Raw genomic sequence first — 57,286 nt, 5'->3', positions numbered from 1 at the left:
CAAGGACCGCACCACCGTCTCCGACTTCGCCGTCCGCGACGCCGCCGTCACCGCCACCCTGCACGGCTACTCCTCCGCCGAGGTCCCCAACTGCTGCCCGGACGTCACGGACCCCGTCAAGTGGCAGTGGAAGAACGGGGCGTTCGTGCGCTCCACGCCCGCCGGGGCACAAAGCGTCTGACACCGGCCGCTCCCGGACGAACGGGAAGTGATCATCCGGCAAACCCGGTGTGAGAAAGCAGACAACGGGCCACGCGGAGTGCCCGCAGGGTCACTCCGCGTCAGGTCCGAAGACCTCGACCCTGTCCGAAACGCGACGTACATGGATGCACTCACCCGGACACTCCTTCGCGGAGTCCACGACATCCGTGAGAAGCGGCAGCGGAACGGGCGTTGTCGCCCCCGGGGCCTGCAGCAACTCGTCGGCCGGACTCTTCACGTAGGCCAGTCCGTCGATGTCCAGCTCGAACACCTCGGGCGCGTACTGCACGCAGATGCCGTCACCGGTGCAGAGGTCCTGGTCGATCCAGACCTCGAGCGCCTCGCCCGCGGCCCCGGCCTCCTGCTGCACGCTCATCTCTCCTGCCGCCTCATGCGTCGGGTCACTCATCGAGTCATTCATCGATTCATTCGTCGAGCCGGTCGGGAACGATGCAGGCTCTGACGGGTGTTGAACACTTCGACCCTACCCGGGGCGGCTTCCCAATCATGTTCGGTGGGTATTCCCCTGGCGTGAGGGAGAGCGCAAGGGTGAAGATCGGACACACCCCGACCGTCTTTGTGATCTAGGGGTTTCAATCGACACCCACCCAGGTAGGGTCTGGAAGCGTCCAGCTCCCCTTGGAGGAGGTGAGGACCGTGGCAGCCCACGACGACGACATGAACCGCGGCATCCGCCCGGGACGAGGGTCCGACGACCCGGCCGGGCAGATTGCCTACCTTGAGCAGGAGATCGCCGTCCTGCGACGCAAGCTCGCCGACTCTCCGCGACACACGAGGATTCTCGAAGAGCGGATCGTCGAGCTGCAGACCAATCTGGCCGGCGTGTCCGCACAGAACGAGCGGCTCGCCAATACGCTCCGTGAGGCCCGCGACCAGATCGTGGCCCTCAAGGAGGAAGTCGACCGGCTCGCACAGCCGCCGGCCGGCTTCGGAGTCTTCCTCGCGGCGAACGAGGACGGCACGGCCGACATCTTCACCGGGGGCCGAAAGCTCCGGGTGAACGTCAGCCCCAGCGTCGACCTGGAAGAGCTCCGGCGCGGCCAGGAAGTGATGCTCAACGAGGCCCTCAACGTGGTCGAGGCCATGGAGTACGAGAGCGTCGGCGACATCGTCACCCTCAAGGAGATCCTCGAGGACGGCGAGCGCGCCCTCGTCCAGGGGCACACCGACGAGGAACGGGTGGTGCGGCTCGCCGAGCCCCTGCTGGACATCACCATCCGCCCCGGCGACGCCCTCCTGCTCGAACCCCGCTCCGGCTACGTCTACGAGGTCGTGCCCAAGAGCGAGGTCGAGGAACTCGTCCTCGAAGAGGTCCCCGACATCGGGTACGAGCAGATCGGTGGCCTCGGCAACCAGATCGAGATGATCCGCGACGCGGTCGAGCTCCCCTATCTCTACCCGGACCTGTTCAAGGAGCACGAACTGCGCCCGCCCAAGGGCGTCCTGCTCTACGGACCCCCCGGATGCGGCAAGACGCTCATCGCCAAGGCCGTCGCCAACTCACTGGCGAAGAAGGTCGCCGAAGTCACCGGCCAGGCCCAGGGCAAGAGCTTCTTCCTCAACATCAAGGGCCCCGAGCTCCTCAACAAGTACGTCGGCGAGACCGAGCGACAGATCCGCCTGGTCTTCCAGCGTGCGAGGGAGAAGGCCAGCGAGGGCACCCCCGTCATCGTCTTCTTCGACGAGATGGAATCCCTCTTCCGCACCCGCGGATCCGGCGTCAGCTCGGACGTGGAGAACACCATCGTCCCGCAGCTGCTCGCCGAGATCGACGGCGTGGAAGGCCTGCAGAACGTCGTGGTCATCGGCGCCTCCAACCGCGAGGACATGATCGACCCCGCGATCCTGCGCCCCGGCCGGCTCGACGTGAAGATCAAGATCGAGCGTCCGGACGCCGAAGCGGCCAAGGACATCTTCCAGAAGTACCTCACCGAGCGTCTCCCCCTCCACACGGATGACCTCGGCGAACACGGCGGCTCGAAGACCACCACCGTCCAGAGCATGATCCAGACGGCAGTGGAACACATGTACGCCGAATCCGAGGAGAACCGCTTCCTGGAGGTCACCTACGCCAACGGCGACAAGGAAGTCCTCTACTTCAAGGACTTCAACTCCGGCGCCATGATCGAGAACATCGTCGGCCGCGCCAAGAAGATGGCGATCAAGGACTTCCTCGACAAGAACCAGAAGGGTCTCCGCGTCTCCCACCTGCTCCAGGCCTGCGTGGACGAGTTCAAGGAGAACGAGGACCTGCCCAACACCACCAACCCGGACGACTGGGCCCGAATCTCCGGTAAGAAGGGCGAACGGATCGTCTACATCCGTACCCTGATCACCGGAAAGCAGGGCGCGGACACGGGTCGCTCCATCGACACGGTGGCGAACACCGGACAGTACCTGTAAAACACAGGGCGGCTGCGGGTGCCCTCAGTGGGTACCCGCAGCCGACTGTTTTCCAGGTGAAGGCCGGAGCACAGCAATGACGCAAATGATCTCCCCACCAGCGCAGAGCCGTTCTAGGCTCTTTCGTACCGCCGAGTCGCGCAGTGCGGGGACGGGCACCGCACACGCACCGGAGCGCCAGCGGTACTTGAGCAGCGTCCCCGACCGAGGACGCCGCCGGGCAAGGAGGGCCGCATGACCGTACGGCGAGTAATGGGCATCGAGACGGAGTACGGGATCTCCGTCCCCGGCCACCCCAATGCCAATGCAATGCTCACCTCGTCCCAGATCGTCAACGCCTACGCAGCGGCGATGCACCGGGCCCGCCGGGCCCGCTGGGACTTCGAGGAGGAGAACCCGCTGCGGGACGCGCGAGGCTTCGACCTCGCCCGCGAGGCCGCCGACTCCAGCCAGCTCACCGACGAGGACATCGGCCTCGCCAATGTCATCCTCACCAACGGCGCGCGGCTCTACGTCGACCACGCCCACCCCGAGTACAGCGCCCCCGAGGTGACCAACCCCCTCGACGCCGTCCTGTGGGACAAGGCCGGCGAGCGCATCATGGCCGAAGCCGCCGAACGCGCGGCACAGCTCCCCGGCGCCCAGCCGATCCACCTCTACAAGAACAACACCGACAACAAGGGCGCCTCCTACGGCACGCACGAGAACTACCTGATGAAGCGGGAAACCGCCTTCTCGGACATCGTGCGCCACCTCACCCCCTTCTTCGTCTCCCGCCAGGTCTTCGCCGGCGCCGGCCGCGTCGGCATCGGTCAGGACGGCCACGAACACGGCTTCCAGCTCAGCCAGCGCGCCGACTACTTCGAGGTGGAAGTCGGCCTGGAGACCACCCTCAAGCGCCCCATCATCAACACCCGCGACGAACCCCACGCCGACGCGGAGAAGTACCGCCGCCTCCACGTGATCATCGGCGACGCGAACCTCTCGGAGATCTCGACCTATCTGAAACTGGGCACGACGGCCCTCGTCCTCTCCATGATCGAAGACGGCTTCATCGCCGTAGACCTCGCCGTCGACCAGCCCGTACGCACCCTCCACCAGGTCTCCCACGACCCGACCCTGCAACGCCTCATCACCCTCCGTAGCGGCCGCACCCTGACCGCCGTACAGCTCCAGATGGAGTACTACGAGCTGTCCCGCAAGTACGTCGAGGAGCGCTTCGGGGCGGACGCGGACGACCAGACGAAGGACGTCCTGAGCCGGTGGGAAGACACGCTCAACCGCCTGGAGAACGACCCGATGAGCCTCTCCGGGGAGCTCGACTGGGTCGCCAAGCGGGAGCTGATGGAGGGCTACCGGCGCCGTGACGGCCTCGACTGGGACGCCGCGCGCCTGCACCTCGTCGACCTCCAGTACGCCGACGTACGCGCCGAGAAGGGCCTCTACAACCGTCTGGTGGCCCGCGGCAAGATGAAGCGGCTGCTGACCGAGCAGGGCGTCGACGAAGCCCGTACGAAGCCGCCGGAGGACACCCGTGCGTACTTCCGCGGTCGCTGTCTGGAGCAGTACGCGGACGACGTCGCGGCGGCCTCCTGGGACTCGGTGATCTTCGACCTGCCGGGCCGGGACTCGCTCCAGCGCGTCCCAACCCTCGAACCGCTTCGCGGAACGCGAAATCACGTCAAGGAGCTCCTGGACCGCTGCCGCACGGCAGAAGACCTGGTCAGGGTGCTGTCCGGGCACTGAACCGGGGTTCAATCGTGATCAGCCGGGCAGGGTGGAAACACCGCCGTCCGGGAATCATCGAGGTGGTCCCCGGACGTTGTGGAAACAACGGGGCCAATGTCAGACCCGGCTTGTAGGGTCTGATCATCACCGATCGGCGGGAATGCCGACCTGTCGACCATGTCGGGCAACAGAGCGGGGTGAGGGTTATGGCGACCAAGGACACCGGCGGCGGCCAGCAGAAGGCCACCCGTTCCACCGAGGAGACCGAGGCGGCGCCGGAGGCGCAGGCATCGGAGGACCTCAAGGAGCGCCAGGAGAAGCTGAGCGACGACGTGGACTCGGTTCTGGACGAGATCGACGATGTCCTCGAGGAGAATGCGGAGGACTTCGTTCGAAGTTTCGTTCAGAAGGGCGGCCAGTAGCCTTCGATTCGAAGGTGATGGGGGCGTACGGGTTGGCAAGTGAAGAGGGTGTGAAGCGCTGCTCGCGGTGCAAGGAGTGCAAGCCGCGGGCAGCCTTCGCCAGTAACAGCTGGCCAAGGGCAAGAATGTGCGACCCCGCGTGTGGACACGCCCGAAGGGCGCAAGTTCTGTCGTTGCTGTGGGCAGGTCAAGCCGCACAGTGAGTGGCATCGCAACGTAACGGCGTCCGACGGCCTCTCGACAAGCTGCGAGGCCTGCCGCGCGGTCAAGGGGCGCGCGGGGCATCTGAAGCGCAACTACGGCCTCACCGAAGCCGAACGTGACGAGATGGTCGCGTGCCAGATGGGGCTCTGCGTGATCTGTTTGAAAGCCCCCGTCCGTGCATGTGGATCACTGCCACAAGACGGGTAGGGTCCGAGGCGTACTGTGCTTCAACTGTAATTCGGCCATCGGCAAGTTGGGAGACGATCCCGACGCTGTTCGTCGGGCTGCCGCCTACCTGGAAGGAACTCCGTGGAAGCCAACACTCGTAGCACCGGGCGTCTACCAGCTGCCTTCCTGACGCCTGGGTCGTCGTCCTTCATGGACTTCCTGTCGGACCACCAGCCGGAGCTGCTGCCCGGCAAGCGGCAGCTGCCGCCGACCCAGGGTGTCATCGAAGCTCCGCACGGCACGACGATCGTGGCCGTGACGTTCCCCGGCGGTGTGGTGCTCGCCGGTGACCGCCGGGCCACGATGGGGAACATGATCGCCCAGCGGGACATCGAGAAGGTGTTCCCGGCCGACGAGTACTCGGCCGTCGGGATCGCCGGCACGGCCGGTCTGGCCGTGGAGATGGTGAAGCTGTTCCAGCTGGAGCTGGAGCACTTCGAGAAGGTCGAGGGCGCGCAGCTCTCGCTGGAGGGCAAGGCGAACCGGCTCTCCACCATGATCCGTTCCAACCTCGGCATGGCCATGCAGGGCCTGGCCGTCGTCCCGCTCTTCGCCGGTTACGACGTGGACCGGGAGAAGGGCCGCATCTTCTCGTACGACGTGACGGGCGGCCGTTCCGAGGAGAGCGGCTACGCGGCCACCGGCTCGGGCTCGATCTTCGCGCGCGGCGCGATGAAGAAGCTGTTCCGTGCCGATCTCTCCGAGGACGAGGCGACGACCCTCGTCATCCAGGCCCTCTACGACGCGGCAGACGACGACTCGGCGACCGGTGGTCCCGATGTCGCCCGCCGGATCTACCCCATCGTCACCGTGATCACCGAGGACGGCTTCCGCCGGCTCACCGACGAGGAGTCCTCCGAGATCGCCCGTTCGATCCTGGAACGCCGTCTGGAGCAGCCGGACGGTCCCCGGGCCGCGCTGCTCTAGCCGGTCCGGCCCGCGACGGCCCTCTTATCAAGGTGATCCAGTGACTTCGACAGAAAGGGACGGATAACCGGTGTCGACGCCGTTCTATGTCTCACCCCAGCAGGCGATGGCGGACCGGGCGGAGTACGCCCGCAAGGGCATCGCCCGTGGCCGCAGCCTGGTCGTGCTGCAGTATGCCGACGGCATCGTGTTCGTCGGCGAGAACCCGTCCCGCGCGCTGCACAAGTTCAGCGAGATCTACGACCGGATCGGCTTCGCGGCCGCCGGCAAGTACAACGAGTACGAGAACCTCCGGATCGGTGGTGTGCGCTACGCCGACCTGCGGGGTTACACCTACGACCGTGACGACGTGACCGCCCGTGGTCTCGCCAACGTCTACGCCCAGACCCTGGGCACGATCTTCTCCTCGGCGGCCGAGAAGCCGTACGAGGTGGAGCTGGTCGTGGCCGAGGTGGGGGAGACCCCCGAGGGTGACCAGATCTATCGGCTGCCGCACGACGGTTCGATCGTCGACGAGCACGGCTCGGTGGCGGTCGGCGGCAACGCCGAGCAGATCAGCAGCTATCTGGACCAGCGGCACCAGGACGGCATGTCCTTGGCGGAGGCGCTGAAGCTCGCCGTCCAGGCCCTGTCGCGCGACACCAACGGCACGCAGCGGGAGATTCCCGCCGAGCGTCTGGAGGTGGCCGTCCTGGACCGTACGCGTCCGCAGCAGCGCAAGTTCAAGCGCATCGTCGGCCGTCAGCTCGACCGTCTGCTGGAGGCGGACGGTGCCGCCACGGAGGCGGAGAGCTCCGCGGAGGAGGACGACGAGTAGTCCGCACCGTCGTACGCTCCCGCCCGTAGTGCGCCCCGGCCGGCCCAGGCCGGGGCGCGCGGCGTTCGGGGCCGGTGACGGACCGGTGGACGGCCGGGGTGCTCAGCCCCCTGCCCGTGCCGTGGACCCCCGCACCACCAGCTCCACCGGGATGTCCCCCTCCGCCGGCGTACGCCCCTCCAGGACGGCCAGCAGGGCCTCCATCCCGCGTTCTCCGAACAGTTCCCCGTCCAGCCGTACGGTGGTCAGCTCGGGGTCGAGTGCCGTGGCGAGGGCGAGGTCGTCGAGGCCGGTCACGGACACGTCCTCCGGGATGCGCAGCCCGAGGCGTCGTACGGCCTTGTAGACCCCGGCGGCGAGTTTGTCGTCGTCGCAGACCACGGCGGTGGGGCGTCCTTCGGTGCCGCCGGTGTCGCTCAGGGCCGTTTCCGCCGCGGCCAGGGCTCCTTCGATGGAGATCGGCGCGGCGGCCGTCCGCAGGGACGTGCCGGGTACCGAGGCCACCCGGTCCGCCAGCTCCCGCGCGCGGACGTGGAAGGTCCAGGAGGGGATGTCGGCGGCCAGGTGCAGGAAGCGGCGGTGTCCCAGGGCGAGGAGGTGGTCGGCGACCTGGCGGACGCCGTCGCGGATGTCGAGGTTGACGGTCGCGGCGCCGAGGCTGCCGTCGGGGTCGCTGTCCAGCATGACGAGGGGGAGCTGGTCGCCGCGGATGGCGGTGAGCGCGTCGGCGGCCATGGAGGAGGCGATCACGCCGTCGAGGGCGGCCTGGGCGGAGGCGAAGGGGTCGCGGGCGGGGCCGACGCCCTCGGGGGAGGGGTAGAGGACCACGCCGAAGCCGTGGCGGGCGGCGACGCGGGCGGCGCCCGTGTAGACGCCGGCGAAGAACTCGGTGGTCAGGGCGGGGACGACCAGCAGGACGGTGCGGGTGCGGCCGAGGCGGAGGTTGCGGGCGGCGAGGTTGGGCCGGTAGCCCAGTTCGCGTGCGGCCTCGCGGACGCGTTCGGCCGTGGGCTCGGAGACGCGGCCGCGCCATTTGTCGCCGAGGACCAGGGAGACGGCGGCCTGGGAGACGCCGGCGGCCTGGGCGACGTCACGGCTCGTGGGGCGCGTACTACCTCGTGCCACCGTCGGCCTGCTCCTTCGTCTGGACTCGTGGTCAGGCACATGGTACGTATGACGGAGGACGTTATACGTAACACGTCGCTCGCGAGAGCCCGTGGAGAGGCAGGACATGGCCGCCGGATATCTCGAGATTCTCAGGACGCGGCATGCCGCGCGGCTGCTCGCCGGCACGCTGGTGGGCCGGCTGCCGAACGCCACCGCCGCCATCGCGATCGTGCTCTTCGTCCGCGCGGAGGGCGGCACCTACAGCCTCGCGGGCGCGCTGGCGGCCGTGTACGGGCTGGCCAACGCCGTCGGGCAGCCGCTGCTGGGGCGGCTGGTGGACCTGTACGGACAGCTGAGGGTGCAGCTGCCCGCGGCGGTCGTCTCGGCCCTCGCCATGGTCGTCTTCGCGCTGTCGGGGCTGGACCCGCTCTGGCCGGCGTACCTCGCGATGGCGGTCGCCGGGCTGTGCACGCCGCCGCTGGAGGGTTCCCTGATGATTGCTTGTGTTCAAGCGATCAGGGAGAGGTTCGTTGAGCGAGTGGCGTGTGGTGTGGGTGCCGGATCCGGAGCGGTGGGGTTCGTTGCCGCCTGAAGGTGTTCTGGGGGTGCGAGATCTTCCGGCGGCGGTGGACCGGATCGGGTTGCGTCCTGGCGATCCGGTGTTCTTGACGCCGGACTGCAGGGTGGATCGGGACCTGCTGGACTACGTCAGGTCGGCCGAGTTCCAGTTGTTGGAGCGGGAGTCGAAGCGGAACTACGCGACGGATACGCGGGCGCTGCTGACGTTCCTGTCCTCGCGTGGGGTGCCGTGGCGGAAGGCGACGCGGCAGGATCTGAGGGATTACCGGCACTGGCGGTGCCGGGCGCCGGAGAATCCGGGGCGGATCAGCGGCGCGAAGTGGGATCGGGAAGCGGCGGCGTACACCAAGCTGTTCAAGTGGGGACGGGTCGATCCCCTGCCGGTGGACGTGTCGCGTCGGGAGGATCGGGCCGCGGACTCTGTGAGTGCGCGGGTGTCGTGGCTGACGCCCAGGACGTGGGCGTTGTGGTCGGACGTCGGGCTGCGCGGGTGTGATCGTGCCGGGGTACCGGCGCCGGGGTGGGAGTCGCGGACGGAGCTGCGCAACACGAGTTTTGTGCAGCTGCTGTTGAGCTCGGGGCTGCGGCGGCAAGAAGGCGGGGCGCTGCTCACCTTCGAGGTGCCGGCTCGGCGCCTCCGTCACGGCCGATACGTGCACGGGCGCATCGCCGGGGCGTTGACCCGGGCCAAGAGAGGCCGGACGTTCTACGCGTCGGCGGACGCGGTAGGGCAAGTGGAGGCGTATGTGGTCTCCGAGCGGGCGTGGGCGGTGCGGCGCGCTCAGACTGCGGGTCGCTACGACCGTCTGCCGATGATGCGGCTGGTCACGAAGGTGACGCACGGGTTGAAGCCGAAGGTCGCCTGGATCGACGCCCATGGTGTAGCGGGGGAACGGGAGCTGAACCTGCTGGACTGGCGGGAGCGGCAGTGGCTGTTCCTGGAAGGGCCGGACGGGCCCGAGCCGGCGTGGCTGTGGCTGACCGAGCAAGGGCTGCCGATGGATCCGGATCGATGGAACGGGGTGTTCCGGAGCTCGAACGGCCGCTGCGAGGAGGCGCTTCTCACGCCGCAGGAGCGGGCGGTCAAGCGGGAGTTGAGGCTCGCGGAGGTGAAGGGGAAGACGCCGTACGCGACGCCGCACTCGTGCCGGCATTCGTTCGCGCTGTACATGCTGGTCCTGCTCAACGAGCTGTTCGAGTCCCGCTACGGGCTCACCCGGGAGGAGCGGAGAGACTTCGCCCTGCTGTTCGGTGATCCGTGGTGGCTGGTGAAGACGCTGCTGGGGCACTCCGACGTGGAAACGACGAAGCGTCACTATCTCGCGCCGGTCACGCACCTGCAGCTGGAGTCCATCCTTGCCGCCGCGGAGACCACGAGCGATGGCGAGGATGTCGAGAACCTCGACGGTGTCTTCGCGCGGCTGGCCAGGGAGTCAGAGGGCATCCAGGACATCGACACGATCCTGGAGGCGGCCGGGTGAGCAGGATAGGAAGGCGAGCGGTCCTGCCCCCGCCCGACCACCGCAGCGAGCCCCCGCTGACGCCGGAGGGACTCGTGGTGACGGTGATCAACAAGGCCGGGCATCCGAAGGAGTTCGACTTCTCCGAGCTGTCGGTGGCGGAGCCGATGCAGCGGTCGCTGGCCGCCGCGTTCGCAGCCCAGTCGAGTCAGTGGACCAGCCACAGCACGGCGAACTCGTACTGGGAGGTGCTGGAGCTTTTCGCCCGGTTCATCTCTGGACAGGATGCCCCTTCCAAGGACCTCGACGGCCTGTCGGCGGCCCTGCTCAAGCGCTGGCGCGCTGTGAACATCGGCACGAACACGGGCAAGGCCCGCTTGACCAAGATTCGTACGCTGCTGAAGCAGGACCCCCGGATCGTGACCGGCCCGGCGGCGGAGGAAGTCGCCCGCCGCGTCCCCGGGCTCAAGCCTGGCAAGCAGTCCTACGACGACGCCGAGCGTGAGCGGGTCATCAGCACTGCGCAACGGCAGTTCAGGGCCGCCTGGCTGCGCATCACCGAGAACGAGCGGCTGCTGGAGCAGTGGCGGACCGGCGAGCTGGAACCCGGGAGTAGGCCGTGGCGCATCGGGCAGGTCCTGGATCACCTCGCGCGTACCGGTGACGTACCGCGTACCCAGACGCCGTCGGGATCCTTCGCGACGAACAGGAGACTGCTCGGCGGAACCAGTGCGGCACGCACGTGGGCCCGTCTGTTCCTGACGAAGGGTGAACTGACGGCGCTCTCGGTGTTGCTCACCGACCGGTTCGCCTGGAATCTCTCCCTCTACGATCACATGCCGGCCCCGACGCGGACGCCGTCGGCGGGCGAGAGCGGCACGGTGACCTACCAGGTGACGGTGGAGAAGCACCGGGCCTCCGGCGGACGCTGGTACTCCACCGAGAACGTGACCGACTCCGGCGCGGACTCGCCCGGCCGCCTGATCACCCAGGCCCTGCAGGCCACCGCGCCCGGCCGGGTGCTGGCCGCGCAGCTGTCCCCCGGCCACGACCTGCTGATGACCGCCCGCACAGCCCGGCCGGGACGCAGCAGCAAGAACGCGGACCGGCCCGGTCCCGTCGGCCTGCTGGTCTTCGGGGTCTCGAAGGACGACGCGAAGGGCTGGGCCAGGTCGCACGGACTGGCCGGCTCCCCGTTCCAACGCACACGGCGGACCACGGTGACCCGTGAGAGACGTCCGCTGCAGCACACCCAAGGAACCCACGAGAGCGTCTACGTCCTGCCCGACAAGCGTGTGCAGGAAGCCTCACGGGAGGTCTTCGAGGCGGGCGCCGAGGAGGCGCTTTCCCAGGCCCGCGCCGTCACCTTCGGCGGCCACCTCACCAATAAGGCGGATCCGGCCCACCAGCAGACCGCCACCGCGGACTGCGGGGACGACACCAACAGCCCCTGGCCCGCGCCCGACGGTGGATGCGGCGCGGACTTCCTGCTCTGCCTCGCCTGCACCAACGCACACGTACACCCAGGCCACCACCCGCGCCTCGCCCACCTCCACCAGCAGATGGACAGCCTGCGCTCCGTGCTGCCTGACGACACCTGGACGACGCGCTGGAACGATCACCGGCTGCGTCTGGAGGACCTGCGCGAGCGTGTCGGGCCCGCAGCCTGGAAAGCCGCCCTCGACCGTGCGGACGAGGCGGACCGCGCCCTCGTCACGCTGTTGCTCAAGGGAGACCTGGCCTCGTGAACACTCTCGCTGCCGAACCTGATCCGTACGTCCTTCCCCTGCCCAGCCCGGACAGCCCCGTGGTGCTCCCGAAGTGGATCAGCGCCGGCAACCGGCACCCCAACTCCCGCTACCGTGACCTTGTTTGGTCCTTGGCCCCGCTCATCGACAACCCCGGCAGCAGCCTGATCAGCATCCACTGGGCAAACTGTCCCGGCACACTGCGCGAGCAGCTGAAGTCGGCCGCCTGGGCCATGATCAACGGTGAGCTGCGCCCCACCTATCTTCAAACGCGCGGGATCTCCGCTCGCAGCCGACGCGTCGCGGGCAGCATCAGGAGCGCCTGTCAGGAGTGGGTGCGGCTGGCCCGCTGGCTGGACGAGCGCGGCATCGGCGACCTCGGGCGCTGTACCGAGCAGCACTGGCATGCGTACGCGGCCGAGCGCTGTGCGAACGGTATGGGCCGCGACAGTGCGGAGGACGTGCTCGCCGACCTCACGTACCTGTGGGTGTTCGACCAGCTCTGCGCCCGTCCTACCGGCATCTCCCAGCCCGTGTGGGAGACCGAGGACGTCGACGACTTCCTGCCGACTGTCGACGGGAGCACCGGCGGGGAGAACTCCACGGAACCCCTCGACCCTGAAGTCATGGGACCGCTGTTGATCTGGGCCCTCCGCGCCGTCGAGGACTTCGCCGACGACATCCTGGCCGCCTGGTCCGAGAACCGCCGCCTGACGCGCCGCGCCACCAGCGCCCACGCCACACCCGAAGGGCGGGAGGTCCTGGAGGCATACCTGCGCCCCATCGTGGAGACCGGTGCACCGATCCCGGCCTCCCACAAGCACGGCAAGCCCGAGTTCGCCCGCATGTACGTCACCGGAATCACCGGCGCCAGCTTCGGGCAGGTCGACCGCTTCAAGGAGACGAACCGCCTGACGGCTCTGGCAGCGGTGCGGCCCGGTTCGTGCCCGTTGGCGGTGCCGGTCACCGGACGTGTCAACGGCCGACCCTGGCGCACGCACCTCGACTTCTACGAGGCGCCCGTCCTGATGCGCCACCTCGGGACCGCCGCGGCCATCGTCTGTCTCTACCTGACCGGCATGCGGCCCCAGGAAGTCCAGAGCCTGCGGTCCGGCTGCTGTCCCGAGCCCGAACCGGCCGGCGACGGCTCTCCGGGCCGGCATCTGATCCGCAGCCGCCACTACAAGAACGTTACCGACCATGACGGCAACCACCTTCCCCAGGGCGAGGAACGAGAAGTGCCCTGGGTGGCCATCACACCCGTCGTCCGTGCCATCCGCGTCCTCGAACGCATCGTCCCTCCAGGCGAGCTTCTCCTGTCCACCGCCCACCACGACTTCGGCATGGGGGACCGTAACGCCCACGGCTCGCTGGGAACTACCGGGATGATCGACCGGATCGAGGAGTTCATCGCCTGGGCCAACCGGGAGGCCCTCGCCCAGAATCTGCCCGACCAGACCATCCCCGACGACCCGTACGGCTCCATAGGGATGGGCCGCTTCCGCAGAACTCTGGCCTGGCACATCGCCCGCCGCCCCGGCGGACTGATCGGGCTGGCCGTCCAGTACGGACACATGCGCACCATCCTGGACGCCCGCACCTCCAGCGGCTACGGCAGCCGCAGTCGCCGCGGCATCCACGGCGTCCTCGACGTCGAGACCGCGCTTGCCGCAGCCGGCACCGCGGCCCGGCTGAGGGACCGCCTCGCGGCCGGCGAGAAGATCTCCGGACCCGCCACACGCCGCGCACTGACAGCAGCCGCCCACGTCCCCCGCTTCGAAGGGCGCCTGGTCAAGAAGAACTTCCCCAAACAGGCCGCGGCCTTCCTCGCCCGCGACGGCTACGTCCTCTACGACAACCCCGACGCCTACGTGATCTGCGCGTTCAAGCACGAGAACGCGCTGTGCGAACCCGATCCGGGCGCCACGGCCCCCAGACAGTACGACTGCCGTCCGGGCTGCGGCAACGCCGTCCGCACCGACATCCACGCCCGAAGCCTGCGTGAACGGGCCGACGAGATCGACCAGTTGGCAGCCGCCGCCCCTGAACCCGTCGGCCGACGCCTGAAGGCAAACGCCCAACGGCTCCGCGCCACCGCCGACACCCACGACTCCACCGCACGACCCGCCGAGGCCCTCGCATGAACGACCAGCACCGCGACGAGCGCACCCGCATCCGCGAGGCCATGGACCGCCTCCTGTCCGGACAGGCCACCGCCTCCAACGGCAGCCTCACGGTCGTCGCCCTCGCCGCTGAGGCCGACGTCCACCGCATGGCACTGCTCAAACGCCACGCCGACCTGAAGAACGAGTTCTACGCGCGCGTCCGGACCGAGACCCAGCAGGTCCCCGAGACCGAGAAACGACTGCGGGAGACCGTCGGCAAGCTGAAGGAGACCATCGCGGATCAGAGAGCCGAGATCGAAGAACTCCGTCAGCTGGTGACCAACCTGACCCTCGCCAGCGCCGTACTCGTCCAGGAGAGCCCGCCGGCCGAGACCTCGGACTCCATTGCTGCCGCTGACAACGTCATTCCCTTCCGGCCACCCCGCAGCTGACCATGCCGCCGCCTCACGCGCCGACGCGATGGCCGCCTGGTGACATACGGACCTCTGCCCGGACGAGGGTCCTGCTCCTTCGGCTGTTGATGCCCCGAACCGAACCGCAACAGGAGAGACATGCTGTATCTGAGACTGATCCGACGGCCGTACGTCATAAGGCTGTTGACGGGTTCGCTGATCGGGCGGATGCCGAGCGCGATGGCCGCGCTCGCCATTGCGCTGACCGTGCGTGAGGCGGGGTCCGGCTACCGGTTCGTCGGTGTGGTCACGGGGATCTTCGCCGTGGCCGGGGCCATCGGAGGGCCGCTGCTCGGGCGGCTCGTTGACCGCACCGGGCAACCGCGGGTGCTCGTGGTGTCCGCGGTCGTCTCGGGCCTGGGGTACGCGGTGCTCGCGCTCACCCCGGAGTCGGCGTCTGCGGTCGTGGCCGGGGCCGTGCTCGCGGGAGCTGCCGCGCCGCCGCTCGAACCATGCATGCGTGCACTGTGGCCCGCCCTGGTGGAGGAGGACCAGCTGGAGTCGGCGTATGCCGTGGACGCCGGGGCGCAGGAGATCATGTTCATCATCGGTCCGCTGGCGGTCGCCGGTGTGGCGGCATTCGGGCCCGCTCCGCTCGCCCTTGGCCTCGCCGCGGTGCTCGGCCTGATCGGCGCCCTGATCATGGCGACCGCGGCGCCCTCGCGCGACTGGCGTGCGGAAGCCCGCGACGCGCACTGGCTCGGCCCGCTCCGCAGCCCCGCGCTGCTTCTGCTGCTGTTCGCCCTGTTCGGGGCCGGGTGGGCGGTCGGCACCTTCAACGTCTTCAGCGTCGCCTACGCCGAACAGTTCGCGGTACCGGGCGGCGCCGGCACGCTCATGGCCCTGTCGGCGCTCGGCGCGTTGCTCGGCGCCGTGACGTACGGCGCACTCGGCTGGAGCGCTGCCGCCCCGCTCAAGGCCCTCCTCCTGTGCGGCGGGATGGCGGGCGCGTACTGGCTGGTGGCTCTGGTGCCGGGCCCGCTCGTTGCCTGTCTGGTCGCGGTCGGCACGGGCGTTTTCTTCGCGCCGCTGCTCACGGTGTCCTTCGGGATGGTCGGCGACCTCGCCCCCGAAGGGACGGTGACCGAGGCGTTCGCCTGGCTCGTGACCCTGATCAGCGCGGGCATCGCGGTCGGCTCCGCCGTTTCCGGCCTGCTCCTCGCCGACTTCGCGCTGGCCGCTGCCGCGGCACTCGGCGCTTGCGGGGTCACGGCGGGTGCCGTGGTCCTCGCACTGTCCCGGGCCCGTCTGGCCCGGCCGGTCCAGGCCGAGGTGGTGGTTGGTGTCGGTTGACCCCGGTGTCGCGCCATCCGCACGGTCTGCGCAGTGCCGTCGCCGAAGTACTTCGGGTCCAAACGGGGGAGGAGGACATCGCCCGGCTCTCCCGGTTCAAGCACTGCAGCAGCTTCACGGCCTCGACCCCGGACGCACTGGAACTCGACGAAGTCGGCGACGGCGAGGACTGACACCCCGCGGGCCTTGTGTCACCTCACGCTATGTCGGGCTGGGCCGGCAGTTGGGACTCGGCGAGGGCGAGGGCGGCGATGGCCCCGAGCAGGATGGCCGTGCCCGCGACGGTGGCCGCGGTGAGCTGTTCGTCGAGGAACTGCACGGCAGGACGGTGCACCGATAAATCGACAGGACCGGCGTTCCTTGCTGCTGGCAGCAGGTCAGCATCATGCTCGCCAGTCCGGCCGTCATCCCGTGGGACCCCGTCGTGAGCACTACCGAGCGGCGACACCGGGCACGTCCTTCCCTTGAAAGCTCGGCAAGATTCTTCCAGCCGACTGGGCATTGGTAGAAAAGTCTCCTCCGCTTTACCGGTTGACGGGCGTAGGACGGCAACACTTTCGGCTCGAAATCGCTTAGCGTCCCGTGGTGAATCCGGGGACTCCAGCAGGGAGCCTCGAGAGGCACGTCCGGAGGACTTCCATGAGCGAGCAGCCCGCTCCGTACGGCGGCGGCACGACAACCGCCACCGCCCCGACCCCGAAGCGGGTCCGGATCCACCACCTGCGCGAGATGAAGGAGCGCGGGGAGAAATGGGCGATGCTGACGGCGTACGACATGTACACCGCGGCGACCTTCGACGAGGCGGGCATCCCGGTGCTGCTGATCGGGGACTCGGCGTCTAACAACGTCTTCGGGAACAAGACGTCGCTGCCGGTGACGGTGGATGAACTGCTGCCGCTCGTGCGCGCGGTGTCCGGGGCCTCCCGGCGGGCTCTGGTGATCGCGGACCTGCCGTTCGGCTCGTACGAGGCGTCCGCGGAGCAGTGTTTCCACACGGCGGTGCGGTTCATGAAGGAGGCCGGCGCGCACGCGGTGAAGCTGGAGGGAGGCGAGGAGATGGTGCCGCAGGTGGAGCTGCTGGCCCGGTCCGGGATCCCGGTGATGGCGCACATCGGGTTCACACCGCAGGCCGAGCATGGCCTCGGTGGCTACCGGGTGCAGGGGCGGGGCGAGGATGCGCAGCGGCTGGTGTCGGCGGCGAAGGCGCTGGAGGCGGCCGGTGCGTTCGCCGTGCTGATCGAGATGGTGCCCGAGGACGTCGGCGCGGAGATCACGCGGAATGTGGCGGTGCCGACGATCGGCATCGGAGCGGGGAACGGATGTGACGCGCAGGTGCTGGTCTGGCAGGACATGGCGGGCCTGCGGACCGGGCGGCTGCCGCGGTTCGTGAAGCAGTACGCCGATGTGCACGGCGTACTGCGCGAGGCGGCCCGGGACTTCGCGGCCGATGTGGCGGCGGGGACGTTCCCGGCACCGGAGCACACCTTCTGACCGGAGCGGACGGGTATGGGGCGGGCGAGCGGCTGGAGGCCGCCTCGCCCGCCCCTCGTTTCAGCAGGTGTCAGCGCGGCTCGGTCACCGGCCAGGCTCGGGGGTAGGGCACGCGCAATGCCTCGGGCGCCACAGGAGTGTGGTCGGCGGCGGCGTGCAGGCGGCCGTTGCGTAGGACTATGGCGCCGCTGCGGAGCATGGTCGTGACCAGTTCGGGGGCGAGGACCTCGGGGGTCACGTCCAGGAGGCGGGCGGCGTCGGTCAGCCAGGCGCGACCGTGGAGGTACGGCTCGACCTCGTCGGAGGGGATCCCGTCGCGGATCATCAGGGCAAAGGCGAGGATCCGCCGTGCGCCGTACCAGACCGCTCCGGCCGGGTTGTCGACGAGCCGCTGGGCACGGCGCAGGGCAGCGGCGAACGCGGCTGCGGGGTCGGCGGGGATCGGGCCGTGGGAGGGGAGGAGCACGCGGGGGTCGAGGTCGGCCATCCGCTTGAGGGAGGCGAGCGCGGTGGTGGCCGCGTCGAGGCCGTCGAGAGCGAGGTTGACCCAGCCGACGTCGTAGTCCGACAGCGCGTCACCGACGACGAGTAGCCGCTCGTCCGGTTGCCACAACGCCAGGTGGCCCGGCGTGTGGCCGGGGGTGCGGACGGCCTCCCAGTCGGCATCGCCCAGCTGTAAGACCTGGCCGTCGTCGAGCGGAACGTCCACGGTGTACGGGGCGACCGGCTGGTCGAGATACTCGGCGGCACAGCAGCCGGGGTCCCGGCGGGTGATCGCCTCGGCCTCCGGGGTTCCGGCGGCGATGGCGGCGCCCCGGGCCTGGAGGAGAGCGTTGCCGCCGACGTGGTCGGAGTGCCAGTGGGTGTTGACGACCAGGTCGACGGTTCCGGCGTGCGCGTATGCCCAGGTGGTGGTCTCGTCGGCGTGGCCGACGAAGCCGGTGTCGACCAGGGCCGGTTGCTGTCCGGGCAGCAGGAGGATGTTGGCGTCGGGGAAGGGGCGCTGCCACCACGTCAGCCACGAGGGCAGGGCCGGAGGGGACGGCCAGGCGCTCATTCGGCGGGCCTGTTGACGCGGATGAGGGTCTGCTGGCCGTTGGCGACAAGCTTGCGGGCGCCGTCGGTCTGGACGCCGTAGACCTCCAGTTGGCAGACGGTCAGGGTGCGTCCGGGCTTGAGGACGGTGCCGATTGCTTCGAGGTGGGCGCCGGCGGCGGGCGCGAGGAGGTTGATCTTGTATTCGACGGTGAGGACCTCGGAGTCCTCGTCAAACAGGGTGAGCGCGGCATAGCCGCCGGCGCTGTCGGCGATGGCGCTGGTGGCGCCGGCGTGGATGTAGCCGTGCTGCTGGGTCACCTCGGGGCGGGCCGGGAGCACGATGTGGACGCGGCCGGGGCCGATGTGAGTGATCCGTGCGCCGAGGTGGGACATCAGGCCCTGCAGGTCGAAGCTGTCCTGGATGCGCTTCTGCACCGCGGGGCCCGCCTGTTCCTGCTGTATCCGGTCTTCCACTTGCCTGCTCTCCTTTGGGTGCGTCGGGTGGAGCGGGGCGGGTTCCTCAGCCGGCCAGGCGTTCCACCAGTAGGAAGGCGCCAATGGCGATCATCATGGCACCGCTGACGTGGGTGACGACCCGGGCGGCAGAGGGCCGGGTGCTCAGGACCGTGCGGGCCAGGACGCCGACGGTCAGGTAGACGGCGGCGCACGCGGTCAGGTGCACCGCGCTGAGCAGACCGGTCTGCGCGGCGACCGGCCAGCCCGTGGCAGGGTCGATGAACTGCGGGAACAGCGAGAAGTACAGCAGCAGCGCCTTCGGGTTCAGGCCGCTGATCCCCGCCCCCTTCAGCATCACCTGCACGCGGGAGGCGCCCGCACTCTCTCCGGCGGCCGCCGGTATGGCCGGCTGCCGCAGAACGCCCCAGCCCAGCCACAACAGGTAGCCCGCGCCCGCCACGGTCAGGGCGGTGAGCGCGGCCGGGGAACTCGCCACGATCACCGCCAGGCCCGCGACGGCCACGAGCGCATAGGCCGCGTGGCCAGCGATCAGTCCGGTGACGGCTGGGACGACCGAGCGCCCCCGCAGCCCGGCGGAGATCGCATAGGCCCAGTCCGCACCCGGAGTGAAGACCAGCAGCAGGTCCACAGCCAGGAAGGCCGCCAGCGTCGTCGTGTCCATCGATCGTTCCCTCTCACATTTCTTGCCCTGGAGGGAAGGCTAGGCCGGATTCGCCCGAAGGTGTTTGCGTCTTTACCCCATGATCGCGCAATGTGAGGGAGAATCTTCTCCATGGACGCCATAGACCGGAAGATTCTTACCGAGCTGCAGCTCGACGGCCGCCTGACGGTCACCGAGCTAGCCGCCCGTGTGCAGCTCAGCGTCTCGCCCTGCCACCGCCGACTGCGCGACCTCGAACGCGAGGGCGCCATCCGCGGCTATCGGGCGGTGGTGGATCCGGCGGCCGTCGGCCTGAACTTCGAGGCCCTCGTCTTCGCCACCCTGCGCTGGGAGACCCCCGACACCGTCACCGCCTTCGAAGAGGCCGTGGCCGCCGTCCCGCACGTGCTGCAGGCGCAGCGCCTGTTCGGCGAGCCCGACTACCTCCTACGGGTCGCGACCGCGGACCTGGCCGCGTTCCAGCAGCTCTACGACCAGCAGCTCGCCCGGCTCCCCGGCGTCCAACGCCTGACCTCGACCCTTGTGATGAAGAACGTCGTCCAGGACAGACCGCTGCCCGAATAGCCGCACCCGCCGGATCCCCGATCGCCCTCCCTCGTCACGCCCGTGGAGGAGATCCTCGATCTGAACACAAGGACTTGACTGGGAAGGAGGGCGGGCTGCGGGCGCTGTGGTCCACGGTGCTCCGCAAGGAGGAGCAGGTGCACACGGCGTACGCGATGGACGCCGTGGCCCAGGAGGTCATGTTCACCGTGGGGCCGCTGCTGGTGACGCTCTGCGTGGCGCTGTGGTCCGCGTCGGCCGCGCTCGTCGTGCTGAGTGCGATCGGGGTGCTGGGGGCGCTGTGGGTGGTCGTCTCGCCTCCCTCGCGGGCCTGGCGGTCCGCCCCGCGTGAGGCGCACTGGCTGGGAGCGCTGCGTTCGCCCGGGTTGCTGGCGCTGCTCGGCGCGTTCTTCTTCGTCGGAGTCGCGCTCGGCTCGATCACCGTCGCGGCGGTCTCGTACGCGGACGGCCACGGCGGGGACGCGGTGTACGGCTGGCTGATGGCGGGTCTCGGGCTGGGTGCGCTGGTCGGCGGCACGGCGTACGGAGCGCGGCGGTGGAGCGGGGCGCCGGAGCGGCGGCTCCAGGTGCTGGTGGCGCTGCTGGCGGTGTGTTACGTGCCGCTGACGCTGATGCCGGGTCCGGTGGGGATGACGGGGCTCACGACGCTCGCGGGGGTGTTCCTGGCGCCGTCGATCGCCTGTGTGTTCGTCCTCGTCGACCGGCACGCCCCGCGGGGCACGGTCACGGAGGCGTTCTCCTGGATCGTGACGACGTTCACGGTGGGCCAGTCGGTGGGAACGGCGGTGGCGGGGCCGGTCGTGGAGTGGGGCGGGACGCTGTGGGGGTTCGTGGTGCCGGGCGCGGCGGGGGCCGTGTCGTTGCTGGTTCTGCTGGCGACCGGGCGGGTTCTCGCTGTTCCCTCCGAGGGTGCGGTGGTTGCGGTCTCATCGGAAAATGATCCAAACCGTGCTGCCGAACCCCGTTTCAGCTCGGTGGATCGGGCGTAATGTTCAGTCATGGACCGCCGCATTTTCGGGCTGGAGAACGAGTACGGCGTCACGTGCACGTTCAGGGGACAGCGCCGTCTGTCTCCTGACGAGGTGGCGCGGTACCTCTTCCGCCGTGTCGTGTCATGGGGCCGCAGCAGCAATGTGTTTCTGCGGAACGGGGCCCGCCTCTATCTCGACGTGGGCTCACATCCGGAATACGCGACACCCGAATGTGACAACGTGACCGAACTCGTCACTCACGACAAGGCCGGCGAGCGCATTCTCGAAGGACTGCTGGTCGACGCCGAACGCCGCCTGCACGAGGAGGGAATCGCGGGCGACGTCTACCTCTTCAAGAACAACACGGACTCGGCGGGCAACTCGTACGGTTGCCACGAGAACTATCTGGTGGCCCGGCACGGGGAGTTCTCCCGTCTCGCGGACATCCTGATTCCGTTCCTGGTCACCCGACAGCTGCTGTGCGGCGCGGGCAAGGTGCTGCAGACGCCGCGTGGTGCGGTGTACTGCGTGAGCCAGCGCGCGGAACACATCTGGGAGGGCGTCAGCTCGGCGACGACGCGCTCCCGGCCGATCATCAACACCCGGGACGAGCCGCACGCGGACGCCGAGCGGTACCGCCGTCTCCACGTCATCGTGGGCGACTCGAACATGTCCGAGACGACCATGCTGCTCAAGGTCGGTGCCACCGACCTGGTGCTGCGCATGATCGAGGCGGGCACGGTCATGCGTGACCTGACCCTGGAGAACCCGATCCGGGCGATCCGCGAGGTCAGCCATGACATCACCGGCCGCCGCAAGGTGAGGCTGGCCAGTGGCCGGGAGGCGTCCGCGCTGGAGGTGCAGCGCGAGTACTACGAGAAGGCCGTGGACTTCGTGGAGCGCCGCGGCATCCGTACGGGCACCGTCGAGCAGGTCCTGGAGCTGTGGGGCCGCACGCTGGACGCGATCGAGGCGGAGGACCTCGACCGGATCGGCACCGAAATCGACTGGGTGATGAAGTACAAGCTCATCGAGCGGTACCGCGCCAAGCACAACATGACCATGTCGCATCCGCGGGTCGCGCAGATAGACCTCGCGTATCACGACATCCACCGCCGTCGTGGCCTCTACTACCTGCTGGAGAGGAAAGGTCAAGCCACCCGCATCTGCAATGACTTGAAGATCTTCGAGGGCAAGTCGGTTCCGCCGCAGACCACTCGGGCCCGGTTGCGCGGTGACTTCATCCGGCGCGCTCAGGAACAGCGCCGGGATTTCACGGTCGACTGGGTGCATCTCAAGCTCAACGACCAGGCACAACGCACGGTGTTGTGCAAGGACCCGTTCCGTTCGGTGGACGACCGGGTGGAGAAGCTGATCGCCGGAATGTGAGCCGGAATGTTCCGGCCCGGATAGTCGGAACGCAACGCGGGGCGCCGTACGTTTGCCGTACGGCGCCCTTCGCACGCCGTAGAGTTGCGCGCACGCCATCCGACAAGATCGACCGATACGAGGCCTTCACCGTGCGCCGACGCTCACTCCTCATCGCTGTCCCCGCTGGACTGGTCACGCTCGCCGCCTGTGGTGACGGCGAGTCCGACTCGGCCAAGGCCAGCAGCAGCCCGTCCGCGTCGGCGAGCGGCGCGGCGAAGCCGCCGAAGATCGTGGACGGTCCGCTGCCGGCGATCACGGCCGGTGCGAAGTTCGACGAGAAGCCGACCGTCGCCAAGGGCAGCGGTGATCCGTCGAAGGACCTGGCGGTGAAGACGGTCATCGCGGGCAACGGGAGGACGGTCGCCGAGGGCGACTACATCCAGGCGAACTACCTGGGGCAGATCTGGTCCACGGCGAAGGTCTTCGACAACTCCTACGACCGCAAGACGCCGCTGGTCATCCAGCTCTCCCCGCAGGGCATCATCGACGGCTGGCGGTACGCGCTGACCGGCAAGAAGGCCGGCAGCCGGGTCGAGATGGCCGTGCCGCCGACCTGGGGCTACGGGACGAACGGCAACCCGCAGGCGGGGATCAAGGGCACCGACACGCTGGTCTTCGTCGTCGACATCCAGAACACCTTCAACGCCAAGAGCTCCGCCAAGGGCACGAAGGTCGCGCAGGACGACGGGAACCTGCCGAAGGTGGGCACCAACACCGACGGCAAGGCGCCCTCCATCGAGGTGCCGAAGGTGGACCCGCCGAAGAAGCTCGTCGCGAACTACATCATCGAGGGCGACGGCCCCGAGGTCGGCGCGGACGACAGCCTGTTGGTGCAGTACAAGGGCGTGCTCTGGGACACCGGCAAGGAGTTCGACTCCTCGTACAGCCGGGAGGCGCTCAGCTCGTTCGGGCTGAAGCAGGTCGTCAAGGGCTGGTCGCAGGGCATGACCGGCAAGAAGGTGGGCAGCCGCCTCCTCATCGTCATCCCCCCGGAGCTGGGTTACGGGGACACGCCGCCGAGCGGCAGCGACATCAAGAAGGACTCCGTGATGGTGTTCACCGTGGACATCCTCGCGAAGATGTGAACCCCGGGATGCGAGACTGTCCGCGTTGCCTCGTACGTACACAAGCAGGAGCCTGAAGACGTGAGCATTGACAAGCCCGAGATCGACTTTCCCGAGGGCCAGCCGCCGGCGGACCTGGAGATCAAGGACATCTGGGAGGGCGACGGTGAGGTGGCCCAGGCCGGCCAGACCGTCACCGTGCACTACGTGGGTGTGTCCTTCTCCACCGGTGAGGAGTTCGACGCCAGCTGGAACCGTGGGACGCCGTTCCGCTTCCCGCTCGGCGGCGGTCGTGTCATCAAGGGCTGGGACCAGGGTGTGCAGGGCATGAAGGTCGGTGGCCGTCGCCAGCTGACCATTCCGGCCCACCTCGCCTACGGGAACCAGAGCCCGACTCCGGCGATCAAGCCCGGTGAGACGCTGATCTTCGTGGTCGACCTCCTCGGGGTCTGATCCGACGGATGCCGGGTCCGCGGTGATCGTGCCGTGACCGGTCCCGACTGTCTGGGGTCCATGCCTTTTCGGGCATGGACCCTCGGCTTTTGCCGCGACGCTTCGTAGCGGTACGGTCGTGCCGCGGAAACACCCGGAGGAAGGGCGTCGATGGCCATTGCCAAGGCCGAGCGGTTGATGAACCTGGCGCTGTGTCTGCTGGGGACGCGCCGGCCGCTCAGCAAGCGGGAGCTGCGGGATTCGATCGAGGCGTACGTCGAGGCCGCCGGATCGGGCAGCGGCGCGGCCGGCAGCGACGATTCCTTCAACCGCATGTTCGAGCGCGACAAGGACGATCTGCGCGAACTCGGCCTGGTCATCGAGACGGTGGAGAACCTCGACGGCGAGGTCGGCTATCTGGCGCGCCGCGACAGCAACAGCCTTCCGCCCATCACCCTGGACGCCGAGGAGGCCGCGGCCCTCGGGCTCGCCGCGAAGGTCTGGCAGCAGGCCCGCCTCGCCGGGGCCGCGAGCGGCGCGCTGCAGAAGCTGCGTGCGGCCGGACTGCCCGAGGACGTCGACCCGTACGAGGCCCATGGGGCGCTGGAGCCGCGCATCCCGGTGCACGAGGCCGCGTTCGAGCCGCTGATGCTGGCCTGCCGTGACCGGCGCCCGGTCGTGTTCGAGTACCGCAAGGCGACCGCCGCGCGCCCAGAGCCCCGCCATGTCGAGCCGTGGGCGCTGGAGTGCTGGCGCGGTCACTGGTACCTGGCCGGCTTCGACCGGGACCGGGGTGCCGAGCGTGTCTTCCGGCTCTCCCGCATCACCGGCAAGGTCCGCAGCCGGGGGGCCGCCTTCACCGCCGAGGTCCCCGACGTCGTCACCGTGCGGGAGACCGTCGCGAGCTGGGCGGGGGAGACCGCCGACCGCTCCGCGCTGATCCGGCTGCGCTCCGGTGCCGGCTACCCGCTGCGTGCGAGGGCCTCCCTCGTCCGGGAACTCGGGGACGGCTGGGACGAGTTGGAGATTCCGTACGGGCACGGTCTGGATGCCTGGCTGGTGGAGTTCGGGCCCGACGTGGTGGTCCTGGAGCCCGCCGAGCTGCGGGCCGACGTGGTGGACCGGCTGCGTGCCGTGGCCAAGGGCTGAGGGGGACGTAAGAACGTGGTGGGAAAACCGGCCCGGCCGGCGAACGCCATCGACCAGACCCGGCGGATGCTCTCCCTGGTGACGTATCTGCGGGAGCGGCCCGGGGCCCGGATCGAGGACGTGGCCCGAGCCTTCGGGATCACCGAGGACGAGCTGGTCTCGGACCTCGATGTGCTGCCCATGTGCGGGACCAGCTTCCGCGGCGGTGATCTGCTGGACATCGACACCGACGGCGAGCGCATCTGGTGGCACAACCCGGCCGCCCTGGGCGCGGAGGCCGCCGAGCCGCTGCGGCTGGCCGCCGACGAGGCCACCGCCCTGCTGGTGGCCGCGCGCGCGGTCGCCACCCTGCCCGGGCTGCGGGAGAGCGACCGGCAGGCCCTGCTGCGGGCCACCGCCAAGGTCGAGACCGCGGCCGGGGAGGCGGCGGGCGCCAGCTCACGTCTGTCGGTCACCTTCGAGGCGGAGGGCGGGGTCTTCGCGGACGTGGACCGGGCCATCTCGGAGCGCCGGCGGCTGTGGATCCGCTACTACTCGCCCGCCCGGGACGAGGTCACCGAGCGGGAGATCGACCCGATCCGCCTGGTCAGCGTCGGTCACACCTACGTCGAGGCCTGGTGCCGCCGCTCCGAGGCCCGGCGTACGTTCCGGCTGGACCGGGTCGCCGAGATCAAGATCCTCGACGAGCCGTCCGCGCCGCCCGAGATCGAGCTGCGGGACCTGTCGGAGGCGCTGGTGCAGCCGGCCGCCGAGGACCCCGAGGTCGTCGTCGAGGTCGGTCCCGGCGGGCGCTGGGTCGCCGAGTACTACCCGCACGACAGCGCCGAGGAGCTGCCGGACGGCGGGCTGCGCATCAGTCTGCGCACCCCCGAGCCGGCCTCGCTGCGGCGTCTGGCGCTGCGGCTCGGGCGTGACGGCCGGATCGTCTCCCCGCAGGACCTTGCCGACAGTGCCCGCCGGGCGGCGCGGGAGGCGCTGGCGGCCTACGACGAGGCCGACGTGACGACCAGGCCGTGACGACCGGGCCGTGACGGGCGGCGGCGTGACCGGGTGACTTCGGGAGCGCGGGGCCGTCACGGCGGGGCACGACGACGTACGACCGGAAAAGGGAGATGCGAGGGCTGTGAGCGGCAGGTCTGTTGTGTCGGGTGTGAAGGCCGGTGTGAAGTCCGGGGTGCAGGAGATCCAGGAGATCCGGGAGATGACCGTGGCGGTCGCCTTCGCGGGGATGAAGAAGGCCGTCGACGTGGTGTTCCGGGCCGGCTGCCCCGACTGCCGGGCCAACTTCGAGCTGGGCGCGAGCGCGTTGCGCCTCGCCATCGGCGCCACCAGCAAGACGACCTTCTACTCCTTCACCTGCCCCGAGTGCGGCACCGCCGTCCGCAAGCCGGCCGGTGAGCGCATCGTGGAGCTGCTGACCGGGGGCGGGGTGCGGACCCTCAGGCTGCATTCGGCGGGATAGGGCCAGGGGCTAGGGTCGGCTCATGTTCTGGGCGATGTTCGCGGTGGCTGTCGGTTTCGTGGGGCTGGTCGTGCTCGGGGTGCTGGCCGTACGGGTCTTCCTGGAGGCCAGGCGGCTCGGTGCGCAGGTCACGGAGTCGGCGCGGAGAATCAGCCGGGCCGCGGAGGACCTGGAGCGGGCGACGGCGAGCGCGGCTCGCTCCGCGGACGCACTGTGAGGTACGGCCGAGGCTCCTGTGACTTGACCGCGCGGTGCGTTTTGCGCCACTTCGCCCTGTCACCTTCTCACCTTCGGCAGGTACGCTGCCTGTCGCGGCACGGAGAACGAGGCCCGGGTCGCGGAGCGGGAGTACGCACGGGGATTGCCCAGCGTTTACCCCTGAGCGTTACGATCGCTGCCAGTACGATCGTTCGGACACCTGTCCGACCGGTCGGACAGCCACCACCCGCCGCCTCGGTGAAGAAGGTAGACAGCTATGGGCAATCTCGGTCCCACCGAGATCATTCTGATCCTCGTCGTGGTCATCCTGCTGTTCGGTGCGAAGAAGCTTCCGGACATGGCGCGCTCGCTCGGCAAGTCCGCCCGCATCCTCAAGAGCGAGGCCAAGGCCATGAAGTCCGACGGCCAGGACGACACCCCCACGTCGGCCCCCTCCAGCGCCGAGGCTCCGGCACAGCGCACCATCCAGGCCGCTCCCGGCGATGTGACCAGCTCCCGCCCGGTCGCCGAGCCCACGGACACCACGAAGCGATGACGCAAGGCCGGACCGGACGTCCGGCCTGCCGCACGAGATGAGGACGTGGGTTGCTCAAGTCTGCCCGCAAGACGGAGAAGGACAAGGATCCCGAGGGGCGGATGCCCCTCGCGGAGCACCTGCGCGAGCTGCGAAACCGCCTTGTCAAGAGCCTGCTGGCCATCGTCGTCACGACGGTTCTCGCGGTGATGTTCTACAAGGACATCATCCAGTTCTTCACGGATCCCATTCTCCAGGCGGTGGGATGCCAACACAGCTTCGCCGAGCTGGCGGAGGACACCAGCCAGGTCAAATGCGCGCGCATCGTGCAGAACGGTCTGCTGAGCCCGTTCACGCTCGCTCTCACGGTGTCGCTTTCGTCGGGCGTGGTGCTCGCCGCCCCGGTCTGGCTGTACCAGCTCTGGGCGTTCGTCGCTCCAGGTCTGCACCGCAACGAGAAGAAGTACAGTCTCGGCTTCGTGGCGGCGGGTTTCCCGCTGTTCCTCATGGGCTCGTACTTCGCCTACTGGTCGCTGCCCAAGATGGCGTCGGTCATGCTCCAGTTCTCGATCATCGGAAGCGACAACCAGCTTCCCCTCGATGATCTGCTGAACCTGATCATGCGGATGATCGTCGTCTTCGGCCTCTCCTTCGAGCTGCCCCTGCTGCTCGTGATGCTGAACTTCGGCGGCGTCCTCTCGGGCAAGAAGATGGCCGGCTGGTGGCGGGGCATGATCCTCGGCATCACGCTCTTCGCGGCGATCGCCACCCCCAGCACCGACCCCATCTCGATGCTGGCGCTGGCGGGCCCCATCTGGGTCCTCTACTTCGTCGCGTCGGCCATCGCGCTGACCAACGACAGGCGCCGGGCCCGCGTCCAGGCGCTGCAGCCGGACGACGACGAGGCCTCCGAGCTGGACCTCACCCCCGAGGACATCGGCGAGATCGAGACCGTGTCCGCGAGCAAGGCGCTCCCCGCGCAGGCCGAGCCCGAGCGGGAACGGATCAACGGGTACGACGACGTGACCTGAGCACCGGCACACGGCACGCGGCGGAGCCCGCACCGAGCGGGCCACGACGGCGTTGGGCCCCACCCGGCATCCCGGGCGGGACCCACCGCCGTCGTCGTGCGTGCGTTCGCCGGGATTCGTTTTCGGACGGTGGACGGTCCTGATCTCGACGGTGCCACGATCCGGATAATGATCGTCCTGTTGTCAGTGGGGCCCGGTACGCTCGAAAGCACGATGACAGAGGATCTCTCACCGGCCGAGCGGTACGCGGCAGCACGCAGGCGCGCTGCCGAGCAGGCCACCGCGCTCGCCTCCTTCCGCGAGATGTACGACTTCGGTCTCGACCCCTTCCAGATCGAGGCCTGCCAGGCGCTGGAGGCGGGCAAGGGCGTCCTGGTGGCCGCCCCGACCGGCTCGGGCAAGACGATCGTCGGCGAGTTCGCCGTCCACCTCGCCCTGCGACAGGGCAAGAAGTGCTTCTACACGACACCGATCAAGGCCCTGTCGAACCAGAAGTACGCCGACCTGTGCCGCCGTCACGGCGCCGACAAGGTCGGTCTGCTCACCGGTGACAACAGCGTCAACTCCGAAGCCCCCGTGGTCGTGATGACCACCGAGGTGCTGCGGAACATGCTGTACGCGGGCTCCCAGACCCTCCTCGGCCTCGGGTACGTGGTCATGGACGAGGTGCACTACCTCTCCGACCGCTTCCGGGGCGCGGTGTGGGAGGAGGTGATCATCCACCTCCCCGAGTCGGTCACCCTCGTCTCCCTCTCCGCCACCGTGTCGAACGCGGAGGAGTTCGGCGACTGGCTGGACACCGTGCGCGGCGACACCGACGTGATCGTCTCCGAGCACCGGCCGGTGCCGCTGTTCCAGCACGTGCTCGCCGGACGGCGGATGTACGACCTGTTCGAGGAGGGCGAGGGCAGCAAGAAGGCCGTCAACCCCGACCTGACCCGGATGGCGCGGATGGAGGCCAGTCGGCCCTCCTTCCAGGACCGCCGTCGCGGCCGCTCCATGCGCGAGGCCGACCGTGAGCGCGAGCGCAGACAGCGGTCGAGGATCTGGATCCCGAGCCGGCCCGAAGTCATCGAACGGCTCGACTCCGAAGGCCTGTTGCCCGCCATCACCTTCATCTTCAGCCGCGCCGCCTGCGAGGCCGCCGTCCAGCAGTGCCTGTACGCGGGACTCCGGCTGAACGACGACGAGTCGCGGCACAAGGTGCGCGCCCTCGTCGAGGAGCGCACCGCCTCCATCCCCCGCGAGGACCTCCATGTCCTCGGCTACTACGAGTGGTTGGAGGGCCTGGAGCGCGGCATCGCGGCCCACCACGCCGGCATGCTGCCGACGTTCAAGGAGGTCGTCGAGGAACTCTTCGTACGCGGCCTGGTCAAGGCCGTGTTCGCCACCGAGACCCTCGCGCTCGGCATCAACATGCCCGCCCGCTCGGTGGTGTTGGAGAAGCTCGTCAAGTGGAACGGCGAGCAGCACGCCGACATCACCCCCGGTGAGTACACCCAGCTGACGGGGCGTGCGGGCCGGCGCGGCATCGACGTCGAGGGCCACGCGGTGGTGCTCTGGCAGCGGGGCATGAACCCCGACCACCTCGCCGGGCTCGCCGGCACCCGTACGTATCCGCTGCGCTCCAGCTTCAAGCCGTCGTACAACATGGCGGTCAACCTGGTCGAACAGTTCGGGCGGCATCGCTCGCGCGAGCTGCTGGAGACCTCCTTCGCGCAGTTCCAGGCCGACAAGTCGGTCGTCGGGATCTCCCGGCAGGTGCAGCGCAACGAGGAGGGCCTGGAGGGCTACCAGGAGTCCATGACCTGCCACCTCGGGGACTTCGAGGAGTACGCGCGCCTCCGGCGGGAGCTCAAGGACCGCGAGACCGAGCTGGCCAAGCAGGGGGCCGCGCAGCGGCGCGCCGAGGCCGCCGTCGCGCTGGAGAAGCTCAAGCCCGGGGACGTCATCCATGTGCCGACCGGCAAGTACGCCGGGCTCGCGCTGGTGCTGGACCCGGGGCTGCCCGCCGGGCGGTCCAACGGCCACCGGGGGTTCGAGCACCACGACGGGCCGCGTCCGCTGGTGCTGACCGCCGAGCGGCAGGTCAAGCGGCTGGCGTCGATCGACTTCCCGGTGCCGGTGGAGGCGCTGGAGCGGATGCGCATCCCGAAGTCCTTCAACCCGCGCTCGCCGCAGTCGCGCCGGGATCTGGCGTCGGCGCTGCGCACCAAGGCCGGGCATCTGGTGCCGGACCGGCACCGCAAGCGGCGGGCCGCCGCCGCGGACGACCGCGAGATCGCCCGGCTGCGCGCCGCGCTGCGGGCGCATCCCTGCCACGGGTGCGACGAGCGCGAGGACCACGCGCGGTGGGCCGAGCGGTACCACCGGCTCAAGCGGGACACCGCGCAGCTGGAGCGGCGTATCGAGGGCCGTACGAACACGATCGCGCGGACCTTCGACCGGATCGTCGCGCTGCTGTCCGAGCTGGACTATCTGCGGGGTGACGAGGTCACCGAGCACGGGAAGCGGCTCGCCCGGCTGTACGGCGAGCTGGACCTGCTCGCCAGTGAGTGTCTGCGGGCGGGTGTCTGGGAGGGGCTCGGGCCGGCGGAGCTCGCGGCGTGCGTCTCGGCGCTGGTCTACGAGGCCCGGGTGGGGGACGACGCGATGGCGCCGAAGCTGCCGTCCGGGAACGCGAAGGCCGCGCTGGGAGAGATGGTGCGGATCTGGGGGCGGCTGGACGCGCTGGAGGAGGAGTTCCGGATCACGCAGAGCGAAGGGGTGGGGCAGCGGGAGCCCGATCTCGGCTTCGCCTGGGCCGCGTACATGTGGGCTTCGGGGGCGGGGCTCGACGAGGTGTTGCGTGAGGCGGAGATGCCGGCGGGGGACTTCGTGCGGTGGTGCAAGCAGGTGATCGATGTGCTGGGGCAGCTTTCGGCGGCGGCGCCGGCTGGGTCGACGGTGGGGAAGAGTGCGCGTAGGGCGGTGGATGGGGTGCTGCGGGGGGTTGTGGCTTACTCGTCGGTCGGGTGAGGGTGGGGTCGCCTGCAGTGGGTTCGCTTGGGGTGGGTTCGCCTGGGGTAGGGGTGAGCTGGGGTTCGTGGGCGGGTGCGGGTGAGTGGGGGTTCTCGCGCAGTTCCCCGCGCCCCTAGACCGGTTGGGGTTCTCGAGTCGGTTTCCCGCGCCCCTAGGGCCTGTTATGGAAGTCCTGGTCGCGCGGGTCTCGCATCGATGGGGGCGTCGTTGTCAGTAGTGCTGTGCATGATCGGCGCGTCAGCTTTCGCGGAGGTAGGGAAGCACCATGCCGATCACAAACCAGCAGGTAGCGGGACACACGTTCCTGCAGCAGATGTACGACGACTCGTACTTCCCTGATCACGTGGTCGATCGGGGGAAGGCGATCCTGCTGCGGCTGTGCGAACGCGTGGAGGTCGAGCAGCCGTCGGATCTGGAGACCTTGTATGCGCTCACCCAGGCTGCAACGGAGGAGTTCAACCTGCTGGACAGGGAGTTCGTGGCGGCCGGGAGCGGGATCGAGACGGTTGCGCGTGAGTGGATCTGTGACGAGTTTTGCTTTATCACGTCGGCATACGGGTTCATGGACGCGGATGCGGAGGAGCTGACCTCAGGTCGGGACTGGTGAACGAGGACGGGCAGGCCGACTTCGGTCAAAGCCATTCGTTGATGGCTGCGATCAGCACGGTCGCCTCGTAGCGGACGGCGAGTTTGATGCCCCTATGGATGTCAATCGGCAGGGGTTGGTGTCGATCGCCTCTTGGATGTGTGGAGGGCTTGGTAGATCTCGCGGGCCACGTAGCGTTTGAGGCATCGGATGGCTTCGCGTCGTGTCTTGCCCTCGGTGACGCGTCGTTCCACGTAAGAACGGGTGCGAGTGTCCCGGCGCGGACGGGCGATGACGATGGTGTAGAGCGCTGAATTGGCCTGGCGGTCGCCGCCGCGGTTGAGCCTGCGGCGCTGGGTCTTTCCAGACGATGCTTCCACGGGGCTGACACCGCCCAAGGCGGACCCCAACATCCTCACAGTCGTATCGCGTGGCGACAGCGCGGTGTCTCTTGAGGCGGTTGATCCCGCACTCGACCGCATGGCGCTCGCGGTAGTCGACCGGGTCGAAATGCGGCGGGCGGCCGCCGCGGGAGCCGAGCTTTCGGCGGTTGCGCGCATGGTCGGCCTTGTCCGGGATGGTGCAGCGAATCCCGCGGCGACGCAGGTAGGCGCGGTTTCTGCGGGAGGCGTAGGCCTTGTCGGCACGCACCCGATCGGGGCGGACGCGTGGCCGGCCCGGCCCGATGCGGGGCACGCGGACCTTCTCCAGCACCGGTTCGAACTGCGGCGAGTCCCCGCTGCCCTGCCGTCACCACGATCGACATGGGCTTCTGACCCTGCTCGACGGCCAGGTGCAGCTTGGTGGTGAACCCGGCGCGCGACCTACCCAGCCCGTGATCACGGGGCTCGGTGAAGACGCCACCTGGTGGTTCTTTCTGCAGGTCGCCTTGGTTGCGAGCCCCGGCCGCATGCTGATGGGCGCGGCACACCGTGGAGTCGACGCTCAGGTCCCACACGATCGCGCCCTTCGCGTCGGCCAGGGACTGGAGCCGGGTGAGGATCCGCTGCCATGTGCCGTTCCGCTGCCATCGGCGGAACAGGTCGTAGATCCGGCTCCACGGTCCGTACTCGACGGGGACGTCCCGCCATGGAACACCGGTCGGACCCGGAACCGTATGCCGTCGATCAGCTGCCGCCGAGGCCAGACGGGCGGCCGCCCTGCCCTGGCCCCCTTCGGCAACAACGGCTCCAGCACCGCCCACTGCTCGTCCGTGAGATCTCCCCGACCCATGAACCGTGATTCATTCACAGTCCATGATCCACTTTCGATACACGGCCTAGGACCGTTGGGGTTCTAGAGTCGGTTTCTCGTGTCCCTAGGACCGTTGGGGTTCTAGTGTCGTTTCTCGTCCCTGAGCGAGGGCCAGGCTTTTGTTCAGCGTGTCAGGTAGTTCCTCCAGCCGCCGTGTCCCGTGATGTCCTGGGCGTTCTGGAGGGCGGCGGGTTCGCAGAGGAAGCCGGGGGTGCGGGTGCCGTCGGAGAGTTGCACGGTGCCCAGGGTCATGGGGCGGGGGAGGGTCGTCAGGAGGCGGCCCAGGCCCGCTGCCGGGAGGCGCCAGATCTCGGTCTCGATCGGGGCGCCGCCGTCGCCCACGTACACCAGGCCCGGCTTGGGCGGGGTCGTCCGCAGGGCGTGGAGGCGGTAGACCGGTGCCGTCGTGGTCGTGCGCTCCAGACGGGCGCCCAGGGACAGCAGTTGGGGGTTCAGGGGCTGGCCCGAGAGGTGGGCGCCCACGACCGCCAGCCGGGTCTCCGGTGGGAGCTCGGCGGCCACGCGGGCCAGGCGGTCGTCCGTGAAGGCCGGGCCGATCAGCATCACGCCGAAGGGGAGACCGTTCACCTCGCCCGCCGGGACGGCCACCGCCGCCAGGTCGAACAGGTTCGTGGAGTTGGTGAACCGGCCGAGGCGGGCGTTGGCGCCCAGCGGGTCGGCGGCCACCTCGGCGAGCGTGGGGTGGCCGGGTGCCGTCGGCAGCAACAGGGCGTCCGCGTCGGCCAGTTCGGCGAGCGCGCGGGTGCGCAGCGCGGCCAGGTGGTCCTGGTCGGCGAAGAGCCGGTGCGCCGGGATGTCCCGGGCCCGGGTGATGATCCCCGCGACCGTGGGGTCCAGCCCGTCGACGCCGTCCGCGATCGCCTTGTCGACGAAGGCGCCGACCGCGGTGTAGCGCTCGGCCACGAAGGCGCCCTGGTAGAGCATGGCCGCCGCCTCGGTGAAGGGGGCGAGGTCGAGATGGCGTACGTCCGCGCCCGTGGCCCGCAGACGGGTCACCGTCGCCTCGAACGCCTCCGCCCAGCCCTCGTCCAGTTCGCCCAGCTGTTCGGGCCGGGGGATCGCGACGCGCCAGGGGCCCGGGGTGCGCGCGGGGAGCGGCGGGAGGGCGCGGGCGGCCGGGGAGGCCATGTGGGCGAGGGCCTGTTCCGCCTCCGGGAGGGTGCGGGCGAACACCGTGACGCAGTCGAGGGAGGCGCAGGCCGGGACCACGCCGGTGGTGGGGACCAGGCCCCGGGTGGGCTTCAGGCCGACGATGCCGTTGAAAGCGGCGGGCACCCTGCCGGAGCCCGCCGTGTCGGTGCCGAGGGCGAGGTCGACCAGGCCGAGCGCCACCGCCACGGCCGAGCCGGAGCTGGAGCCGCCGCTGATGCGGGACGGGTCGTGGGCGCCCCGGACGGCGCCGTACGGGGAGCGGGTGCCGACCAGGCCCGTGGCGAACTGGTCGAGGTTGGTGGTGCCGAGGACGAGGGCACCGGCGGCGCGGAGGCGGGCGACGACCGGGGCGTCGGCGTCGGGAGTGTAGGCGTAGGCCGGGCAGCCGGCGGTGGTGGGGAGACCGTGGACGTCGATGTTGCCCTTGACGGCGAGGAGGCGGCCGGCGAGGGGGAGGTGGGCGCCGGCGGCCAGACGGGCGTCGATGGCCTCGGCCTCGGCCTCCACGTCGGGCTGGGGGCGTAGGCCGATCCAGATCTCGGGGCGGTCCACGGCTTCGATGCGGGCGTAGGCGGTGCGGACTCTGGTGAGGGTGGGGGAGAGGGGCATGTGGGCTCCTGGGGGCTGTGGGTGGGGCGGGGTGCGCTTCAGGGGTTGTTCGCCCCCGCCGCCCCTTCCCGTCCCGTCCTCCAGGGGCTGCGCCCCTTCGACCCCCTTGGGCGCCTAAGGGGGGAGGGTTCGGAGTCGTCGGCGGGTGCGGGTGCGTGGGGGTTCTCGCGCGGTTCCCCGCGCCCCTTACGGGGCGGGTCAGGTGTTGTCCGGGGTCAGGATGATCAGGGGGGTGCCTGGGGCCACCTGGGTGCCCGGGACGGTGAGGATCCGGTCTATGACGCCGGCCGTGGGGGAGGGGACTCGGGACTCCATCTTCATGGCCTCCAGGGTCAGGAGGGGCTGGCCGGTGGTCACCCGGTCGCCCGGTCGGACGTTCACCTGCCAGACCGACGCCGTGAACTCGGCCTCGATCAGGTGGGCGCCTTCGGGCACGTGGACCTCGGCGGGCGGTACCGGCTCGGCCGTCCCCGTCTCCGCTCTGTCGAACTCGCCGGCGGCCTCCCAGGCGGCCCTCTCCGCCGCGAACGCCGTCTGTTGCCTGGTCCTGAACTCGGCTATGGAGTCGGCGTGTTCGGTGAGGAACGTCTCGTACGCGGCCAGGGAGAACGTGCCCTGTTCCACGCGGGGGACGAAGCGGCCCGAGACGATGTCCGCGCGCAGGGCCATGAGTTCGTCGGCGTCCACCGGGTACCACCTGATGCGGTCGAAGAAGCGCAGCAGCCACGGGGAGCCGGGCTCGAAGGCGCCGCGCTGCTGCCAGGGGGACCAGACCTGGGTGGTGCGGCCGACGAACTGGTAACCGCCGGGTCCCTCCATGCCGTAGACGCAGAGGTAGGCGCCGCCGATGCCGACCGAGTTCTCCGCCGTCCAGGTGCGGGCCGGGTTGTACTTCGTGGTCACCAGGCGGTGGCGGGGGTCCAGCGGGGTCGCCACCGGGGCGCCCAGGTAGACGTCCCCGAGGCCCAGGACCAGGTACTCGGCGGCGAAGACCGTGTCGTGGACGTCGGCCACCGTGTCCAGGCCGTTGACGCGGCGGATGAACTCGATGTTCCAGGGGCACCAGGGGGCGTCGTCGCGGACGCCCGCCATGTAGCGGGCGATGGCCTCGCGGGTCGCGGGGTCGTCCCAGGAGAGGGGGAGGTGGATCGTGCGGGAGGGGACGACCAGTTCGTCCGTCGGGGGGAGGGACGCCACGATCCGGCGTACCGCCGTGAGGAGTTCGGGCTGGGGGAGCAGCGCCGGGTCGATGCGGATCTGGAGGGAGCGGATGCCCGGGGTGAGGTCGGCGACGCCGTGCGGGCCCGCCTCGGCGACCGCCTCCATCAGGGCGTGGACGCGCATCCGCAGGGCCAGGTCGAGCCGCATCGGTCCGAACTCGACGAGGAGGTTGTCGTCGCCGCTGCGGCGGTACGTCACGTCGCCGTCGCGGGCCAGGACGCCGCCGTCGACGATCGCGGGGCGGGGTGAGGCGTCGTCCGAGACGGGGAGGAAGCGGACGGTGTCTCCGGGGCGCAGCTGGCCGAGCTTCCAGCGCTCGGTGGAGACGACCGTGGCCGGGCAGACGAAGCCGCCGAGGGAGGGGCCGTCGGGGCCGAGGAGGACCGGCATGTCGCCCGTGTAGTCGACGGCGCCGACCGAGTACGGGGTGTCGTGGATGTTGGAGGGGTGCAGGCCCGCCTCGCCGCCGTCGGCGCGCGCCCAGCGGGGTTTGGGCCCGACGAGCCGTACGCCGGTGCGGGCCGAGTTGAAGTGGACCGTCCAGTCGGCCGCGTAGAACTCGTGGATGTCCTCCTCGGTGAAGAACTCCGGTGCCGCGTGCGGGCCTTCGAGGACGGCCACCTGCCAGTCGGCGGGGAAGGAGGGGCGGTCCTCCGGGGGGACGGGGCCCGTGCGGTCCGTGACCTCGCCGCCGTGCAGGACGTCGCCCGTGCGCAGGGCACGGCCGCCGTGGCCGCCGAAGCGGCCGAGGGTGAACGTGGCCGCGCTGCCCAGGAACGACGGGACGTCCAGGCCGCCGCCCGCGACGAGGACGTAGGTGCGCAGTCCGTGTTCCGTGGGCGCGCCGACGGACAGGACGGCTCCGGCGGGTACCCTCACCGGTTCCCAGCGGGCGATCGGTGAGCCGTCCACGGTCACCGGGGCGGGGGCACCCGTCACGCAGACGGTGGTGGCGTGCGTGAAGCGCAGGGAGGGGCCCTGGAGGGTGCATTCGAGGCCCGGGGCGCCCTCGGGGTTGCCCAGCGCCCGGTTGCCGAGGCGGAAGGACAGGTCGTCCATGGGGCCGCTGGGCGGGACGCCGACCTGCCAGTGGCCGGTGCGGCCGGGCCAGTCCTGGACGGTGGTGAGGGTGCCGCCGGAGAGGACCTCGATGCGGCGGGTCGGGTCGGTGACGGCGGCGAGGGTCGCCGTGGAGTGGGTGGCCCGCCGGACGTCCGGGTCGGTGAGGGCCGCCCGGAGCTGGCCCAGGTTCGTCTCGATGCCGTCGACCCGGGTCCTCGCCAGCGCCTCGTCGAGCCGGCGCAGGGCGTGGGCGCGGTCGGAGCCGTACGCGACGATCTTCGCCAGCAGCGGGTCGTACGACGTGGTGACCTCGGTGCCCGTCTCCGCCCAGCCGTCGACGCGGACGCCCGGCGGGAACTCGACCCGGGTCAACAGGCCCGCGCTCGGCCGGTGTCCACGGCTGGGGTCCTCGGCGTAGAGCCGGGCCTCGACGGCGTGGCCGCGCGGCGGGCCCGGGGCGCGGACGACGGCGACGTCGCCGCGGGCCAGCCGCAGCATCCAGGCGACGAGGTCGACGCCGTAGACCTCCTCGGTGACCGGATGCTCCACCTGGAGGCGGGTGTTGACCTCCAGGAAGTACGCCTCCTCGCGCGCGGCGTCGTACACGAACTCGACCGTTCCGGCGGAGCGGTACTCGACGCTCGCGCACAGATCGCGGGCGGCGGCGGTCAGCCGTGCGCGGACGTGGTCGGGCAGGCCGGGGGCCGGGGCCTCCTCGACGACCTTCTGGTTGCGGCGCTGGAGGGTGCAGTCGCGGTCGCCGAAGGTGACGACGAGGCCGTCGCCGTCGCCGAAGACCTGCACCTCGACATGGCGGGCCCGCTCGACGAGGCGTTCGAGGTAGACGCCCGAGGAGGACGCCGTGGCGAAGGAGGCGGCGGCGACGCGCCGCACCCGGTCCCAGGCCTCGGTGAGTTCGCCCGCGGATCGGCATGCCGACATGCCGATACCGCCGCCTCCGCCGCTGGCCTTGAGCATCACCGGGTAGCCGATGGCCGCGGCGTGGGCGAGCGCCTCGTCGAGCGAGTCGAGCAGGTCGGTGCCGGGCAGGAGGGGCACGCCCGCGGCCTCGGCCGCCGCCCGCGCGGTGTGTTTGGCGCCGAACAGCTCCAGTTGGTCGGCGGTGGGGCCGACGAACACGAGATCGGCCTCCGCGCAGCGGCGGGCGAAGTCGGCGTCCTCGGAGAGGAACCCGTACCCGGGATGGACGGCACCCGCGCCGGTGTCCTTGGCGGCCTTCAGGATCAGGTCCGCGTCGAGGTACGACTCCTTCGCGGGCGCCGGGCCGAGCCGTACCGCCTCGTCGGCGAGCCGCACGTGGGCGGCGGCGCGGTCGGCGTCGGAGTACACCGCGATCGTGCGCAGGCCCAGTTCGCGGGCGGTGCGGATGATCCGGACGGCGATCTCGCCCCGGTTCGCGACCAGCAGGGTGTCGAAGGTCATGTGCCCGTCCCGGTGATCGTCATCTCCACGGCCGTCGGCTCGAATCCGTTGCAGGGGTTGTTGATCTGGGGGCAGTTGGAGACCAGGACCAGCACGTCGCGTTCGGCGCGCAGGGTGACGGCGAGACCGGGGGCGGAGATCCCGTCGACGATACCGAGGGTGCCGTCCTTCTCGACCGGCACGTTCATGCACCAGTTGATGTTCGACACCAGGTCGCGCTTGCCGAGGCCGTGCCGGGCGCACTCGGCGAGGAAGTTGTCCACACAGGCGTGCTGCGACCAGGTGTGGTGCCCGTACCGCAGGGTGTTCGACTCCTTGGAGCAGGCGCCGCCGACGGTGTCGTGCCGGCCCACGTCGTCGGCGGTCACGGTCATCAGCGGGGTGTGCTCGTTGGACATCAGCACACTGCCGGTGGTGAGGAAGATGCCGCCCTGGGCGTGGATCGTGTCGGGCGCGCTGTAGCGGACGGCCGTGTCGTGGGCGTCGTACACGAGGAAGTCGACGGCCTGGTTGCCGTGCAGGTCGGTGAGGGTGAGGGTCTGGCCGGCGCGGATCACCGACGACCAGGCGGCGCGGGCCGCGACCACGGTCGTCGTGCTCATGCGCGCCCCCTCGCGGTGAGGAACTCGGCGGTGTTCAGGAAGGCCCGGCGGCCCTCGGGCGAGGCGTCCCACAGGGGGTCGCCGGGGCGGGTCGGCTCGGCGCGCCAGGCGAGCACCTCCAGCGGGGTGCTGACGTACTCGGGGCGCGGGTCGGCCGGGTGGGGCACATTGGCGATCAGCACGGTCACGTCCTGCTCGGTACGGAGGGTCACGGCGGCGCCGGGGCCGGCGGAGCCGGTGAAGTCGAGGGTGCCGTCCTCGTGTACCCGGACCCCCTGGAAGAAGGAGAGCGAGGGCGGCAGGTCCCGGGGTTCCAGGCCGTTCTTGGCGGCGGCCAGCTTGAACAGTTCACGCCCGGCGGGGGAGGCGGAGTGCGGGGTGCCGTCCCCGTACCGCTCGGTGTTGCGCGCCAGGGTGGAGGTGCCGCACAGGGCGTCGTGGCGGCCCGAGGTGTCGGCGACCACCGAGGCCAGGACACGGCCCTGGTCGGACAGCAGCAGGACGCCCTCGCCCAGGTAGGCGTTCCACTGGACCTTGACGGTGTCGGCCACGTTCAGCCGCTCCCAGGGGCGGTCGGCGTGGTGCAGCAGCAGATGCGCGCAGGCGTCGCCGCGCAGGTCGGTCAGCCGGACCTCGGTGCCGCGGGCGAGCACCCGGTGCGTGTAGCTGCCGCCCGCCACGGTCTCCGCCCAGACCAGCCGCTCGGGTTCGCAGGGAGGGGAGGGCCAGTCGGTCGCGGGCACCACGGGCATGGACTCGGTCCGGGCGCCCTCCTGTGCGCGGGCGTGATCACGTGCTCCGTACGTCGTCGATGTCGCCATCGTGGGACCTCCGGGTGCGGCGTGTATTTCTGTCGTGCGACAGAAATTAGGAGCGGGGCGCGTCGACGCCATGTCCCTCGCGTTGCCGGGTGGTTACCGCTCTCTCACGATGGTCGGGCCTGGCCGGGGGCGGGGGAACAGGGCGTCGGGTCTCGCCGGTGGCCGGGTGCCGTGTGCGAGGATCGAACACATGGGAAGCGCGGGTGGCGGCGGTGGCCGGCGGGTCGGCAGACCGCGTGCCGAGGGCCGGCCGGAGAGCGGGCTGTCGCCCAGGGACGAACTGCTCGCCGCCGCCGCGGAGTTGTTCACGACGCGGGGGTACGCGGCCACCACCACCCGTGCGGTCGCCGAGCGCGCCGGCATGCGGCAGGCGTCCATGTACCACTACGTGTCCGGCAAGGAGGAGCTGCTCGCCGGGCTGCTGGAGTCCACCGTCACGCCGTCGCTGACCTGTGCCCGTGACCTCCTGGCCCGGGACGCCGTCCCCGCCGAGGAGCGGTTGTGGGAGCTGTGCCGCGCCGACGTGGCCCTGCTCTGCGGCGGCCCGCACAACCTCGGCGGCCTCTACCTCCTGCCGGAGGTCCGCGCCGAGCGCTTCGCCGGCTTCCACGCCGTACGGGCCGAACTCAAGGACGCCTACCGGCAGTTGATCGCCGCGACGGCCGTGGGCGGGACGCTCGCCAAGAGCGAGCTGGAGCTGCGGACGGATCTCGTCTTCGGGCTGATCGAGGGCGTCATCCTCGTCCACCGCTCGGAGCCCGACCGCCCCGTCTCCGCCTTCGCGGAGGCGACGGCGGACGCGGCGCTGCGCATCGCCGGGGTCTGACGGACCGCCTCGGTCTCCTTCCCGGAGGTCGATTCACCCTGTCAAGAGGCTTTTCCCGTACGCCCGTTCGCCGTTACTCGGCGTGTACGAACGGCGACCCGGCGTGTAAATGACAGAGCGTACTCCTGTCGCGAGGGTGATTTCAGTCGGTTGCTGAATATGACACAGCGATGATCCGGTCGGACTAAGCTCGCCCGCAGCGCACCGAGTTGAGATGTATTCGGGCGCTTGTTCCAAAAAATACCGAAGAACCAGTTTGACGCATGGATGAACCCGAGCAACCTCCAGCAACTCCCCGCCAGTCCCCCGACCATCAGCCGAACCGTCTTTAGAGGGCATACATGGTGAGTGTTCAATCGCCTCCCGGTGGCCGTGAACTTCCCTACGCGCGCGTGCTGCCGCTACCGGCGATACTGATGGCCGCGGCGACCGGGACCACCGTCTCCCTGGTGACGGGACCGGCCCGGCTCGCCGTCGGCTTGTGCGGAGCCGTCGCGACGCTCCTGCTGCTCACGGTCGCCGTCGTCGCCGTGCGCGGCGGCCGCCGTACGGTCCGCGAACTGCGCGCCGAACAGCAGCGGCGGACCGCCTTCCTCGAGCAGCGGATCGCCGCCCACGACCAGGAATTCATCCGGTTGGGCAAGGAGATCCTGCCCGCCGCCCTGTACCGGCTGCGCACCGGAGAATCCCCCTCAGAGGTGATTCGTCACGTCGTCGACGGTGACGCCGAGTGGCGCGAACTTCCGGAATCCCAGCGCGACTTGCTGCGCACCCTGCTCACCATCGTCGACCGCGAGGAAGCACTGCGCGACTCCTCGCAGCGGTCGTTCGTCAACATCGCCCGCCGCGTCCAGGCGATCGTGCACCAGCAGAACAACGAACTCCGCGAGATGGAGGAGGACCACGGGCGCAACCCCGAGGTCTTCGACGACCTGCTGCGCATCGACCACGGCACCGCCCTGATCGGCCGCCTCGCCGACTCCATCGCCGTCCTCGGCGGCAGCCGCCCCGGCCGTGTGTGGTCCCGGCCCGTCCCGCTCTACAGCGTGCTGCGCGGCGCCATGTCCCGCATCCTGGAGTACCGCCGCATCGAGCTCGAATCGATCGCCAAGGTCAACGTCAACGGCGTCGGCGTCGAGCCGGTCATCCACGCCTGCGCCGAACTCCTCGACAACGCCACCCGCTACTCGCCGCCCCACACCAAGGTGCACGTCACCGCCGTGGAGGTGCAGACCGGCATCGCCATCGAGATCGAGGACGGCGGCATCAGCCTCAGCGAGGAGAGCCGCGCCAAGGTCGAGGACATGCTCGCCAAGGCGCAGCAGGGCGTGGACATCCAGGAGATGGGCGACACCCCGCGTCTCGGCCTCGCCGTCGTGGGCCGTCTGTCGACCATGTACAAGATGCACGTCTCGCTGCGGCCCTCCGCCTACGGCGGCGTCCGCGCCGTGATCGTCGTGCCCCGCGACCTGCTGACCGACGAACCCGCCCCCGGCCTCGCGCACGGCATCGGCGCCGGCGCCGTGACGACCATCGACAACGGCGGCGTCGCGGGCCCCGACCGCAAGCCCAAGCGCCGCCGCCCCACCACCGGCCCGCGGATCCCGAGCTCCGCGGAGGAGATGAGCCGGGACATGGAGGACGACGTTCCCGTCGTCACCGAGTGGACCGCCAACGGCCTGCCGCAGCGCCGCAGCCGCAGCAAGATCCCGCTGAGCCAGCGCTACGCCGAGGCCGCCGCCGCGGAGGCCGCCGCCGAGGCCGCCATGGCCGCCGCCCCCGTGTGGCAGCCGGAGCCCGAACCGGAGAAGGAGCTGCCGCCGCCCGGCATGTGGGTCGAGGCGTTCATGGCCGGGCTCAAGGGCGATCCCGACCCGAACGCCCGACGGAACCCGGACGACCCGACGGCGTCCACCGCTCTCACCGCGAACACCGAGCCGGCCCGCACCGAGGCCGACGACGAGGGGGACCTCAAGTGATCCAGCAACGAGCCAATTTCGACTGGCTGCTGAAGGATCTGGCCGACGGCGTACCCGGTATCCAGCAGATCGTCGTGCTCTCCGCCGACGGCCTGCGGATCGCCCGCCACGGCGGCGACCCGGACGCCGCCGACCGGGTCGCCGCCGCCTGCGCGGGACTGCAGAGCCTGGCCGGCGCCGTGGCCGGTGAGATCCCGCACAGCGACGGCCACATGCGGATGGTCATCATCGAGATCAACGGCGGCTACTTCTACATGATGGCCGCCGGAGCCAACGCCTATCTCGCGGTGCTCGCCAACGAGGTCGCCGAACCCGGCCTGATGAGCAACCGCATGCGCGACCTCGTCGACCGGATCGGCTCCCACCTCACCAGTCCGCCGCGGCGGAACGGGCAGACCGTATGACGCCTCCGCAACGCCGACGGCGCCAGCCCAAGCACGAGCCCTCGCCCCCGCCACCCCTGCCGTCCTCGCCGCCGTCGCCGTCCTCGCCGTCCGAGGGGGAGGACGCCGGCGGCGGGTCGGGCGGCCGGCCGCCCGAGCGGCTCTACATCCTCACCGGCGCGGACGGCGAGCGAGCACCGATCGACCTCGTCACGTTAATCGTGGCGCGTGCCGATCCGCCGCCGTCCGCCGCTCCGGAGCAGTCGGCGTTGCTGCGGATCTGCCAGGCCCCCCTGTCCGTGGCCGAGATCTCGGCCTATCTCAACCTGCCGATCAGCGTGGTGACCGTCCTGCTCACCGAGCTGCTGACGGCCGAACTGGTTCAGGCGCGCGCACCGGTCGTCAAGCAGGCGCGGGCAGACCGTTCCCTCCTCGAAGCGGTGATGCATGGACTTCAAAAGCTCTGACACCATCACGGGTCCACGGACCGAGGACCACCTGCCGCACACCGCACAGGCCGCGGCGAAGATCGTGATCGTGGGCGGTTTCGGCGTCGGCAAGACGACCATGGTGGGGTCCGTCAGCGAGATCAGGCCGCTGACGACCGAGGAGACCATGACCCAGGCCGGCATCGGGGTCGACGACAACTTCGGCTCCAAGTCCAAGACGGCCACCACCGTGGCCATGGACTTCGGCCGCATCAGCATCACCGACGAGCTGGTGCTCTATCTGTTCGGCACCCCCGGGCAGGAGCGCTTCTGGTTCCTGTGGAACGGCCTGTTCGAGGGCGCCCTCGGGGCGGTGGTCCTGGTCGACACCCGCCGGCTGGAGGTCAGCTTCGACGTCATGGGCCGCCTGGAGGAACGCGGTGTGCCCTTCGTCGTGGCCGTCAACGACTTCCCCGACGCGCCCCGCTACGCCGTCGACGAACTGCGCCAGGCGCTCGACCTGGCCGCGGAGATCCCGATCATCCGCTGCGACGTCCGCCGCCGGGCGTCCAGCCGGGACGTCCTGATGACCCTCATGACCTTCCTGCACTCCCTGGCCATGTCGGGGGCGGCGGCACCGGGGGCGGCCACGGCCTGACCGGCGCGCGCGCCCCCGCGCGCGTGCCGCGGAGCCCGCTCCGCATCCCCGCGCTCCCCCATCACCTCAGACACCGGATCCACCTCAGTTCGAAAGCGATCACCGTGACGCCTGAATCGAAGTCCCTGACCGGCACGGACGACCCCACGCTCGGGCCGCCCCCGGGTTGCCCCGCCCACGGCGCGGGCGCCGACGGGCTCCGCCGCCTGTACGGCCCCGAGGCAGAGGACCTGGGAGCCGTGTACGAAAAGCTCCGCGCGGAGCACGGCTCGGTGGCCCCCGCCCTGCTCCACGACGACGTACCCATCTGGGTGGTGCTGGGACACGGCGAGAACCTGCACATGGTGAGTACGCCGTCGCAGTACTCCCGGGACACCCGTCTGTGGAACAAGCTCCAGGACGGCACGTTCAAGCCCGACAACCCGCTGATGCCGCACATCGCGTGGCAGCCCATCTGCTGCCACGCCGAGGGCGACGAGCACCTGCGGCTGCGCGGCGCGGTCACCGGCGCCATGTCGACCATCAACTTCCGCGGCATCCGCCGCAGCATCAACCGCTACACCCAGCAGCTCGTCAACGAGTTCTGCGAGGAGGGCGAGGCGGACCTCGTCAGCCAGTTCGCCGAGCATCTGCCGATGGCGGTGATGTGCGAGATCCTGGGCATGCCCGAGGAGTACAACGACCGGATCGTGCACGCCGCCCGCGACATGCTCAAGGGCACCGAGACGGCGATCGCCAGCAACGCCTACATCATGGAAGCCCTGATGGGACTCACCGCCCGCCGCAGGGCGAACCCGCAGGACGACTTCACCAGCCACCTGATCAACCACCCGGCCGGGCTCAACGACGAGGAGGTGAGCCAGCATCTGCGCGTCGTGCTCATCGCCGCGTACGAGGCCACCACCAACCTCCTCGCCAACGTGCTGCGCGTGGTCCTCACCAACCCCGGCTTCCGCGCCCAGCTCAAGGGCGGCCAGATGACGGTGCCCGAGGCGGTCGAGCAGTCCCTGTGGGACGAGCCCCCGTTCAGCACGCAGCTCGCCTACTTCGCCAAGCAGGACACGGAGCTGGGCGGCCGGCGGATCCGCAAGGGCGACGGTCTCCTCTTCGGCATCGCGCCGGGCAACGTCGACCCGCGGGTACGGCCCGACCTCACCGCCAACATGCAGGGCAACCGCTCCCATCTCGCCTTCGGCGGCGGCCCGCACGAGTGCCCGGGCCAGGACACGGGCCGAGCGATCGCCGATGTCGGCGTCGACGCCCTGCTGGCGCGTCTGCCCGACATCCAGCTCAACTGCGAGGAGCACGAGCTGCGTTGGCGGGCCTCGATCTCGACCCGTCACCTGGTCGCGCTCCCGGTGCGCTTCGAGCCGAAGGAGAAGGAAGTCCTGGAGCCGCGGCCCCTGGGCCGTCCCGTACCGGCACAGCGTGCGGGACAGCAGGCCGCCACGGCGTGCCCGGTGTCCGGCGCCGCCCCGTCCGGGACCGCGCGGTCGGCGCCGACCACGGCCGAACCGCCCGCCCGGCCCGGTCTCCTGCGCCGTGTGCTGCTGTGGATGAGCGGCCGATAGCCGAACCCTCAGGCCCGGGCGTCGTACGGGGTGCCCGCCCATTCCTCGTACGACGTCCACGCCTGGAGCACCCGCCCGCTCATGAACCGGTGTTCGCGCCCCGTGACCGGATCGGTGAACCGCAGGGCCCGCGCCAGCAGTTGCAGCGGACGTCCGAAGTCGTCGGCCGGCACGGGGTCCCGCACCTCCGGGTAGAGCGGGTCACCGAGGATCGGCACGCCCAAGGCGGCCATGTGCACCCGCAGTTGATGCGTCTGCCCGGTGCGAGGTGTCAGCCGGTAGCGGGCCAGGCCGTCGTCCCGCCGCTCCAGCAGCTCCACACCACTGACCGCGTTGGGTTCGCCGTCGACCTCCCTGGCCGCCATCACCCCGCGTTCCTTCACGATCCGACTGCGTACGGTGCGGGGAAGGGCGAGCGCCGGGTCGTACGGGGCGACGGCCTCGTACTCCTTGGTGACGAGCCGGTCGCGGAACAGCGACTGGTAGGCGCCCCGCTCCTCGGGTCGCACCGTGAACAGCACCAGCCCGGCGGTCAGCCGGTCCAGGCGGTGGGCGGCGCCCAGCGAGGGCAGCCCCAGCTCGCGGCGGAGCCGGGCCAGCGCGGTCTCGGCGACATGGCTGCCGCGTGGTGTCGTGGCCAGGAAGTGCGGCTTGTCGACCACGACGACATGCTCGTCGCGGTACACCACGTCCAGCGCGAACGGCACCGGAACCTCGTACGGCAGGTCCCGGTGGAACCACACGTACATGCCCGGCACATACGCCGTGTCACGCCCCACGGCCCGCCCGTCGACGTCCACGACCAGCCCCGCGTCCAGCATGCCGTCGATCACGCCCGGCCCGGGCGCCAGCCGCTGCACCAGGTGATCACGCACGGTCGCCCATGCCGCCGCCTGCGGCAGCCGGACCCGTACCGGGTCGACCCCGTCGCGCTGCGGCAGGGGAGAAGGGGGGACCGGACTTCTGCGTCTCATCACGGTCAAGCGTACGAGGGGACCGGCGGCGCGGGCGCCGTCCGGTTCCCCTTCCGAGCGGGCTCGGGGCCGGTCGCGTCAGGCGGCGCACCGGTAGCGGTCGGTGGCCTCGTGCCAGCGGTAGGAGCCCGCGGCCCAGCCCTGGATGGCCCTGGCATGGCGGAGCACCGCGCGCTGGGTGTGCTGGCTCGTCCGCAGATCGTGCAGGGCCTGCGGGAGGTCCGACGCGACCGTCTCCTCCAGGGTCCTGACACGGCCCGTCAGGATGTGGTTGACGAGCGAGACCGCTTCACGGAGGGGGAGGCCGTGCAGTTCCTGGGTGACGCGCACGATGTTGTTCCTGGCGACACCTTCGCGCACCTCCTTGGGGTAGGACACGATGTCGTTGTGCAGGTCGACGGTGTCCCGGAACGCGTTGATCAGTACGGTGAAGGGGCGGGTCGCGCGGATGTCCTCGGTTATCTCCCAGCCGAGCGAGTGCTCCATCAGCAGGGCGCTGCATCCGGCCGCACCGTAGTCACGGCGCATCTCCGTCTGCTCGATGAGGTCGGGGAACCGATGGCGGGTCAGGTTCTCCGTCTCCCACAGCGAGGCTTCCAGGAACTGGCGTATGGACCTGGTGTACAGGAACTGCCACCCGAGGGACGCCGCGGGTGCGGTGCGCCGCCACAGGTCCGCCAGCGCGTGTTCCAGCGGCTCCTTCGGAGTCGGGCCCGAGTCCGGTGCGTGCGCCGTCACCGGCAGGAAGGACATCAGACGCTCTATGCGGTCGAGTATCTGCTCCCGCTTTCCGAGCGCCTCGCACCACGGCAGGAAGATGTCGTCGAGGCACCAGATCACACTGTGCCAGCCGGACAGCAGTTCCAGCTCACGGGCCGACGCGTGCGGATAGGTCAGGGCGGTGAAGCGCGTGAAGTCCGCCCGGTCGAAGATCTCGGCACTCCACCCGCCGTGGTGCGAATCGGTGTGCTGCGGTTCGAGTAATCCCATGGAGTGGGCCCACGCGCGCACGCGTGGACGGGTCTCGTCCAAATGAGGGTTCACCCTGGCCGGGAACGGCATGTAGAACGAGGGTATCTGGAAGGTGTCCGCCACGGCTGCCTCCTGTCTGTGACGACGTGCCTCTGCACCGCCCTCTGCCCTGTGTCGACGGCGTGCGGCCGCCACCAGGTCACGAATGACGCGCTGTGCTCCCTACGCTGCCACCGCGGCACCGCCGACCTGCGGACGTACTGGGCTTGCGGCTTGCTGGGCGGAACCGGTCGAACGGGGCCTCGTTGCCTGCGTGCCTGGCGGTGTCGTCGGCCATGACCGCCGAGGTGACGTACGGACGGTGCAGAAAATCCGTGATCACCACCGCCGCGGCCGAGCCGCCGACGACCGGGCCGTGAATCGCCCCCGCCTTCCTCTGGACGCTCTCCGGGTAATTGACCTTCCAAACCACCATCCGCTCCACGCTGTCCTGCGTCAACCTCGGCGGACCGTCCGGCAGGACGGGCGGGGAAACCCTATGGGGATTTGTCAACCGTTTGGCTTGAATTTAGGGCGACACAGGTGAAAACAGGCCACTCCCCTGCGAAAGGTGTACGAGCCACCGTTGGACGCTCTCTCACCCCGGCCCCCTGTCGCGACGGCAACCCGCCCTGACGACCCACCACTTGGCACCATGCGATGGCCGCGGTGCGGCCGGAAAGGGCGTGCGACCCCGGCGCGTGGAGCGGCCCTCCGGCCCGTTCTGCCCGGCGCGCCGTCCGTGCCGGGCCTGTGTGCCGGCCGAGCAAGCGGCTAGCTGCCGAGGCGGGATGTGGTGGTGGTACCGAGCGAGGCGCGCGTCACCGGGAGCGCGTGCGGTGGCGGTGCGTGAGGCGGTGGGCGAGGCCCGCGGTGACGGTGACCAGGAGGAACAGCACGGTGAACCACTGGAACCACCAGTGGCCGCCGGCCGGGTCGTAGACGGCTGCTCGGGGCCAGGCCAGGTTGACGGTCATGAAGAGGCCGTAGAGCAGGGCGAGGGCGTTGACGGGGACGCCCCAGCGGCCCAGGGAGAAGAGGGGCTCGCCGGTCTCGTCGGTGCCGGCCGAGGGGAACCCGCCCTTCAGACGCCGTATCAGCAGCGGGCCGGTGACCATCGCGTACGCCAGGTACAGCATCACGATGCAGGTGGTGCCGATGGCCAGGAACGCCTCCGGCGAGGCGAAGTTGAGGAGCAGCAGGGCGGCCGCGAGGACGCCGACGACCAGGGCGGGGGCGGTGGGCATGCCGGTGCGCGGGTTGACCTTGGCGAGCCGCCCGGCGAAGGGGAGTTGACCGTCGCGGGCCATCGAGAAGAGCATGCGGCAGGCCGACGTCTGGATCGCGAGCGTGGCCACGGTGATCGCCACCACCACGTCGGCGAGCAGGAAGCGGCCCACCCCGTCACCGAGGCTGCTGGTCAGCACATAACTCAGGCCGTCCACGCCCAGCCTGCCGTCGGTCAGGCTCGGCGCGGCGAGCAGACCGCCGAGGACGAGCAGACCGCCGAGCAGACCGGCCGCGCCGAGGGCCGTGAGGATCGTGCGGGGTGCGGTCCGGCGCGGATGGCGGGTCTCCTCGCTCATCTCGCCCGCGCTGTCGAAGCCGATCATCACGTACGCCGCCATGAACGAGCCCACCAGCAGGGCACCCAGCAGATCGGTACTGCCCTCGGCCATGTGGAACGTGATGCCGGGGGAGCGTTCGGAGTGGGTGAACAGCAGGACGACGATCAGGACGGCGCCGATGATCTCGGCGGTCACGCCCACCCGGTTGACCACGGACAGTACCCGGTTGTCCAGGACGTTCACGAACGTCGTGAGCACCAGCAGGAGCACGCCCAGGACGGCCGCGTTCGCCGCGCCCGTCGGCGAGGTGGGCGTCGGGTCGCCGCCCACGAGCTGGAAGCCCGACCAGATCGCCGGCAGCACCATCTGGAGCGCGAGCGCGGCCGCCGCGACCACCACGATCTGCCCGATCACCATGATCCAGCCGGCGAACCAGCCGAAGGTCCGGTTCGACAGGCGGGTGGACCACTGGTAGATCGAGCCCGATATCGGGTAGCGCGCCGCGAGTTCGGCGAAGCAGGCGGCCACCAGCAATTGACCGACGAATACGGCGGGCCAGGTCCAGAAGAAGACCGGGCCGCCGAACGCGTAGCCGAAGGCGAAGAACTGGAAGACGGTCGTGAGGACCGAGATGAAGGAGAAACCGGCGGCGAACGAGGCGTATCTGCTCAGGCTGCGGTGCAGCTCCTGGGGGTAGCCGAACTCGGTCAGCGAGCGGTCGTCGGGGGAGTGGGGCGGCTCCGGACGGAGGTCGGGGGCAGTGCTCGTCATGGCGGCAACCTGCTTTCGCACAAGCGGCGCGAGCATTCGCGCACGAGCGGCGCGAATTCCTGTCGGGCGACAGAAATTAGGGGAGGCCTGTGTCGCGCGGGTCACACGACCGTGTCCGGGGGGAGCCCAAATCCTCACGACCATGGCAGGGGTGGGTGGTTGCGACAAGGCGCGACCGAGACAATCTCGAGAAGGCCGACGGTCGGCGCCCGAGGAGGCCGACGGCAATGCTCGAAGAGGCCGGAGCACGCCCGTCGCGCCGGGATACGGTCGGGGACCGACCTCCGACGACCCCGGTGAGGAACCTCCGGATGAACGACGTTTCGCCGTCGCCCGAACCGCCCTCCCATCGGCTTCTTCCCGGCGCGTCCGCGTCGCCCGTCCTGCTGCATGTGCCGCACAGTTCGCGGGTGATCCCGGCAGCCGTGCGGAGCGGGATCGCGCTCGACGACGCCGCGCTGGAGCGGGAGTTGGACCACATCACCGACGCGTACACGGACCAGATGGCCGAACGGGCCGCCGGCCGGGCGGCCGTGCGCCCGTGGCGGTTCGTGAACCGGCTCTCCCGGCTCGTGGTCGATCCCGAGCGCTTCCCGGACGAGCGGGAGGAGATGCTGGCCGTGGGCATGGGGGTGGTCTACACGAGGACCACGCACGGGGAGGTGCTGCGTCCGGCCGGCCACGACGGGCTGCCCCTCGACGGCAGCGCGCGGTCGCTCGTCGACGGCTGCTTCCGTCCGTACGCCGACGCCATGACCGACGCCGTCACCGACCGGCTGGCGGCCGTGGGACGGGTGGTGGTCGTCGACGTCCACTCCTACCCGAGCGAGCCTCTGCCCTACGAGCTGCACGGCGACGGGCCCCGGCCGCCGGTCTGTCTGGGCACCGACCCCTTCCACACACCGGCCGAACTGCTCGCCGCCGCCGAGGAGGCGTTCGCCGGGTTCGGTGGGACGGGCGTCGACAGCCCGTTCGGGGGCGCGTACGTCCCCCTGACGTACTACGGGCACGACCCCAGGGTGACCGCGCTGATGATCGAGATCCGCCGGGACGTCTACATGACCGAGCCGGGCGGGGCGGCGGGCCCGGGGGTGGAGAGGCTCGCGAAGGCGCTGGCACGCCTGGTGGACCGGCTCACGGACGTCTGAACGTTCCCAGGCCGTTCGCGTCGAGCGCCTCGATCGTCACCGACGTCGCCCGGCCGTTCTCGTCGCCCTTGAAGGTCACGCCGGAGGGGCCGGTCGCGTTCTCGCCCACCGTCTCGTAGAAGAAGGTGTCGCCGTCGTAGTGGGTCAGACGGAACGTCATGGGACGCGGGCCGAGGCGCAGCGTCAGGTCGCCGCCCGTCTCGGTGACCGTGAGGGGGCCGTAGTACGGGTTGGCGTAGGTGCCGGTGTAGGTGGAGTCGGCGCGGGCGTCGGAGGCGTCGTCCGGGGGCTCGGAGTAGTCCGTGGGCGAGCGGAGTTCGTCCTCCTCGTGCTCGTAGATCCCGGCGGCCAGTTCCAGCCAGTCCTCGGTCGGCTTGCCGTGCTGGGCGGTGTCGAAGAAGTCCAGGGCGACGGCGTCCGCGAGGCCGACCGGTGCGCCGTTGGTGAGGACGACGATGCCGAGCTGCTCGCCGGGGAGCATCGTGACGTTGGTGTGGGCGCCGAGGGCGAAGGCGCCGGTGTGACTCAGCCGGAGGCGGCCGAGGTCGTCGTAGGAGACGTTCCAGCCGAGGCCGTAGAAGCCGGTGCGGCCCGCCGGTGCGGGGGGCGGCTGCGAGACGATCTCGGGGAGGTGGGTGCGTTCGAGGGGGTCGGCCGCGATCACGCGGTCGCCGTCGAGTTCGCCGTCGGCGAGCTGGAGCCGCAGCCAGCGCGAGAGATCGCGGGCCGAGGAACTGGCGCCGCCCGCCGGGGCCTGGGCATCGGCGTCCCGGACGTACCGCGCCTCCCAGTCGGCGGGGTCCCCGCCGTCCGATCCCTCTTTCTCGACGTGGGCGAACGCCTTGTTGTTCGTGCCCTCGTAGTCGCTGAAGCGGGAGCTGGTGGCGTCCATGCCGGCCGGCTCGTAGAGGACGTCCTCGGAGAGCTTCTCCCAGGTGGTGCCGGCGGCGTCGGCGACGGCCTCACCCGCCGCCGTCAGACCGAAGTTGGTGTACGCGTAGCTCGCGCGGAACGGCGTCAGGGGCTCCAGCCGGAGGCGGTCGACGATGTAGTCGCTGTCGTAGCCGAGGTCCTCCAGGAGGTCGCCGGCGTGGTCGGGCAGACCGCTGCGGTGGGAGAAGAGGTCGGCCACGGTGACGTGGTCGGTCACCCACGGGTCCTTGAGGGCGAAGCCGGGGAGGTGTTCGGTCACCGGGTCGTCCCAGTCGACGGTCTTGTCGCCGACGGCCCCGGCGACCACGGTCGACGCCAGCGGCTTCGACAGGGACGCCAGCTGGAACACGGTGTCCGGATCGACCGGTGCCTCCTGGCCGACGTGCCGCTTGCCGTAGCCCTCCAGATGGACCACCCGGTCCTTGTGGACGACGGCCACCGCGACCCCCGGCACCCCGGTGCGGTCCATGCCGCGCTCGACGATGCCGTCGACGGCCTCGACGGCCCGGTCGACGTCCTCCTGCGTGAGCTGGGGCGGCGGCTGCGGCGGGGGTGCGGCCGAGGCGGTGCCGATGCCGTACGGGACACCGCCGAGGACCAGGAGCGAGGCCAGGGCGGTCGCGGCCCGGGCCCTGGTTCCGGTCCCGGCCCGGATCCTGGTCGCTCCTTGGGCCTTGCCTCCGCGGCGTGCCGTCTGGTGCCGAACAGCCATGTGTTCATTCAAACGGGTGAGCCACGCTTTGTCCTGACGAAGCCGCGCGCCTCGCCGTCCTGGCGAAGTCGCGCGCCTCGCCGTCCTGATGAAGCCGCGCGCCTTGCCGTCCTGGCGAAGTCGCATGCCCCCGTCCGGGCAGGCGTGGCCGAACGCGCGCACCCGGCGGCGCGCCGGTCCGGGCAGGGCGTGCCCGCCCGGTGTCAGGGGCGCCGGATCAGGCCGTCGTCGCGGCGCTCTCCTGCTCGGACTCCACGCGGGCGTTCCAATCCTTCTTCGCGGCCTGCCAGCCGTCCTCGTCGTGGCCGAGGCGCCAGTAGCCGGAGACGGACAAGTCCTCGCGGGGGACGGCGAGTTCGACGCGGAGCAGGCGGCGCAGCTCCTTGACGAAGCCGGCCTCGCCGTGGACGAAGGCGTGCAGTCGGCCCTCGGGGAACTTGAGTGCGCGCACGGCCTCGACGAGGGCAGCGCCGACGGGTCGGTCCCCGCGGTGCAGCCAGACCACCTCCACGTCGGAGTTGATCTTCTGCTCCTCCTCGGCGCCGGCGACCTCGACGAACGCGTGCGCGCGGGCGCCGTCGGGAAGGGCCTCCAGCGAGGCGCCGATCGCCGGTAGGGCGGACTCGTCACCGACCAGGAGATGCCAGTCGGCCTCCGGGTTGGGCGCGTACGCGCCGCCGGGGCCCAGGAAGCGGACCAGCTCGCCCGGCTGGACGCGGGTGGCCCAGGGACCGGCGATACCCTCGTCGCCGTGGAGCACGAAGTCGATGGTCAGCTCGCGCAGTTCGGGGTCCCAGGCGCGCACGGTGTACGTCCGGGTCACCGGCCACTGGTCCCGGGGGAACTCCGCGCGGATCCGCTCGATGTCGAAGGGCTCCGGGTAGGTCACGCCCTCGGGCCCGAACAGGAGCTTCACATAGTGATCGGTGCTGCCGCGCAGGGCGAAGTCGGCGAGGCCGTCGCCACCGAGTACGACGCGCTGCATGTGCGGAGTGAGCCGCTCGGTGCGGACGACTCGCGCGGAGTGGGGCTTCGGGGTCCTGCGTACCGGACGCTCTGCCATGACGGCCTCCCAAATACCTAGCTAAGGCTTGCCTAAGTTACCATCTCCCCCTTGTCGACACCCCATGCTCGGAGCGAAGACGAGGACTTCACGATGTGAATCGCGCCTCAGACCCCTCACCACCGAGTGTCACCCCACCCACCGGCGTACGCCCCCTCCGCCGGGCGTACCTCATCACGTCCCGAGCGTCGCCAGCAGTCGCTGCAACGATCCGCCGAGCCCCCAGCGCGCTGCGAGCGCCTCCAGCGCCGCCGGATCCCGCGGAGCGCGCGGGAGCGCCGTGTCGACGTGCGGCAAGGGTACGTCCGCCGCCACCAGCACCACCTTGGGCGCCACCGCGACATAGGCCCGTGCCTCGTCGAGCCTCTTGCGCTGCGACGGGGTCAGCTTCGCCGCCGGGTCGTCGACGGCGGCCATGATCCCGGCCAGGTCGCCGAACTGGTCGAGCAGCTTCGCCGCCGTCTTCTCGCCGATGCCGGGCACCCCCGGCAGGCCGTCGCTCGGGTCGCCGCGCAGCAGGGCCAGGTCCGCGTACCCGCGCCCGACCACCCCGTACTTCTCGCGCAGCCACGCCTCGTCGGTGAGCTGCAGGGTGCCGACGCCCTTCAGCGGGTACAGCACCCGCACCTCGCGCTCGTCGTCGACCAGCTGGTACAGGTCGCGGTCGCCGGTGACGATGTCGACCGGCTCCTCCGCCCGTGCCGTGAAGGTGCCGATCACGTCGTCCGCCTCGTACCCGGCGACGCCCACGCGCGCGATGCCGAGCGCGTCCAGCACCGCCTCGATCACCGGTACCTGCGGGGAGAGCGTGTCCGGCACCTGCTCCTCGTCCGGCCCGGCCTCGTGCTCCTCGGCGACGCGGTGCGCCTTGTAGGAGGGGATCAGGTCGACCCGCCACTGCGGGCGCCAGTCCGCGTCCATGCACGCCACCAGGTCCGTCGGCCGGTGGTCCTTGACCAGCCGGTCGATGAATTCGAGCAGCCCGCGCACGGCGTTCACCGGGGTGCCGTCCGGGGCCTTCACGGATTCCGGCACCCCGAAATAGGCGCGGAAGTACAACGAGGCGGTGTCGAGAAGCATCAGGCGTCGGGTCACGTCCCGCATCATGCCGTACCCCACGGACACCCGGCCGCCGACGCAGCAGCGCGCGGCTCTCCCCGCACCGGCGCGCGGCACTGTCCGTACCGGCGCACGGGCCCCGCCGTACCGCCGCACGGGCTCCGGCGTACGGGCTCCGCCGTACCGGCGTGCGGCCCTCGGCGGGGCGGCCCGCGTGTCCCCTCGCGACAGCGCGTGCGCCCCGTGGAGGTGTTCCGTGAACGCCCCTGGCCTGCGGTGAATGCCCTGTGAAGCGGGCCACGGTCGCGTTTCGCCCGGTAGGGCCGGGGCAGGCGCGGGCCCGGAGCAGCGCCGGTCGTGGTGTCGACACCACGGGCCGGGCGGGCCGATCCCGCCGCGCTCCACGGCCGGCCTGCGGGCGGGGGAGGCGGGCCGTTTCGTAGCGAACCAAGAGGTGCATGTGTCAGCCAGGGAGTCATCCAGACTCGAAGCCGAGGGCCTGTTCAAGGTGTTCGGCAGACGACCCGACGACGCGGTGGACCGGCTGAGGGCCGGCGCCGACCGCGAGGAACTGCGAGCCGAGGGCACCACCGCCGCCGTGATCGACGCCTCCTTCACTGTGGAGCCGGGCGAGATCTTCGTCGTCATGGGTCTGTCCGGGTCCGGCAAGTCCACACTGCTGCGCATGCTCAACGGGCTCCTGGAGCCCACCGCGGGACACGTCCGCTTCGGCGGACGGGACCTGACCGCGATCGACGACCGCGAACTGCGGGCGGTGCGCGCCACCGGCATCAGCATGGTCTTCCAGCACTTCGCGCTCTTCCCCCACCGCAGCGTCCTGGAGAACGCCGCGTACGGCCTGGAGGTCCAGGGGGTGCCGCGCGCCGAACGGCTGCGGCGCGCCACCGAGGCGCTGGCCCTGTGTGGCCTGGCCGGCTGGGAGAAGTCCTGGCCCGACGAGCTGTCCGGCGGGATGCAGCAGCGCGTGGGCCTGGCCCGCGCGCTCGCCACCGACGCCGACGTGCTGCTGATGGACGAGTCGTTCAGCGCGCTCGACCCGCTGATCCGCCGTGACATGCAGGACCAGCTGCTGGAGCTCCAGCAGACCCTGAAGAAGACCATCGTCTTCATCACGCACGACCTCAACGAGGCCATGCGTCTCGGCGACCGCATCGCCGTCATGCGCGACGGCCGCATCGTGCAGACCGGCACCGCCGAGGACATCCTGATCCGTCCCGCCGACGACTACGTGGCCTCCTTCACCCAGGACGTCGACCGCTCCCGGGTGCTCACCGCCCGAGCCGTGATGGACACCGCCGTGCGCGGCGACGAGGCGGACTGCGGCTGCGGGACCGCGACGCCCGACATGCCGTTCGCGGACCTCTGCGCGCTCAGCGCCCGGCTGTCCCACCCGGTCGCGGTGCTCGACGGGAAGGGCGTCCTCGTCGGCGTGGTGCCGCAGCGGCGCCTGATCGGCTTCCTCGGCGACCGGGACGGCCGGTACGACCGGGACGGTCGGCCGGACCCGCAGGGCGCCGCGCCCGTGCCCTGTGACGCCCCGCGCGACAAGGCCGTACGGGCGGTGAAGGCCAGTGCCTAGGGTTCACCTCGGCGACTGGGTCGCCCACGGCGTCGACTGGCTGCGGGACCACCTCGGGCCGCTCTTCGACCTCGTCAAGGTCGTCGTCGAGGCCATGTACGACGCGGCGAACGCGGTGCTCACCGCCCCCGACCCCCTGCTGCTCGCCGGCATCCTCGCCGTGCTCGCCGTCTGGCTGCGCGGGCTGCTCCCCGGTGTGCTGGCCTTCGCGGGCCTGGCGCTCATCGACTCGATCGAGCAGTGGGAACCGGCGATGAACTCGCTCGCGCTGGTGCTGGTCTCCTGTGTGATCATCTTCGCCGTCGCCGTGCCGATCGGTGTCTGGGCGGCCCGCAGCCGCGCGGTCAGCGGCGCGATCCGCCCCGCGCTCGACTTCATGCAGACGATGCCGGCGATGGTCTATCTGATCCCGGGCATCTTCTTCTTCGGCGTGGGCCCGGTGCCCGGCATGGTCGCCACCATCGTCTTCGCGATGCCGCCCGCCGTACGCCTCACCGAACTCGGCATCCGGCAGGTCGACGCCGAACTCGTCGAAGCGGCCGAGGCGTTCGGCACCCATCCGCGCCGCACGCTGTGGCGGGTGCAGCTGC

General features: G+C 70.3%; 52 protein-coding genes and 4 pseudogenes (2 of these 56 only partly in view). 37 read left to right on the top strand and 19 right to left on the bottom strand.

Features of this window, described 5'->3' with window-relative positions; translation table 11 throughout:
- Positions 1-181, top strand: partial view of a hypothetical protein gene (locus HW837_RS29910; protein ID WP_045557090.1) — the 3' portion only. Its footprint begins 395 nt before the window's first position; 181 of the gene's 576 nt are visible here — the last part of the coding sequence; the start codon falls outside the window, past its left edge; its stop codon occupies positions 179-181.
- A gap of 90 nt (positions 182-271) precedes the next feature.
- Here the strand turns inward: HW837_RS29910 and HW837_RS29905 are convergent, their stop codons facing one another.
- A complete protein-coding gene (locus HW837_RS29905) occupies positions 272-577 on the bottom strand; it encodes a ferredoxin (RefSeq protein WP_045557348.1) in 306 nt (101 codons plus the stop codon).
- A 281-nt stretch (positions 578-858) separates the two neighbouring features.
- On the opposite strand from HW837_RS29905, the gene arc reads away from it, so the two are divergent.
- From arc to prcA, 6 genes are all read left to right on the top strand, one after another.
- Entirely contained in the window at positions 859-2,625 is a 1,767-nt protein-coding gene (gene arc, locus HW837_RS29900; protein WP_045557349.1) for a proteasome ATPase, read from the top strand.
- Positions 2,626-2,859: 234 nt separating this feature from the next.
- The gene (gene dop, locus HW837_RS29895) at positions 2,860-4,371 is read left to right on the top strand and encodes a depupylase/deamidase Dop (RefSeq protein WP_338133446.1); all 1,512 of its coding nucleotides are present in this window, start codon (positions 2,860-2,862) and stop codon (positions 4,369-4,371) included.
- 188 nt (positions 4,372-4,559) lie between these two features.
- Positions 4,560-4,775 (top strand): ubiquitin-like protein Pup, encoded by a 216-nt coding sequence (locus HW837_RS29890; protein ID WP_045557092.1) that lies wholly within the window; start codon positions 4,560-4,562, stop codon positions 4,773-4,775.
- A 379-nt stretch (positions 4,776-5,154) separates the two neighbouring features.
- On the top strand, positions 5,155-5,337 hold the full coding sequence (locus HW837_RS48965; protein WP_319678060.1) for an endonuclease VII domain-containing protein: 183 nt from the start codon (positions 5,155-5,157) through the stop codon (positions 5,335-5,337).
- Positions 5,289-6,134 carry a proteasome subunit beta gene (gene prcB / locus HW837_RS29880; RefSeq protein WP_045557093.1) on the top strand — a complete coding sequence of 282 codons (846 nt, stop codon included), beginning with the start codon at positions 5,289-5,291 and terminating at the stop codon, positions 6,132-6,134. The genes HW837_RS48965 and prcB overlap by 49 nt, the downstream gene beginning before the upstream one ends.
- Before the next feature lie 70 nt (positions 6,135-6,204).
- On the top strand, positions 6,205-6,951 hold the full coding sequence (prcA, locus tag HW837_RS29875) for a proteasome subunit alpha (protein ID WP_045557094.1): 747 nt from the start codon (positions 6,205-6,207) through the stop codon (positions 6,949-6,951).
- Between the two features lie 102 nt (positions 6,952-7,053).
- Here prcA and HW837_RS29870 read toward each other — a convergent pair whose 3' ends face one another.
- The gene (locus tag HW837_RS29870; protein ID WP_093789398.1) at positions 7,054-8,076 is read right to left on the bottom strand and encodes a LacI family DNA-binding transcriptional regulator; all 1,023 of its coding nucleotides are present in this window, start codon (positions 8,074-8,076) and stop codon (positions 7,054-7,056) included.
- Positions 8,077-8,182: 106 nt separating this feature from the next.
- Here HW837_RS29870 and HW837_RS29865 point away from each other — a divergent pair.
- The 7 genes and pseudogenes from HW837_RS29865 to HW837_RS29835 all read left to right on the top strand — a co-directional run.
- Positions 8,183-8,552: pseudogene (locus tag HW837_RS29865) on the top strand (MFS transporter); the annotation flags it as partial.
- Positions 8,553-8,657: 105 nt separating this feature from the next.
- Positions 8,658-10,118 carry an integrase gene (locus tag HW837_RS29860; protein ID WP_237270438.1) on the top strand — a complete coding sequence of 487 codons (1,461 nt, stop codon included), beginning with the start codon at positions 8,658-8,660 and terminating at the stop codon, positions 10,116-10,118.
- Positions 10,115-11,845, top strand: a complete 1,731-nt coding sequence (locus tag HW837_RS29855; protein WP_045557098.1) for a hypothetical protein — start codon at positions 10,115-10,117, stop codon at positions 11,843-11,845. Before HW837_RS29860 ends, HW837_RS29855 begins: the two co-directional genes overlap by 4 nt.
- Complete coding sequence (locus tag HW837_RS48960) at positions 11,842-13,989, top strand: hypothetical protein (RefSeq protein WP_045557099.1); 2,148 nt, start codon at positions 11,842-11,844, stop codon at positions 13,987-13,989. Before HW837_RS29855 ends, HW837_RS48960 begins: the two co-directional genes overlap by 4 nt.
- A complete protein-coding gene (locus tag HW837_RS29845) occupies positions 13,986-14,402 on the top strand; it encodes a hypothetical protein (RefSeq protein ID WP_045557100.1) in 417 nt (138 codons plus the stop codon). The genes HW837_RS48960 and HW837_RS29845 overlap by 4 nt, the downstream gene beginning before the upstream one ends.
- A gap of 120 nt (positions 14,403-14,522) precedes the next feature.
- Positions 14,523-15,716 carry an MFS transporter gene (locus HW837_RS29840; RefSeq protein WP_045557101.1) on the top strand — a complete coding sequence of 398 codons (1,194 nt, stop codon included), beginning with the start codon at positions 14,523-14,525 and terminating at the stop codon, positions 15,714-15,716.
- Entirely contained in the window at positions 15,713-15,889 is a 177-nt protein-coding gene (locus HW837_RS29835; RefSeq protein ID WP_159040877.1) for a hypothetical protein, read from the top strand. Before HW837_RS29840 ends, HW837_RS29835 begins: the two co-directional genes overlap by 4 nt.
- Positions 15,890-15,912: 23 nt before the next feature.
- Here HW837_RS29835 and HW837_RS49690 read toward each other — a convergent pair whose 3' ends face one another.
- On the bottom strand, positions 15,913-16,035 hold the full coding sequence (locus HW837_RS49690; RefSeq protein ID WP_267887670.1) for a hypothetical protein: 123 nt from the start codon (positions 16,033-16,035) through the stop codon (positions 15,913-15,915).
- A gap of 320 nt (positions 16,036-16,355) precedes the next feature.
- On the opposite strand from HW837_RS49690, the gene panB reads away from it, so the two are divergent.
- Positions 16,356-17,207: a 3-methyl-2-oxobutanoate hydroxymethyltransferase gene (gene panB / locus HW837_RS29830; RefSeq protein WP_045557102.1), complete on the top strand. Its 852-nt coding sequence runs from the start codon at positions 16,356-16,358 to the stop codon at positions 17,205-17,207.
- Positions 17,208-17,277: 70 nt separating this feature from the next.
- On the opposite strand, the gene HW837_RS29825 is transcribed toward panB, so the two are convergent.
- Genes HW837_RS29825 through HW837_RS29815 form a run of 3 tightly spaced genes read right to left on the bottom strand, consistent with a single transcriptional unit; the run spans position 17,278 to position 19,383 of the window.
- Positions 17,278-18,264, bottom strand: a complete 987-nt coding sequence (locus HW837_RS29825) for an MBL fold metallo-hydrolase (protein ID WP_045557103.1) — start codon at positions 18,262-18,264, stop codon at positions 17,278-17,280.
- The gene (locus tag HW837_RS29820) at positions 18,261-18,719 is read right to left on the bottom strand and encodes a PaaI family thioesterase (protein WP_045557104.1); all 459 of its coding nucleotides are present in this window, start codon (positions 18,717-18,719) and stop codon (positions 18,261-18,263) included. The genes HW837_RS29825 and HW837_RS29820 overlap by 4 nt, the downstream gene beginning before the upstream one ends.
- 46 nt (positions 18,720-18,765) lie before the next feature.
- Positions 18,766-19,383 (bottom strand): LysE family translocator, encoded by a 618-nt coding sequence (locus HW837_RS29815; protein WP_193380447.1) that lies wholly within the window; start codon positions 19,381-19,383, stop codon positions 18,766-18,768.
- A gap of 111 nt (positions 19,384-19,494) precedes the next feature.
- On the opposite strand from HW837_RS29815, the gene HW837_RS29810 reads away from it, so the two are divergent.
- The 13 genes and pseudogenes from HW837_RS29810 to HW837_RS29750 all read left to right on the top strand — a co-directional run bounded on the left by HW837_RS29810 (position 19,495) and on the right by HW837_RS29750 (position 31,848).
- Positions 19,495-19,947 (top strand): Lrp/AsnC family transcriptional regulator, encoded by a 453-nt coding sequence (locus HW837_RS29810; RefSeq protein WP_045557106.1) that lies wholly within the window; start codon positions 19,495-19,497, stop codon positions 19,945-19,947.
- A gap of 86 nt (positions 19,948-20,033) precedes the next feature.
- A pseudogene (locus tag HW837_RS29805) lies at positions 20,034-20,936 on the top strand (MFS transporter); the annotation flags it as partial.
- Between the two features lie 9 nt (positions 20,937-20,945).
- Positions 20,946-22,307, top strand: coding sequence for a Pup--protein ligase (pafA, locus tag HW837_RS29800; protein WP_013004876.1), 1,362 nt, complete (start codon positions 20,946-20,948; stop codon positions 22,305-22,307).
- A 131-nt stretch (positions 22,308-22,438) separates the two neighbouring features.
- Positions 22,439-23,434 carry an FKBP-type peptidyl-prolyl cis-trans isomerase gene (locus HW837_RS29795; RefSeq protein WP_193380448.1) on the top strand — a complete coding sequence of 332 codons (996 nt, stop codon included), beginning with the start codon at positions 22,439-22,441 and terminating at the stop codon, positions 23,432-23,434.
- A 60-nt stretch (positions 23,435-23,494) separates the two neighbouring features.
- A complete protein-coding gene (locus tag HW837_RS29790) occupies positions 23,495-23,866 on the top strand; it encodes an FKBP-type peptidyl-prolyl cis-trans isomerase (protein WP_045557108.1) in 372 nt (123 codons plus the stop codon).
- Positions 23,867-24,016: 150 nt separating this feature from the next.
- Positions 24,017-24,994, top strand: coding sequence for a helix-turn-helix transcriptional regulator (locus tag HW837_RS29785; RefSeq protein ID WP_045557109.1), 978 nt, complete (start codon positions 24,017-24,019; stop codon positions 24,992-24,994).
- A gap of 15 nt (positions 24,995-25,009) precedes the next feature.
- On the top strand, positions 25,010-26,011 hold the full coding sequence (locus HW837_RS29780; protein ID WP_093789396.1) for a helix-turn-helix transcriptional regulator: 1,002 nt from the start codon (positions 25,010-25,012) through the stop codon (positions 26,009-26,011).
- Positions 26,012-26,195: 184 nt separating this feature from the next.
- The gene (locus tag HW837_RS29775; RefSeq protein WP_037702271.1) at positions 26,196-26,456 is read left to right on the top strand and encodes a hypothetical protein; all 261 of its coding nucleotides are present in this window, start codon (positions 26,196-26,198) and stop codon (positions 26,454-26,456) included.
- 22 nt (positions 26,457-26,478) lie between these two features.
- Positions 26,479-26,673, top strand: coding sequence for a hypothetical protein (locus HW837_RS29770; protein ID WP_045557111.1), 195 nt, complete (start codon positions 26,479-26,481; stop codon positions 26,671-26,673).
- 258 nt (positions 26,674-26,931) lie between these two features.
- Positions 26,932-27,210, top strand: coding sequence for a Sec-independent protein translocase subunit TatA (gene tatA / locus HW837_RS29765; RefSeq protein WP_045557112.1), 279 nt, complete (start codon positions 26,932-26,934; stop codon positions 27,208-27,210).
- A 50-nt stretch (positions 27,211-27,260) separates the two neighbouring features.
- Positions 27,261-28,220 carry a twin-arginine translocase subunit TatC gene (gene tatC / locus HW837_RS29760; protein ID WP_045557113.1) on the top strand — a complete coding sequence of 320 codons (960 nt, stop codon included), beginning with the start codon at positions 27,261-27,263 and terminating at the stop codon, positions 28,218-28,220.
- 168 nt (positions 28,221-28,388) lie between these two features.
- Complete coding sequence (locus HW837_RS29755) at positions 28,389-31,238, top strand: DEAD/DEAH box helicase (protein WP_045557114.1); 2,850 nt, start codon at positions 28,389-28,391, stop codon at positions 31,236-31,238.
- Between the two features lie 268 nt (positions 31,239-31,506).
- A complete protein-coding gene (locus tag HW837_RS29750) occupies positions 31,507-31,848 on the top strand; it encodes a DUF5713 family protein (protein WP_045557115.1) in 342 nt (113 codons plus the stop codon).
- A gap of 101 nt (positions 31,849-31,949) precedes the next feature.
- Here HW837_RS29750 and HW837_RS29745 read toward each other — a convergent pair.
- The 6 genes and pseudogenes from HW837_RS29745 to HW837_RS29720 all read right to left on the bottom strand — a co-directional run.
- Positions 31,950-32,231 (bottom strand): annotated as a pseudogene (locus tag HW837_RS29745) (transposase); the annotation flags it as partial.
- 16 nt (positions 32,232-32,247) lie between these two features.
- Positions 32,248-33,060, bottom strand: a pseudogene (locus HW837_RS50440) (IS5 family transposase); the annotation flags it as partial.
- A 144-nt stretch (positions 33,061-33,204) separates the two neighbouring features.
- Positions 33,205-34,863, bottom strand: coding sequence for an allophanate hydrolase (gene atzF, locus HW837_RS29735; protein WP_193380449.1), 1,659 nt, complete (start codon positions 34,861-34,863; stop codon positions 33,205-33,207).
- A gap of 198 nt (positions 34,864-35,061) precedes the next feature.
- Complete coding sequence (locus HW837_RS29730; RefSeq protein ID WP_193380450.1) at positions 35,062-38,589, bottom strand: 5-oxoprolinase/urea amidolyase family protein; 3,528 nt, start codon at positions 38,587-38,589, stop codon at positions 35,062-35,064.
- Positions 38,586-39,191, bottom strand: coding sequence for an urea amidolyase associated protein UAAP2 (locus HW837_RS29725; protein ID WP_193383538.1), 606 nt, complete (start codon positions 39,189-39,191; stop codon positions 38,586-38,588). Before HW837_RS29725 ends, HW837_RS29730 begins: the two co-directional genes overlap by 4 nt.
- Positions 39,188-40,012 carry an urea amidolyase associated protein UAAP1 gene (locus HW837_RS29720; RefSeq protein WP_045557119.1) on the bottom strand — a complete coding sequence of 275 codons (825 nt, stop codon included), beginning with the start codon at positions 40,010-40,012 and terminating at the stop codon, positions 39,188-39,190. Before HW837_RS29720 ends, HW837_RS29725 begins: the two co-directional genes overlap by 4 nt.
- Positions 40,013-40,202: 190 nt before the next feature.
- Here HW837_RS29720 and HW837_RS29715 point away from each other — a divergent pair, with 190 nt between their 5' ends.
- The 6 genes from HW837_RS29715 to HW837_RS29690 all read left to right on the top strand — a co-directional run bounded on the left by HW837_RS29715 (position 40,203) and on the right by HW837_RS29690 (position 45,857).
- The gene (locus HW837_RS29715; protein WP_193380452.1) at positions 40,203-40,838 is read left to right on the top strand and encodes a TetR/AcrR family transcriptional regulator; all 636 of its coding nucleotides are present in this window, start codon (positions 40,203-40,205) and stop codon (positions 40,836-40,838) included.
- 341 nt (positions 40,839-41,179) lie between these two features.
- Positions 41,180-42,817 carry a sensor histidine kinase gene (locus HW837_RS29710; protein ID WP_045557121.1) on the top strand — a complete coding sequence of 546 codons (1,638 nt, stop codon included), beginning with the start codon at positions 41,180-41,182 and terminating at the stop codon, positions 42,815-42,817.
- Complete coding sequence (locus HW837_RS29705) at positions 42,814-43,221, top strand: roadblock/LC7 domain-containing protein (RefSeq protein ID WP_045557122.1); 408 nt, start codon at positions 42,814-42,816, stop codon at positions 43,219-43,221. Before HW837_RS29710 ends, HW837_RS29705 begins: the two co-directional genes overlap by 4 nt.
- Complete coding sequence (locus HW837_RS29700; protein ID WP_045557123.1) at positions 43,218-43,667, top strand: DUF742 domain-containing protein; 450 nt, start codon at positions 43,218-43,220, stop codon at positions 43,665-43,667. The genes HW837_RS29705 and HW837_RS29700 overlap by 4 nt, the downstream gene beginning before the upstream one ends.
- Positions 43,648-44,286 carry a GTP-binding protein gene (locus tag HW837_RS29695; RefSeq protein ID WP_045557124.1) on the top strand — a complete coding sequence of 213 codons (639 nt, stop codon included), beginning with the start codon at positions 43,648-43,650 and terminating at the stop codon, positions 44,284-44,286. Before HW837_RS29700 ends, HW837_RS29695 begins: the two co-directional genes overlap by 20 nt.
- 104 nt (positions 44,287-44,390) lie before the next feature.
- A complete protein-coding gene (locus tag HW837_RS29690; RefSeq protein WP_193380453.1) occupies positions 44,391-45,857 on the top strand; it encodes a cytochrome P450 in 1,467 nt (488 codons plus the stop codon).
- Between the two features lie 8 nt (positions 45,858-45,865).
- Here HW837_RS29690 and HW837_RS29685 read toward each other — a convergent pair whose 3' ends face one another.
- The 4 genes from HW837_RS29685 to HW837_RS29675 form a co-directional block, all read right to left on the bottom strand.
- Positions 45,866-46,831 (bottom strand): RluA family pseudouridine synthase, encoded by a 966-nt coding sequence (locus tag HW837_RS29685; protein WP_045557125.1) that lies wholly within the window; start codon positions 46,829-46,831, stop codon positions 45,866-45,868.
- A 78-nt stretch (positions 46,832-46,909) separates the two neighbouring features.
- Positions 46,910-47,926, bottom strand: a complete 1,017-nt coding sequence (locus tag HW837_RS29680; protein WP_045557126.1) for a terpene synthase family protein — start codon at positions 47,924-47,926, stop codon at positions 46,910-46,912.
- A 76-nt stretch (positions 47,927-48,002) separates the two neighbouring features.
- Positions 48,003-48,356 carry a DUF6192 family protein gene (locus HW837_RS50435; protein WP_371271412.1) on the bottom strand — a complete coding sequence of 118 codons (354 nt, stop codon included), beginning with the start codon at positions 48,354-48,356 and terminating at the stop codon, positions 48,003-48,005.
- A 307-nt stretch (positions 48,357-48,663) separates the two neighbouring features.
- Positions 48,664-50,181: an amino acid permease gene (locus HW837_RS29675; protein WP_093789390.1), complete on the bottom strand. Its 1,518-nt coding sequence runs from the start codon at positions 50,179-50,181 to the stop codon at positions 48,664-48,666.
- A 311-nt stretch (positions 50,182-50,492) separates the two neighbouring features.
- Here HW837_RS29675 and HW837_RS29670 point away from each other — a divergent pair, with 311 nt between their 5' ends.
- Positions 50,493-51,329, top strand: a complete 837-nt coding sequence (locus HW837_RS29670; protein WP_045557128.1) for an N-formylglutamate amidohydrolase — start codon at positions 50,493-50,495, stop codon at positions 51,327-51,329.
- Here the strand turns inward: HW837_RS29670 and HW837_RS29665 are convergent.
- From HW837_RS29665 to HW837_RS29655, 3 genes are all read right to left on the bottom strand, one after another.
- A complete protein-coding gene (locus tag HW837_RS29665) occupies positions 51,316-52,974 on the bottom strand; it encodes a serine hydrolase (RefSeq protein ID WP_193380454.1) in 1,659 nt (552 codons plus the stop codon). The two genes, HW837_RS29670 and HW837_RS29665, sit on opposite strands and share 14 nt — an antisense overlap.
- 217 nt (positions 52,975-53,191) lie before the next feature.
- On the bottom strand, positions 53,192-54,037 hold the full coding sequence (locus HW837_RS29660; RefSeq protein ID WP_045557129.1) for a siderophore-interacting protein: 846 nt from the start codon (positions 54,035-54,037) through the stop codon (positions 53,192-53,194).
- A 174-nt stretch (positions 54,038-54,211) separates the two neighbouring features.
- Positions 54,212-55,141: a 5'-3' exonuclease gene (locus HW837_RS29655; protein ID WP_177261797.1), complete on the bottom strand. Its 930-nt coding sequence runs from the start codon at positions 55,139-55,141 to the stop codon at positions 54,212-54,214.
- A gap of 415 nt (positions 55,142-55,556) precedes the next feature.
- On the opposite strand from HW837_RS29655, the gene HW837_RS29650 reads away from it, so the two are divergent.
- Together HW837_RS29650 and HW837_RS29645 are read left to right on the top strand one after the other, a co-directional pair.
- Entirely contained in the window at positions 55,557-56,696 is a 1,140-nt protein-coding gene (locus tag HW837_RS29650; RefSeq protein ID WP_193380455.1) for a quaternary amine ABC transporter ATP-binding protein, read from the top strand.
- Positions 56,689-57,286: the beginning of an ABC transporter permease/substrate binding protein gene (locus HW837_RS29645; RefSeq protein ID WP_193380456.1), read on the top strand. 2,015 nt of this gene lie beyond the right edge of the window; the window shows 598 of its 2,613 coding nt (coding positions 1-598); its start codon is at positions 56,689-56,691; its stop codon lies off the right edge, out of view. The genes HW837_RS29650 and HW837_RS29645 overlap by 8 nt, the downstream gene beginning before the upstream one ends.

Source organism: Streptomyces caniscabiei (assembly GCF_014930365.1).
GTDB lineage: Bacteria > Actinomycetota > Actinomycetes > Streptomycetales > Streptomycetaceae > Streptomyces > Streptomyces caniscabiei.
Note: the sequence above shows the minus strand (reverse complement) of the source record. Positions and strands in the feature narration are given on the sequence as shown.

Excerpts from the sequence above, each read along its gene's own strand:
- HW837_RS29905 (WP_045557348.1), bottom strand. The coding sequence starts at position 577 with ATGAGCGTGCAGCAGGAGGCCGGGGCCGCGGGCGAGGCGCTCGAGGTC.
- dop (WP_338133446.1), top strand. The coding sequence starts at position 2,860 with ATGACCGTACGGCGAGTAATGGGCATCGAGACGGAGTACGGGATCTCC.
- HW837_RS29890 (WP_045557092.1), top strand. The coding sequence starts at position 4,560 with ATGGCGACCAAGGACACCGGCGGCGGCCAGCAGAAGGCCACCCGTTCC.
- HW837_RS29845 (WP_045557100.1), top strand. The coding sequence starts at position 13,986 with ATGAACGACCAGCACCGCGACGAGCGCACCCGCATCCGCGAGGCCATG.
- HW837_RS29840 (WP_045557101.1), top strand. The coding sequence starts at position 14,523 with ATGCTGTATCTGAGACTGATCCGACGGCCGTACGTCATAAGGCTGTTG.
- panB (WP_045557102.1), top strand. The coding sequence starts at position 16,356 with ATGAGCGAGCAGCCCGCTCCGTACGGCGGCGGCACGACAACCGCCACC.
- HW837_RS29825 (WP_045557103.1), bottom strand. The coding sequence starts at position 18,264 with ATGAGCGCCTGGCCGTCCCCTCCGGCCCTGCCCTCGTGGCTGACGTGG.
- HW837_RS29815 (WP_193380447.1), bottom strand. The coding sequence starts at position 19,383 with ATGGACACGACGACGCTGGCGGCCTTCCTGGCTGTGGACCTGCTGCTG.
- HW837_RS29810 (WP_045557106.1), top strand. The coding sequence starts at position 19,495 with ATGGACGCCATAGACCGGAAGATTCTTACCGAGCTGCAGCTCGACGGC.
- pafA (WP_013004876.1), top strand. The coding sequence starts at position 20,946 with ATGGACCGCCGCATTTTCGGGCTGGAGAACGAGTACGGCGTCACGTGC.
- HW837_RS29785 (WP_045557109.1), top strand. The coding sequence starts at position 24,017 with ATGGCCATTGCCAAGGCCGAGCGGTTGATGAACCTGGCGCTGTGTCTG.
- HW837_RS29775 (WP_037702271.1), top strand. The coding sequence starts at position 26,196 with ATGACCGTGGCGGTCGCCTTCGCGGGGATGAAGAAGGCCGTCGACGTG.
- HW837_RS29770 (WP_045557111.1), top strand. The coding sequence starts at position 26,479 with ATGTTCTGGGCGATGTTCGCGGTGGCTGTCGGTTTCGTGGGGCTGGTC.
- tatA (WP_045557112.1), top strand. The coding sequence starts at position 26,932 with ATGGGCAATCTCGGTCCCACCGAGATCATTCTGATCCTCGTCGTGGTC.
- HW837_RS29755 (WP_045557114.1), top strand. The coding sequence starts at position 28,389 with ATGATCGTCCTGTTGTCAGTGGGGCCCGGTACGCTCGAAAGCACGATG.
- HW837_RS29750 (WP_045557115.1), top strand. The coding sequence starts at position 31,507 with ATGCCGATCACAAACCAGCAGGTAGCGGGACACACGTTCCTGCAGCAG.
- atzF (WP_193380449.1), bottom strand. The coding sequence starts at position 34,863 with ATGCCCCTCTCCCCCACCCTCACCAGAGTCCGCACCGCCTACGCCCGC.
- HW837_RS29730 (WP_193380450.1), bottom strand. The coding sequence starts at position 38,589 with ATGACCTTCGACACCCTGCTGGTCGCGAACCGGGGCGAGATCGCCGTC.
- HW837_RS29725 (WP_193383538.1), bottom strand. The coding sequence starts at position 39,191 with ATGAGCACGACGACCGTGGTCGCGGCCCGCGCCGCCTGGTCGTCGGTG.
- HW837_RS29720 (WP_045557119.1), bottom strand. The coding sequence starts at position 40,012 with ATGGCGACATCGACGACGTACGGAGCACGTGATCACGCCCGCGCACAG.
- HW837_RS29715 (WP_193380452.1), top strand. The coding sequence starts at position 40,203 with ATGGGAAGCGCGGGTGGCGGCGGTGGCCGGCGGGTCGGCAGACCGCGT.
- HW837_RS29710 (WP_045557121.1), top strand. The coding sequence starts at position 41,180 with ATGGTGAGTGTTCAATCGCCTCCCGGTGGCCGTGAACTTCCCTACGCG.
- HW837_RS29700 (WP_045557123.1), top strand. The coding sequence starts at position 43,218 with ATGACGCCTCCGCAACGCCGACGGCGCCAGCCCAAGCACGAGCCCTCG.
- HW837_RS29695 (WP_045557124.1), top strand. The coding sequence starts at position 43,648 with ATGGACTTCAAAAGCTCTGACACCATCACGGGTCCACGGACCGAGGAC.
- HW837_RS29685 (WP_045557125.1), bottom strand. The coding sequence starts at position 46,831 with ATGAGACGCAGAAGTCCGGTCCCCCCTTCTCCCCTGCCGCAGCGCGAC.
- HW837_RS29675 (WP_093789390.1), bottom strand. The coding sequence starts at position 50,181 with ATGACGAGCACTGCCCCCGACCTCCGTCCGGAGCCGCCCCACTCCCCC.
- HW837_RS29670 (WP_045557128.1), top strand. The coding sequence starts at position 50,493 with ATGAACGACGTTTCGCCGTCGCCCGAACCGCCCTCCCATCGGCTTCTT.
- HW837_RS29665 (WP_193380454.1), bottom strand. The coding sequence starts at position 52,974 with ATGGCTGTTCGGCACCAGACGGCACGCCGCGGAGGCAAGGCCCAAGGA.
- HW837_RS29660 (WP_045557129.1), bottom strand. The coding sequence starts at position 54,037 with ATGGCAGAGCGTCCGGTACGCAGGACCCCGAAGCCCCACTCCGCGCGA.
- HW837_RS29655 (WP_177261797.1), bottom strand. The coding sequence starts at position 55,141 with ATGCGGGACGTGACCCGACGCCTGATGCTTCTCGACACCGCCTCGTTG.